Genomic DNA, 46,967 nt, shown 5'->3' with positions numbered 1-46,967 from the left:
GCGGGCCGGCGGGCCGTCCCGGTCCGCGGCGCCGGCTCGCCGCCGCGCTGCACCGCCACGCGAGGGTACGGCTGGCGCTGCTGCTGTCGGCGCCGCTGGCCTGGCTCGGCCTGGCCTACCTGGGCGCGCTCGCCGCCCTGTTCGTCACGGCCTTCTGGACCACCGATTCCTTCACCGGTGACCTGGTCAGGACGTTCACCTGGGCGAACTTCCACGATGTGGTGACCGTCGAGGTCTACCGGACGGTGGCGCTGCGCTCGGTCGGCGTCGCGGCGGCCGTGACGCTGATCGACGTGGTGATCGCCTTTCCCATGGCGTTCGCGATGGCCAAGCTGGCCTCGCCGCGCGCGCAGCGCTGGCTGGTCATCGCGGTGCTGACCCCGCTGTGGGCGTCGTACCTGGTCAAGGCGTACGCCTGGCGGGTGATGCTGTCGTCGGACGGCCTGCTCGGCTGGGGGTACGGCCTCACCGCGACGATCCTCACCCTGTCGTACCTGTGGCTGCCGTACATGATCCTGCCGATCTACGCCGGGCTGGAGCGCCTGCCGGACTCGCTGCTGGACGCGGCAGGCGACCTCGGCGCGCGCGGCTGGCGCACCTTCCGCACGGTGGTGTGGCCGCTGACGTTCCCCGCGATCGTGGCGGGCTCGGTCTTCACCTTCTCCCTGTCGCTCGGGGACTACATCGCGGTGAAGATCGTGGGCGGGAAGAGCCAGCTGATCGGCAACGTGGTCTACGACAACATCGGCGCCGCCAACAACCTGCCGTTCGCCGCCGCGGTGGCGACGGTCCCCGTGCTGATCATGCTGGTGTACCTCGCCGCCGTACGCCGCACCGGAGCGCTGGAGAACCTGTGAACCTCTCTCGGACCGCGCGGTGGACGCTGCGCCTGGCGCTGGCGCTCGGCCTCGGCGTGATCTACGTGCCGCTGGCCGTGGTGCTGCTGAACTCCTTCAACGCCGACCGCACCTTCGCCTGGCCGCCCACCGGGCTCACCACCCGCTGGTGGGGCGCGGCGTGGAACTCCTCCGGCGTGCGCGACGCCCTGTGGGCCTCGGTGCAGGCGGGCGTGGGCGCCACGGCGATCGCGCTGGTGCTCGGCACGATGGCGGCCTTCGCCGTGCAGCGGTACCGGTTCTTCGGCCGGGACGCCGTCTCGCTGCTCATCGTGCTGCCCATCGCGCTGCCGGGCATCGTGACGGGCATCGCGCTCAACAACGCCTTCCGCGTGGTGCTGGAGCCGTTCGGCGTCGGCCTCGGCATGTTCACCGTGATCGTCGGCCACGCGACGTTCTGCGTGGTGACCGTGCACAACAACGTGCTGGCGCGGCTGCGCCGGATGGGCTCGAACCTCGAGGAGGCCTCGGCCGACCTCGGCGCGGACACCTTCACGACCTTCCGCCTGGTGACGTTCCCGATGATGCGCTCGGCGCTGCTGGCGGGCGGGCTGCTGGCGTTCGCGCTGTCGTTCGACGAGATCATCGTGACGACGTTCACGGCGGGCGCGGGGGTCCGGACGCTGCCGATCTGGATCTTCGAGAACCTCTTCCGCCCGAACCAGGCGCCGGTGGTCAACGTCGTCGCGGCGGCGCTGATCGTGGTGTCGGTGGTGCCGATCTACCTGGCCCAGCGTCTCTCGGGCACCGCGGGCACCCACTGACCCGCCCGTATCACGCAACATCGCGCAACATCAGGGAAATGGAGAAAATCTGACGCTACGGTCGGGGATGTCGGCGACGTCACGCAAGTCAAAGGTGGCCCCCATGCCTTCGTCGCGCATCACCGAGGCCAAGGGAATCCTGGCCGCCCGCCTCCGCGAGATCCGCAGCGAGGCGAGGCTGACCGGCCGGACCCTGGCGTCCCAGGCGGGCTGGCACTACTCGAAGGTCTCCAAGATCGAGCACGCGGCGCAGATGCCGAACGAGAACGACATCCGGGTGTGGTGCCGGGTCTGCGACGCCGAGGAGTACGTCGTCGACCTGATCGCCGCGGTCCGCAACATCGATTCCATGTACACCGAGTGGCGGCGCCTGGAGAGCACGGGACTGCGGCACGTCCAGGAGTCCTTCCAGCAGCTCTACCGCGACACCCGGCACCTGCGGGTGTTCCAGCACTCGGCGGTGCCCGGGCTGATCCAGACCGCCGGGTACGCCCGGGCGCACCTGCGGGCGGTCATCGGCTTCCGCGGCATCCCCGACGACCTGGACGCGGCCGTGGCCGCCCGCCTCGCCCAGCAGGAGGTCCTCACGGCCGGGGGCAAGCGGTTCATGTTCGTCGTCGGCGAGCAGGCGCTGCGCACCGCGATCTGCGCGCCGGAGGAGATGGTCGTCCAGCTCGGCCGGCTGGCCGAGCTGACCTCCAACATGCCGCAACTCAGCTTCGGCGTGATCCCGTCGACGGCGCGGCCGCCCATCATGCCGCCCGAAAATTTCTGGATATATGACGACAACCAGGTCAGGATCGACACGATCCCCGGCCAGTTCCGCATCAAGACCCCGACCGACGTGGCGCTGTACGAGAAGGCCTTCAGCCGGCTCGCCGAGACCGCCGTCTATGGTCAGGCGGCACGCGAGATCATCGTCGCGACGTCGCGGGTGTTCGGAGGAACATGAAGCAACATCGTTGATCTCGCCGGCGGCGCGCGCCTAACGTCGCGGGCGACGCACTCCGTGCCAGGCGGGCCACCCGCCTCCCACGGCCACGATGACCCTGGCGAAGCAGCCGCCGCACCGCTTGTTGAGGAGCCATCTCGTGCCCGCCCTCCACGTCGAAGCCGCGCCCCTCGCCGGCCGCCGCCCCACGGCCGCCGTCCGGCAGATCGCCGGGGACCTCCAGACGTTCCTCGCCCGCAGGAACATCCCGACCTACATCTACTTCCTGGAGGACGGCCAGGCCGCCGTCTCCCTGTGGCAGGGCCTTCTCGCGGTCGTCGACGGCCGCGTCATCTGGTGGACCAGCCCCTACCCCAGCCACCGGGGCGGCGTGCTGCGGACCTTCGCCTTCTCCCCCGTCACCGCCGCCGCCCGCCTGGCCGAGCACTACACGGCACTGCGCGCCCGCACCCTGCCCGTCCTGTTCGCCCACCCCGAGTGACCTCACGGAGCCGACGATGACCACCACGGACAAGGTCGCCAACGCCACGACGGCCACCGCCCACCTGCAGGCCCTCGGCGAGGTGCTCCAGTCGCGGGGCCTGCACGTCCGCGTCGGCGCCACCGCGGGCGGCCTGCCCCAGCTCATCGTGATCAGCACCGCGGTGCCCACGCTGTCGGAGGTGATCCTCGCCGCTCAGCGCGACGGACGCTGGTGGTTCTGGTGGTCGTGGGCCGAGCGCATCGCCCCGATCGACGACATGGCCACCGCGGTGACACAGATCTGCCGGGCGCTCACCCCGGCCGGCGACCGCGACCGCTGAACCGGGGTTCCGCTCTTCAGCCTCCCGTGGAGGACCAGCGGGCCGACGGCGGCCGGTAGCCGACGCGCAGGCGGTCCTCGGCCTCGGCCGCCGCGCCGATCTCCCGCAGGCCGAGCAGCGCCGCCCCCACGGCGGGAGGCACGTCCGCCACCAGCGTCTCCGCCTTCGGGGCGATCTCGGCGCACCCGGCGCGGATCCGGTCGAGCAGGTATTCGTCGCCGGCCGCCAGGATCCCGCCGCCCAGCACCACGTCGACCGGGACGTCGAGCAGGTCCAACCGGCGCAGCGCCGCCGACGCCAGCAGGACCACCTCCTCGGCGAGCCGGTCGACCACCTTCAGCGCGACGGCGTCCCCCGCCCGCGCGGTCGCCAGCAGCGCCGGGTTGAGCTCCTGCAGCCTGGTGCGGGGCACCTCCTCGAAGTGCAGCCGCTCGACCAGCTCCGCCACCGACGACACGCCGAAGTGCGCGGTGACGACGTCCCGCAACGCGGTGCCGGGCCCGCGGCCGTCCTCGGCGCGCACCGCCCGCCACAGCGTCTCGTCGCCGAGGAACAGACCTCCGCCCCAGTCGCCCGACAGCCGGCCGATGGCGGGGAACCGCAGGGTCGTCCCGTCCGGCGCGACGCCGACGCAGTTGATGCCCGCTCCGCAGACCACCGCGACGCCGTACCCGCGGCGGGTGCCCGCGTGCAGCAGCGCGAAGGTGTCGTTGTCGACGGTCAGGGTCGGTGACCAGCCCAGCTCGGCCAGCGCCCGCGTCAGCGCCTCCTGCTCCCGGCCGAAGTCGACCCCGGCCAGGTAGGCGGCGGTGTGGCGGGCGTAGGGGGGCCGGGCCGCGGGATCGGCCTGCCGTACCGTCTCGCGGACCATCTCGTCCAGGGCGGCGGCGCTCGCGGCGACCCCCACCCGCTGCGCCGACACCCCGGCGCCGCGGACCTGCCCCAGCAGCGTGCCGTCGGAGGCGACCAGCAGCACGTCGGTCTTGGAGTTGCCGCCGTCGAGCGCCAGTACCGCGTCGTTCACGCGGCGGCCCAGGGGAGGAACTCGCGGTTGACCTCGACCAGCCGGTCGGCCAGGGTGTCGGCCTGCTCGATCTGGCCGATCAGCGGGTGGGCCATCAGGGCGTCGAACACCCGGTCGCGTCCGCCGTGCAGGGCCGCCTCGAGGGCGAGGTTCTCGTAGGCGGTCACGTGGGCGACCAGGCCCGCGATCGACGGCGGCAGCGGGGCGACCGGCAGCGGCTCCGCGCCGGCGGCGGTGATCCGCGCGGGGACCTCGACGACGGCGTCGGCGGGCAGGAAGGGCAGGGTGCCGCCGTTGCGGGTGTTCACGACCTGCACGTCCCCCCGGCCGCTCAGCAGCGACGCCACCAGCTGCACCGCCGCCTCGGAGTAGTAGGCGCCGCCCCGCCGCTCCAGCAGCTCCGGCTTGGTGACCAGGCTCGGATCGCGGTACAGCTCCAGCAGCTCGCGCTCGATGCCGGCCACCGTCTGGGCCCGCGACGGGCGGGACAGCTCCTCGGTCACGACCTCGTCGTGCTTGTAGTAGTACTTCAGGTAGTACGACGGCACCGCGCCGAGCCGGCGCATCACCGAGGCCGGGAGCCCGACGTGCTCGGCGAGCCGGTCGGCGTGGTCGGCCAGCAGCCGCGGCAGCACGTCCACCCCGTCGACCCGCACGCCGCGCACCCAGGTCAGGTGGTTGAGGCCGACGTGGTCCAGGGCGACCGTGTCCGGGGCGACACCGAGCAGCCCGGCCACCCAGCGCTGGAAGGTGATGGCGACGTTGCAGAGCCCCACCGCGCGGTGCCCCGCCTCCAGCAGGGCCCGGGTGACGATCCCGACGGGGTTGGTGAAGTCGACGATCCAGGCCTGGTCGCCGGCGACCCGCCGCACGCGTTCGGCGACGTCGAGGACCACCGGCACCGTGCGCAGCGCCTTGGCCAGGCCTCCGGCGCCCGTCGTCTCCTGGCCGACGCACCCGCACTCCAGCGGAACCGTCTCGTCCGTCGCCCGGGCGGCCTGACCGCCGACGCGCAACTGCAGCAGCACGGCCGCGGCGCCCTCGGCCCCGGCTTCGAGGTCGGAGGTCAGGCGCAGCTTCGCCGGGTGGCCCGCGTGGTCGAGCAGGCGGCGCGCGAAGGCGCCCACGACCTCCAGCCGCTCGGTGTCGGGGTCGACCAGCGCGATCTCCTCGATGTCGAGGGCGGCGTGACGATCGGCGATGCCGCTGACCAGTTCAGGGGTGTAGGTGGAGCCGCCCCCGATGACGGTGAGTTTCAACCCTTGACTCCTGTGAATGTGATGCCTCGGACGAAGGACTTCTGCGCGAAGAGGAACAGAAGGATGACGGGCAGCATGACCACCACGGTCGCCGCCATCGTGAGGTTCCACTGCACCTGGTGCGCGCCGCGGAACGACGCCAGCGCCAGGGACAACGTCCACTGGTCGGGGTCCTCCCCGGCGTACAGCAGCGGCCCGAAATAGTCGTTCCAGGTGTACATGAAGCAGAACAGGGACACCGCGGCGATGCCGGGGCGGGCCATCGGGACCAGCACGCGCAGCAGCGCGCGCAGGTCACCGCAGCCGTCCACACGCGCGGCGTCGAGGTAGGACTGCGGGATCGTGAGGAAGAACTGCCGCAGCAGGAAGATGCTGAACGCGTCGACCAGGAAGTACGGCAGGATCAGCGGCCACAGGGTGCCGGTGAGGTGCAGCCGCGCCCACAGGACGTACAGCGGGACCGACAGCACCTGCGGCGGCAGCATCATGGCGGCGATCACGACCAGGAACGCCGCCTGGCGGCCCCGCCAGCGCATGCGGGCCAGGGCGTACGCCGCCGGCACGCTCGACAGCAGCATCCCGGCCGTGGCCAGCAGCGAGTACAGCAGGCTGTTGCCGAGGTACCTCAGCAGCGGGGCCCGGTGGAACACCTCGGCGAGGTTCTCCGGGTGCCACGAGCGCGGCCACAGGTCCGATGTCAGCGCCTGCCGGTCGGACATGAACGCGGTGAGCACGACGAAGACCAGGGGCAGGACGAACATGACGCCGATCGCCAGCCCGATGCTGTGCGTGGCGATCCAGCGCATGACCTCGCCGCGGCCGGACCGGCGCGAACGGCCGGCGGTGAGCCCGGCCATCACGCCGTCCCCTCGGCGTGGGACGCGCGGCGCAGGCGCTGCACGAAGTAGAGCGTGAACACCGTCGACACCACGAACAGGACGATCGACATGGCGGATGCGTAACCCATGTTGTAGTAGTGGAATCCCTGCTGGTAGAGCCAGACGGGGAAGGTGAGCGTGGAGTTGTCGGGGTAGCCGATGACCCGCTGGCTGCCGGCGATGTCGGCCGACCCGGAGGCCACCGAGGCCGCCACCACCGCCTGGGTGAAGTACTGCAGCCCCAGGATGATGGAGTTGATCACCCCGAAGACGAGCACCGGCGCGATCGACGGCAGGGTGATGTGCCAGAACCGCCGCAGTGATCCGGCGCCGTCGAGCCCCGCGGCCTCGTACAGTTCCTCGGGCACGTCGAGCATCCCCGCCATCAGGATGATGATCAGCTCGCCGGAGACCCACAGGGTGAGCAGGGTCAGGGCGGGCTTGGCCCAGGCGGGGTCGCTGAACCACAGCGGCCCCTGGATGCCGAGCCTGGCCAGCGTCGTGTTCACCGGCCCGGTGCCGGGGTTGAACAGGAAGGTGAACACCAGGGTGGCCGCGACCGGAGGGGCCAGCGCGGGCAGGTAGACCAGGGTCCTGAGCAGTCCCGCGCCGCGCCTGATCCGGGCCATGACGGCGGCGACACCGGTCGCGAAGACCAGCCGGAGGACGGTGATGACGACGACCAGCCACACCGTGTTGTAGGCGGCCTTGCGGGCCAGGGGGTCCTGCGCGACCAGGAAGGCGTAGTTGCGCAGCCCCACCCAGGTCGGCGTGTTGAGCATGTCGTAGCGGGTGAAGGAGTAATACAGGAGCGCGCCGAGGGGGTAGGCGAAGAACACCGCGAAGCCGACCAGCGCGGGGGCCATGAAGGCCAGCGGCCGTATCAGGCTTCCCGGCCGTGGCCGGGCGCCTCGGGCGAGGGCGGTCCCGGCCACGCGCACGGCGTGTGTCTTGGCGGTCATGGAGGGTCAGCCGCCGAGTTGCGCGTCGGCGTCGATCTGCGCGGCGGTCTTCGCCAGGCCGCCCTTCAGGTCCGGTACGCCGCCGCTCTGGTAGGAGATGGCGAAGTCCTCGGCGGTCTTGAGGTAGGCGCCGCCGTTGGAGCTGGCCGGGTTCGTGGCCAGGTTCGGGTTGGCGAAGATGTCGAGGAAGGTCCTGAAGTGCTCGTCCTTGCGCAGCGTCTCGTCCTGCAGGGCGGGAACGGTGGAGGGGACGTTCTTCAGGCCGCGGGCGATCTCCTGCAGGGGGGCGGTGTCCGTGGAGAGGTACTTGACCAGCTCCCACGCCGCGCCGGCGTTCTTGGCGCCCTTGGGGATGCCGATGATCGTGCCGGTGGTGTAGCCGCCGCCGTACAGCTGCGGCCTGTCGTCGGCGACGGGGAACGGCGCGGTGGCGTAGGACAGCTCCGGCGCCTCGGCGGCGATGAACGCGGTGCGGTACTCACCGTCCATCGCCATGGCGATCTTGCCCTTCTCGAAGCCGTGGTCCGGTGAGTACTCCTGGCCGAGACCGGCGGTGAACTTGGCCAGCTTGTCGCGGCCGTAGAAGTCGGTGAACTTCTTCGCCCAGTCGAGCATGGCCTGCCACTGGGGGTCGGTGCCGAGGGCGGACTTCCCGTCCTGCGACCTCCACTGCACGCCCCAGTTGGCCGCCCACATCTGCACGTGGTTGGAGTAGAACCCGATCGTGGGGACGAACCCGGCGACCTTGATCGACCCGTCGGGGTTGAGGACCGTCAGCTTCTTGGCGTCCTCGAACAGCTCCGACATGGTCTTCGGCGGGGCGCTGATGCCCGCCTTGGCGAACATCTCCTTGTTGTAGTACAGGCCGTACACGTCGGCGAGGAGCGGCATGGCGCACCGCACCCCCTTGAACTCGGTGTAGGTCCGGGTGGCGGCGGGGATCTGGCTCAGGTCCAGCTTGTCGCGGGTGATGTACGGCTTGAGGTCCTGCCAGGCGCCGCTGGAGCAGAACTGGCCCATGTTGTCGGTGGAGAAGGAGATGGCGACGTCCGGCGGGTTCCCGCCCCTGATCGACTGAGCGATCTTGTCGTCGTCCTGGCTCCCCTGGTTGCGGATGGTGATGTTGGGATGCTTCGCGTGGAAGCCGTCCAGCGCCTTCTGCAGGATTCCCAGCTCGCGGCCGCTGAACTTGCTCCACACGCTGAGGGACACCTTCTCGTCGGCGGCGGGGGCGCCCGCCGTCTCCGCCGAGTCCGCGCCACACGCGCCCGCGACCAGCGTGACCGCCAGACATGCCGTCGCGGCACCGATTCGTCGCATCGAAACCCTCCAAGGGGGGAACTGCCGACCCGCCACCGTGGCCGGGTCAAGTAAGGGAGGCCGCCATCAGGAGGGGATGGCGAACGCCTCTTCACGCGCTCCGGCCAAGGCCAGCCGCAGCGCGCCTGAGCGGACCGGGTTGCCGGTCACCAGGCTTGGCCGGATCTCCGGCCGGGGCAGGACGAGTTCACCCAGTTCCTCGGCGACCAGGTCGCACAGGGCGTCACCTCCGGCCCTGCCGACGTCGCCGGCGAGGACCACCAGTTCGGGATCGACCACGGACACCACCCCGGCCACCGCCAGCGCGACGCGGCGGGCCAGGTCGCGCAGGAAGCCCGTCCGGGCCGGGCCGGCGGCGTCGTCCGCCAGGAGCTCGTCCAGGTCGTCCCCGGCCAGGCCGTGGGCCCGGGCCAGTTCCCGTACCGCCTGCTTGCCGAGCATGTCGCCGGCGCGCTGCGGGTGGGGGGCGGCCTGGTCGGCCGCGGGGTGCGGGGAGGGCATCCAGTGGATCTCGCCGGCGCCACCGGACGCGCCGCGCAGCAGACGCCCCTCCGACACCACGGCGGCGCCGATGCCGCGCCCGATCCAGATCAGCACGAAGTCGTCGACCCCGACCGCCCGGCCGGCCGCCATCTCGTCGAGCGCGACCAGGTTGACGTCGTTCTCGACCGCCACCGACGTGCCGAGCGTGCCGGCCAGCCCTTCCAGGACGTCGAAGCCCTGCCAGGCGGGCAGGTGCGGGGCGAAGCCCAGGTGCCCGGTGCGCCTGTCGACCGAGCCGGGCAGGCCGACGACGACCCGCTGCAACCGCTCGGTGGCCAGGCCCACCTCGCCTGCGGGGACGGCCACCGCCTGGCGCAGGTGCTCCATGCCGAGGTCCACGTTCTCCTCGGCGCGGTGGCGGTACTCGGCGACGACCTGTCCGCAGATGTCGGACACGGCGACGTCCAGCGTCTTCGGGGTGAGGTCGACCGCGGCCACGTAGGCCAGCGAGCCGTTGACCGACCACAGTTGCGCGCGCGGTCCCTTGCCGCCCTCGCGGAACCCCGCGCGCAGCACCTGGCCGCTCTCCTCCAGGCGCAGCAGCAGGTCGGCGGTCGCGGGCTTCGACAGCCCGATGTGCGACTCCAGCTCTAGCCGGGTCAGCGGCCCCCGTTCGAGCAGAGCCAGCAGAGCGGCGCGGTCGTTGAGCCGGCGCAGCAACTGGGGGCTTCCCGCCCGTTGTTCCACAGCCGTCCTCCTTACTGTCTGGGAACTTCCCAGACAGTTTCCGGGAATGTACTCGCCTGCGAAGACACGCGTCAAGAGTCCGACTCGCGCGAATAAAACCCACTAAACAAGTAGGACTTGACGGGAAATATCCGGGTGTGCTGGAGTGGAGGCATCTCCGGAGCTCACAGCCGCACTGTCAGAAAGGCCTCTGCCATGCCCGTCGAGTTTCTCGGAATCGGTGGCACCAACGACGGGACGGAGAGCATCTCCCGGTCCGGCCCGTCGTTCGACAAGCACCACACCCCGCGGCTCGCGCGAGCCCACCAGGAGTACGGCCGGGACGTCCCCGCGCGCCGGGTCGCCGGCGCGTCCGGCCGGTGAGGACGGGGAGCGTACACGGTCATGGCAGTACCCCCCGGGACCGCGGCCCCGCACACCGGCGCCCTTCCGGCATCCGCACCGGTCAGTGACACCCACACCTCCGTGGAGACCAGCGCAGGGGAGCCGCTCGCGGTCGTCACCGCCCGGCATCCGTGGCGCTGGGCGGCGGCGGCCGTGGTGCTCGTCCTGCTGGCCATGGCGGCCAGCGCCCTGGTCACCAACCCCGCCTGGGACTGGCCCACGGTGGGCGAATACCTCTTCTACCCCTCGATCCTGCGCGCGGTCGCCTTCACGCTGCAGCTCACCGCGCTCGGCATCGTCCTCGGTTTCGTGCTCGGCACCGTGCTGGCGCTGATGCGGCTGTCGAGGAACCCGCTGCTCAGCTCCGTCGCCTGGGGCTACACCTGGCTGTTCCGCTCGGTGCCGCTGATCCTGCAGCTGCTGTTCTGGTACAACCTGGCCCTGCTGTACAAGCGGATCTCCTTCGGCGTGCCGTTCGGCCCGTCGTTCTTCTCCGTCGGCACGATGGACCTGATCGGCCCGGTCACCGCCGCGGCGCTCGGCCTCGCGCTCCACCAGGGCGCCTACGCCGCGGAGATCGTACGCTCGGGGTTCCTGTCGGTCGATCCGGGCCAGCTGGAGGCCGCCGCCGCGCTCGGCATCCCGCGCAGGCGCCAGATCTTCCGGATCCTGCTGCCGCAGGCCATGCGGACGATCGTGCCCACGGCCGGCAACGAGATCATCGGCCTGGTGAAGGGCACCTCCGTGGTCTACATCATGGCGCTGCCCGAGCTGTTCTACCAGGCGCAGGTGATCTACAACCGCAGCGGGCGGGTGATCGCGCTGCTGCTGGTGGCGGCCATCTGGTACCTGGCGCTGACCACGGTGCTGTCGGTCTTCCAGTACTACCTGGAGCGCCACTACGCCAAGGGCGCCACCCGGCACCTGACGCCGGCACCGCTGCGGCGCCTGCGCCACGCCCTCGCCGCCGCGCGGAGGACGCCGTGAGCCGGCCGATGGTGGAGCTGCGCGGCGTCCACAAGAGCTTCGGCCCGCTGAAGGTGCTGCGCGATGTGAACCTGCGGGTGGACGGCGGCGAGGTGGCGGTGATCGTCGGCCCGTCCGGATCGGGCAAGTCGACGCTGCTGCGCAGCGTCAACCACCTGGAGAAGGTCGACCGGGGGTCGGTGCTCATCGACGGCGAGCTGGTCGGCTACCGGCGCTCGGGCGACCGGCTGCACGAGCTCCCCGAGCGGGAGATCCTCCGGCAGCGCAGCCGCATCGGGTTCGTCTTCCAGAACTTCAACCTCTTCCCGCATCTGACCGTGCGCCAGAACGTCACCGAGGCGCCGGTCTCCGCCCAGCGCCGCCCGAGGGCCGAGGCCGAGGAGCTCGCGGCGCGGCTGCTGGAGCGCGTGGGGCTCGCCGACAAGGCCGGGGAGTACCCGCGCCGCCTGTCCGGCGGCCAGCAGCAGCGGGTCGCCATCGCGCGTGCCCTCGCGCTCGAGCCGAAGGTCGTGCTGTTCGACGAGCCGACCTCCGCCCTCGACCCCGAGCTGGTCGGCGAGGTGCTGGACGTCATGAAGGACCTCGCGCGCAGCGGCACCACCATGATCGTCGTCACCCACGAGATCGGCTTCGCCCGCGAGGCCGCCGACACCGTGGTCTTCATGGACGACGGCCGCGTCGTGGAGCAGGGACCGCCGTCCCAGGTGCTGGACGACCCCCGGCACGAACGCACCCGCGCCTTCCTGAGCAAAGTGCTCTGAACCCGCAAAGGAACCCGAAATGCCCTCTCCATCCCGCCGTGCCGCCTTGCTCGGACTCCTCCCCCTGCTGTTCCTGGCCGCCTGCGGCACCGGGACGGGCCCGCGGGCGGGCTCCGGCTCGGGAGCGGTCGGCGCGCAGGCCGTCGGCGACTCCACATTGAAGATCAACACCAGCCCGGAGCAGAACCGCGTCCGGGCCGGCAAGGTCGACGCCATCGCGGCGAAGGTGCCCGCCGGCATCCGCGGGGGCGGTGAGCTGGTGGTCGGCATCACCGGCGACGGCATCCCACCGCTGTCGTTCCTCGCCGACGACGACTCCACCGTCATCGGCGTCGAATCCGACATCGCGCAACTGGTCGCCGACGTGCTCGGGCTGAAGCTGCGCCTGGACCGCACCTCCTGGGAGAACCTCTTCCTCGCGGTGAAGTCCGGCAAGGACCACGTCGGATTCTCCAACATCACCGTCACCGAGGAACGCAAGGACATCTACGACTTCGCGACCTACCGCGTCGACCAGCTGGCCTGGGAGACCGCCAAGGACAGCAAGATCACCAAGATCGCCCGGCCCGCCGACATCGCCGGGCTGAAGGTGTCGGTCGGCTCGGGCACCAACCAGGAGAAGATCCTGCTCGACTGGGACGCGCGCAACCGCAAGGCCGGCCTCAAGCCCGTCGAGGTGCAGTACTACCAGCGTCCCGCCGACTACTACCTGGCCCTGAAGTCCGGCCGCATCGACGTCCACTTCGGCCCGAACCCCACCTCGGCCTACCACGCGGCGGTCAGCGGCGACACCAAGATCGTCGGTACGGTGTCGGGCGGCGGCGAGAGCATCCAGGGGCTCATCGCCGCCATGACCCAGAAGGGCGACGGCCTGGTCCAGCCGGTCAGCGACGCCCTCAACACCGTGATCGAGAACGGGAAGTACGCCGAGGTGCTCAAGCGTTGGGGGCTGTCGAACGAGGCCATCCCCGCCTCCCAGGTCAACCCGCCGGGCCTGCCCCGCCAGAAGAAGTGAGCAACGAAGCGATGACCGTCGAATCGATCGAAGTACGCCACGTGGAGGTCCGCGACCCCGCCGCCGAGCCGCTGCTGGCCGACCTCCACGTGGAGTACCACGCCCGGTACGGGCCCAACCAGGAGCTCAACCGCTACCCCGACGAGGAGTTCACCGCGCCCGGCGGCACCTTCCTGGTCCTGGTGGAGGACGGGCACACGGTGGCGGGCGGCGCGTTCCGCCGGTACGACGACACCACCGCCGAGCTCAAGCGCATCTGGACCCACCGCGACCACCGCAGGCGCGGGCTCGGCCTGCTGGTGGTCAGGGAACTGGAGAAGGAGGCCGCCCGCCGGGGATACCGGCGCGTCTACCTCACCACCGGCCCCCGCCAGCCGGAGGCCGCCGGGCTGTACCTCGCCGCGGGCTACCGCCCCCTGTTCGACGTCACCGCCGACCCCGAGAGCATCGGCCCACTGCCGTTCGAGAAGCTCCTGTGAGAGCGGCCGGCACACGGCCCGCCCGTCCCACCTCGTGGCTCACTCATGGCCTGACGGCGCCGGCGGCGGAACCGGGTCACGACACCCGGGCCGCCGAGGTCCAGGAGGCGTACAGGTCGGCGTAGACGCCGTCCTGGCGGACCAGTTCGGCGTGCGGGCCGCGCTGCACGATGCGGCCGTGCTCGAAGACCAGCACCTCGTCGGCGGCCTCGGCCGTCGACAGGCGGTGCGCGATCGACACGGCGGTACGACCGCGCGTCACCCCGTCGAGCGCCCGCCCGATCCGCACTTCGGTCGCCGGGTCGACGGCGCTGGTGGCCTCGTCCAGCAGCAGCAGGTCGGGGTCGGCGAGATAGGCCCGGGCCAGGGCGACCAGCTGCCGCTCCCCCGCCGACAGCGATTCGCCGCGCTGCCCCACCGGCGTGTCGAGGCCCGCGGGCAGGCCGTCGAGCCAGTCGGTCAGGCCGAGCTCGGTCATGGCGAGGGTGATCTCCTCGTCGGTGGCGGAGGGGCGGCCGTAGCGGATGTTGTCGGCGAGCGAGCCGTCGAACAGGAAGCCGTCCTGCGGCACCATGACGATGCGCTCGCGCAGCGAGGAGAACCGCACCTTGCGCAGGTCGACGCCGTCGACCAGCACGCGTCCCTCCGTCGGGTCCATCAGGCGGGTCAGCAGCTTGGCGAAGGTGGTCTTGCCCGAGCCGGTCTCGCCGACGATCGCCACGCGTGTGCGCGGGGCGATGTCGACCGAGACGTCGCGCAGCACCGGCGAGCCGCCGGGGTAGGCGAAGCCGACGTTCTCGAACGTCACGGTGATGGAGCCGCGCGGCAGGCTCACCCCGGCCTCGCCGGGGTCGGCGACGTCGGCCGCGGTGTCGAGGACGCCGAGCACCCGCCGCCAGCCGGCGATGGCGTTCTGCGCGTCGTTGAGCACCTCGGTCGCGGTCTGCAGCGGGCTGATGAACAGGGTGATCAGGAACAGGAACGCCACCAGCCGTCCCGCGCTGATCGAGCCGCCGATCCCGAGGTGGACGCCCAGCAGCACCACTCCGGCGATCGCGACCGCCCCGACCAGCTCGGTGGTCGGGAACGTGAACGCGATGATCTTCTGGGCGCGCGTCTGCGCCTTCTGGTGGGCGTCGACGGCCGCGTCGATGCGCCGCGCCGTGCGGTCCTCCGAGCCGTACGCCCGGATCACCGCGCTGCCGACCACCGACTCGCTGACCGCCGCGAGCATGTCGCCCGTACGCTCACGGACCTCGGTGTAGGCGCGGGCCACCCAGCGCTGGAATCTCGGCAGCGCGAACGCCAGCGGCAGGAAGCACGCCCAGACGAGCAGGGCGAGCGGCCAGGAGTAGACCGCCATCAGCACGCTCGCGATGAGGAGCTGCCCGGCCGCGACGATGATCATCAGCCCGCCCCACTGCATGAACGTGCTGATCTGGTCGACGTCGCTGGTCACCCGGGAGACCAGGGCGCCCCGCCGCTCGGTGTTCTGGGTGAGCACCGACAGGTCGTGGACGTGCCGGAACGCCCTGCCCCTGAGGGCGGCCAGCCCCGACTCGGTGGAGCGGTAGAGCCGGACGTTCATGAGGTATCCGCACAGCGCGGTCAGCAGCACCGCGACCGCGCACAGCAGGACCGCCCCCCTGATGAACGGCAGGTCCGGAGTGCTCCCCTTCAGCCCCTGGTCGATGACCTGCTGGATCGCGATGGGGACGATCACCTTGCCGACCGTGGCGAGCACCGCGAGCAGCAGCGTCACCGGCAGGCCGACCCGGAACTCCGGTGACAGGGCGAACCCCTTGCGGAAGGTCGCCAGCGCCGAGCGTTCTTCCGTCTGTAGCGTCGTCAAGCCACGATCTCCTCGTCGGCGTCGAGCGCCGCGCGCTCGGCTTCTTCACGTTCGTAGGCGGTGACCAGGTTGCGGTACCCGGCGCAGCGGGCGAGCAGCTCGTCGTGGGTCCCGCGGTCGGCGACGCGGCCGTGCTCCAGGTAGACGACCTCGTCCGCCAGCGCGATCGTCGCCATCCGGTAGGCCACCACGATCACCGTGGACTCGGGCGACCCCTCCCGCAGGCCACGCAGGATCCTGCTCTCGACCTGCGCGTCCACGCTGGAGGTCGCGTCGTCGAGGATGAGCAGCCGAGGCGAGCGCACCAGCGCCCTGGCCAGCGCGAGCCGCTGCCGCTGGCCGCCGGACAGCGTCGCGCCGCGCTCGCCGATGCGGGTGTCGAGCCCCTTCGGCAGGGCGCTGACGAAACCCTCCGCCTGCGCCAGCCGCAGCGCCGCCCAGATCTTCTCGTCCGGCACCGGCTCGCCGCCGTCGGCGCCCAGCGTCAGGTTGCCGCGCACCGTGTCGTCGAACAGGAAGGTCTGCTGCGGGACCAGGGCCGCCGCCGTGCTCACCTCACCCCTGGCGACCTCGCGCAGGTCGACCCCGTCGATCAGCACCTGCCCCCGGTCGGGGTCGACCAGCCGGACGAGCAGCTGCGTCAGCGTGGACTTCCCGGAGCCGGTGGGGCCGACCAGCGCCACCGTACGGCCGGGCGCGGCCGACAGGGCGACCCCGGACAGCACCGGCGTCTCCGGCGCGTAGCCGTAGTCCAGCTCGCGCACCTCGACGCCGGCGGGGCCGGCGGCCGGGAGGCGCGCCGCGCCGTACTCCATGGAGCCGGACGCCTCCAGCACCTCACGCACGCGCGTCCAGCCGACGACGCTGCGCGGCAGCTCGGCGAGCACCCAGCCGAGCGCGCGGATCGGGAAGGCGAGCAGCGTGAACAGGTACGACACCTCGATCAGCTCGCCGGCCGTGACCGCCCCGGCGGCCAGCCGGCCGGCGCCGAACAGCAGCACCGCCAGCACACCGAGCGTGGGCAGGGCCTCCAGCAGCGGGTCGAACAGGCCGCGCAGCCGTCCCACCTCGACGTTGGCGTCGCGCAGCTCGCCCGCCTTGGCCGCGAAGCGAGCCGCCTCGGAGTCCTCCCTGCCGAGGGTCTTGACGACCAGGGCCCCGTCGAAGCTCTCGTGCGCGATCTCACTGACCTCGGCGCGCAGCTGCTGGGCCCGCATGACGCGCGGGGAGAGCTTGCGCTGGTAGACGAAGTTCAGCACGGCGATGGCCGGGAAGATCAGGAAGCCGACGAGGGCGAGCACCGGGTCGGTGAGCAGGATCGCCACGGCGGCGGTCACGAGCATCACCACCACGCCGACGGCCATGGGCAGCGGGGCGAGCGGGGCCCAGGCGGCCTCGGCGTCGGAGCTGGCGTTCGACAGCAGCTGCCCGGTCGGGTGGCGGTGGTGCCAGGCGAGCGGCAGGCGGAGGTACTGGCGGGTGACCTCGCGCCGCGAGCGGGCCTGCATGCGGTACTGCATGACGCCCGCGAGCACCCGGCGGCCGATCACCCCGGCCGCCTTCACCACCGAGACGCCGACGATCAGCAGTGCCGCGGCCACCAGGACTCCGGTGGTCGCCTTTCCCTCGCGGAAGGCCGGGAGCATGGCGTGCTCGGTGGCCCAGCCGAGCGCCCAGGACGACCCCACGGTCATGACTCCGTAGACGGAGCTCGCCAGCACCGCGCCCGTGAAGATCCGCGGCTCGGTCTTCACCGCATGGCCGATGACCTGGAGTCCCTGGCGCATGACGGACGGACTGGTATCGCGCTCGCTCGGCACGCGGGGGATCCTCTCCACGGGGACGGTATGCAGGATGTTCGGCAGCGGTTATGGGCTGTCCGAATAGGCGGGCATGGGGTGTGCCGCCTCAATCCCTATCATCCGCCGCAACTCGTTTATTCCCGCCCCTACCGCAGCCGGTCACCCTCATCCCGTCCTAATGGGGTCATCCCCCGATCAACCTCGCCAAGCGCCCGGCCACCCTCGGACGGCGGCCCTGGCGGCCGTCCTTGTAGGGTTGATCAGGTGACGCACGCACGCGCCGAGCGCGCAGCACTCTGTGACCTCCTCGACCGTCTCGGCCCCGACGCGCCGACGCTGTGCGAGGGATGGACGACCGCCGACCTCGCCGCCCACCTGGTCCTGCGCGAGCGCCGGCTCGACGCCGCCGGCGGCATCGCCATCAAGGCCCTGGCGGGCTACACCGAGTCCGTGCAGAACAAGATCAAGAACGCCGGGAGCTTCCGCGACCTGGTCGACACGGTGCGCCAGGGGCCGCCGCGATGGTCGCCGTACGGGCTGCTGCCGGGCGTGGACGCGCTGGTCAACACCCTGGAGCTCTACGTCCACCACGAGGACGTGCGCCGGGCGCAGGACGGCTGGGAGCCGCGCGCCGTCCCCCGCGACCTGGCCGAGGTGATGTGGTCCAGGCTGTCCAGCGGCGCGCGGCTGATGTTCCGCAGGTCCCCCGTCGGCGTGGTGCTCCGCCGCCCCGACGGCCGCAAGATCGGTGCCAGGAAGGCCGAACCACACGTCGTCGTGACCGGCGAGCCGGGCGAGCTGCTGCTGTTCGCCTTCGGCAGGCAGGACCACGCGCGGGTGACGTACGACGGCGACCCGGCCGCCGTCGAACGCCTGCGCACCGCCAGGCTCGGCCTCTGACCCGCGACGGAATCATCCGCCCGTTCCTTCACGTTCCCGGCGTGGCACGACCTTCCCGACATGGCCGGATCATGGCCGATCTCTGAGCACCACAGGGTGACGACCTGACCGAAACCGGAGATCCGGCGGCTTACCCCCCGGGTAGGACCACGTCACCGGAATCGTGGAAGGAAATGTCCGATGAAGATGAAGAAGGTGCTGACGTACGGGGCCATCGCCTTCGCCGTCTTCTACCTGTACTCGCGCCCGACCGAGTCGGCGACCGCGGTCAGGAGCGCCGTCGACGGCATCAGCTCAGGCGCCGGCCAGCTCGCGACGTTCGTCTCCCAGCTCGTCAAGTAACGGGCGTCCCCGTCGTCGTCCATGCTCGCGGGCGACGGCGACGAGGACCACTGCCTTTCGCCGGACGCGACGACCGGGTCGGGCGGCACCGGAACCGGTGCTACTTCTTCTTGTCGACCGGGACCAGGCACAGGACCCAGCCGAGACCGCCCGACTTGTCGCCCTCCCAGTACGCCGATGTGACGTTCTTGTTCTTGCACATGGCGAGTTCCTCGTCGGCCTGGAACTGCGACTCGGTCTTGCCCTCGACCTTCTTGGCGATCTTCCACTCGACCGAGGCGTCCTTGCAGTCGACGACCTTGAGGGTGTCCTTGCTCTGCCCCGACATGCAGTCACCGACGCTCGCGATGCGTGGCGCACCGGTCACCTCGTCGCCCACCGCGTTCACGCCCGTGCGCACTCCCCAGCTGACGGCGAACTTCACCGCGAGGATCAGGACGACGGCGCCCACCGCGCCGAGCACACCGATCAGCTTGCCCTTCTTCGGCTTGCCCCGGCCCCCGGAGGCCGCCTCGTCGCCCTGCCACTGGCCGCCCGCGCCCGGCTGGGCGAAAAGGTCCTTCGCGCCGTGCTGCTGCTGGTAGGGGTCCTGGGCCTGCTGGTAGGGATCGTTCGCCTGCGGGCCGGCCTGCTGCTGGAACGGGTCGTGGGCGCCCGGCTGCTGGTAGGCGCTCTGTCCCGGGGCCTGCTGGCCCGGGTAGGCCGCCTGGTTGCCGTAGGGGCTCTGCGGCTGGCCGCCGTACGGCGCCTGCTGCTGGTAGGGGTTCTGGGCGGTGTCGCCGTACCCCTGGCCCGGGTATCCCTGGCCGGGCTGGGGCTGCCCGGCGGCCTGGCCCGGGTAGGCCTGCCCGCCCTGGCCGGGGTAGGTCTGCGCGCCCGTGCCCTGGCCGGGGTAGGTCTGCGCGCCCGTGCCCTGGCCGGGGTACGTCTGGGCACCGGCCGGGCCGGGGTAGGTCTGCCCGCCCGCCGCCTGACCGTAACCGTCGCCGGGGTGGCCCTGGCCGCCGTACGCCCCCTGCTGGGGGTAGCCGTCCTGCTGGGCGCCGTACGGCGAGGCGGGCTGCTGGGGGTAGGCGCTCTGGTAGGCGTCCTGCCCGGCGGGCCCCGCGTTGGGCGCGTATCCCTGGTTCGGCTGATATGGGGAACCCGGTTGCGGGGTGGATGGAGTTGTCACGGAAGATCCTTGGGGTCAGCGGGACCGTAGAAGCACCCGCAAGACCGTAGCGGATCATCGCCGCGATTGCGATGATGTTTCATCATTCGGGAGCGTTTGGACCGATCCCGCCATGGGTAAAGTGATCGATTCGTCACCTGACCGCGGCCGGGCCGCGCGATCGCGCCGCGCCGCCCGCCCGTCGTTCATCTCACCGGGTGGCCCGCCCGGCGCAGGGTGTCCTTGACCTCGCCGATGGCGAGGTGACCGAAGTGGAAGACGCTCGCCGCGAGGACCGCGTCGGCGCCCGCCTCCACCGCCGGCGGGAAGTGGGCGAGCTCCCCCGCCCCGCCGCTGGCGATGACCGGCACGGTGACGACCTTGCGGACCGCCCGGATCATCTCCAGGTCGTAGCCGTCCTTGGTGCCGTCGCCGTCCATGGAGTTCAGCAGGATCTCGCCCACGCCGAGCTCCTCGCCGCGCCGGGCCCACTCGACGGCGTCGATGCCCGTGCCCCGGCGCCCGCCGTGGGTGGTCACCTCGAAGCCCGACGGGGTGGGCGGCCCGTCGACGACCCGCCGGGCGTCCACCGACAGCACGACGCACTGCGCGCCGAACCGGCGGGACGCCTCGGTGAGCAGCTCCGGCCGCGCGATGGCGGCGGTGTTCAGGGCGACCTTGTCGGCGCCCGCGCGCAGCAGGCGGTCGACGTCCTCCACGGCCCGCACTCCCCCGCCGACCGTCAGCGGGATGAACACCTGCTCGGCGGTGCGGCGGACCACGTCGTACATGGTCTCCCGGTCGCCGGAGGAGGCGGTGATGTCGAGGAAGGTCAGCTCGTCGGCCCCCTCGGCGTCGTAGCGCCGGGCCAGCTCGACGGGGTCGCCGGCGTCTCTGAGGTTCTCGAAGTTGACGCCCTTGACCACCCGCCCGGCGTCGACGTCCAGGCAGGGGATCACGCGCACGGCGACGGTCACGGCCGCACCTCCTTCACGCAGGCGCTCGCACGGGCGCACATGCCCGCCGGGCGCACGATGACAGTCATGACTTCACGGCCGCCAGGGCCTCCTCCAGCGTGAACGCCTGCGCGTACAGCGCCTTGCCCACGATGGCGCCCTCGACGCCGTCGGGGACCAGGGTGGCGAGCGCGCGCAGGTCGTCGAGCGAGGAGACGCCGCCGCTGGCGATCACGGGCTTGTCGGTGCGGGAGCACACCTGGCGGAGCAGGTCGAGGTTCGGACCGCGCAGCGTGCCGTCCTTGGTGACGTCGGTGACGACGTAGCGGGGGCAGCCGTCGGCCTCGAGGCGGTCGAGCACTTCCCACAGGTCGCCGCCCTCCTTGGTCCAGCCCCGCGCGGCGAGCGTGGTGCCCCGCACGTCGAGGCCGACCGCGACGCGGTCGCCGTACTCGGCGATGATCTTGGAGCACCAGGCCGGGTCCTCCAGGGCGGCGGTGCCGATGTTGACCCGCCTGCAGCCGGTGGCCAGGGCCGCCACGAGCGACTCGTCGTCGCGGATGCCGCCGGACAGCTCCACCTGCACGTCGAGCGCGCCGACGACGGAGGCCAGCAGCTCGCGGTTGGAGCCCCGGCCGAACGCCGCGTCCAGGTCGACCAGATGGATCCACTCGGCGCCGGCCTCCTGCCAGGCGAGCGCGGCGGCGAGCGGGTCGCCGTACGAGGTCTCCGTACCCGCCTCCCCCTGAACGAGGCGCACGGCCTGGCCGTCCGCGACGTCCACTGCGGGCAACAGCACCAGCGACATTGTTACGACCTCCGGTCGAATACGACGGTGACGAGCACCGGGACAAGCAAAAGGGACAACACGAGCACGCCCACGCGGGCGGCCCACCCGCTGAGCAGGAGCCAGCTCATCGCCTGGACCAGCACGAACAGCACCACGACCACGGCGTTCTGCATGCGCCGCCGCCGGGCGATCAACCCGCCCTGCCGGGCGACCCTGACCGGCTTCGGCACCAGGGCGGCCAGCCGGGCGCGCAGCTCACGCCGCCTGGCCCGCCGGGCCTCCCGCTCGGCGCGCAGCGCGGCCTGCCGCGCCTGCTCGGCCTCCCGTTCGGCGCGGCGGCGGGCCCGCTCCTTGCTCACGGGACCCCGCTAGCGGGGAGCCCGCGGCGCGGGCGGGGTGACGGTGGGGACGCGGGCGGTCACAGCGTGCCCAGCCAGTTCGAAAGCAGCACGGCTCCGGCCTCGCCGGACTTCTCCGGGTGGAACTGGGTGGCCATGAGCGGCCCGTTCTCCACCGCCGCGACGAACGGCACGCCGTGCTCGGCCCAGGTGACCAGCGGCTGGACGAAGCCGTCCCCGGCCACCAGCTCGAACTTGCGCACTCCGTAGGAGTGGACGAAGTAGAACCGGGTCGCCGGGTCGATCCCGGAGAACAGCACCGACCCCTCAGGCGCCTGCACGGTGTTCCAGCCCATGTGCGGCAGGACGGGTGCCTCCAGCCGTTCGACGACGCCGGGCCACTCGCCGCACCCCTCGGTGCGCTCGCCGTGCTCGACGCCCTCGGCGAAGAGGATCTGCATGCCGACGCAGATGCCGAGGACCGGGCGGCCGCCGGCCAGGCGGCGGCCGATGATCTGGTCGCCGCGCACGCTCTTCAGCCCGCTTATGCAGGCCGAGAACGCCCCGACGCCGGGCACCACGAGGCCGTCGGCGTTCAGGGCCGCGTCGAAGTCGGCGGTCACGGTCACCTCGGCGCCGGCGCGGGCGAGCGCCCGCTCGGCCGAGCGGAGGTTGCCGGACCCGTAGTCGAGGACGACGACGTTCACCACCACAACACCCCCGCCGTGATCGCCATGACGGCGCCGACGCCGAGGACGACGGCACCGACCTTGATGCCCTGCTTGTAGAACGACACGACCCCGCCGATCAGGAACAGCCCCACGAAGATCATGGCGACGGCCGTCCAGTTGGAGCTCATAGGACTCCCTTGGTGCTCGGCACGCCCGTCGCGCGCGGGTCGCGCTCGGTGGCCGCGCGCAGCGCGCGGGCCAGGGCCTTGAACTGCGCCTCCACGATGTGGTGGGCGTTGCGCCCGTACGGCACCCGCACGTGCAGGCAGATCGCGGCCTGCGCCACGAACGACTCCAGGATGTGCCGGGTCAGCGTGGTGTCGTAGTCGGGGCCGATCATCGGGGCCATGCCCTCGGGCTCGGTGTGCACGAGGTACGGCCGGCCGGACAGGTCGACGGTGACCTCCGCGAGCGACTCGTCCAGCGGGCAGGACGCGCTGCCGAACCGCCGGATGCCCGACTTGTCGCCCAGCGCCTCGCGGAAGGCCGCGCCCAGCGCGAGGGCGGTGTCCTCGATGGTGTGGTGGGAGTCGATGTGCAGGTCGCCGTCGGTCTTGACGGTCAGGTCGAACAGGCCGTGCTTGCCGAGCTGGGCGAGCATGTGGTCGAAGAAGCCGACGCCCGTCGCGACGTCGACCCGGCCGGTGCCGTCCAGGTCGACCTCGACGAGCACCGAGGTCTCCTTGGTCGTGCGCTCGACGCGGCCGGTGCGCGGCCTCTCGACGGCAGTGCTCACAGGACTTCCTCCAGATCGTCGCGTCCGGCGGGGGCGGACGCGGGTCTTGCGACGGACAGCACGGCGGACATCGCCTCGCGGAAGGCCGCCATCTCCTCGGCGGTGCCGACGGAGACGCGCAGCCACTCGGGCGGGCCCACCTCACGGATCAGCACCCCGCGCTCCAGCAGCCCCTCCCACACCGCGCGGCGGTCGGCGAACCGGCCGAACAGCACGAAGTTGGCGTCGGAGTCGGCGACCTCCAGACCCTGGCCGCGCAGCCAGGCCACGCACGCGTCGCGCTCGGCCCGCAGCCGGTCGACGGTGCCGAGCAGCTCGCCGGTGTGCGCCAGGGCGACCCGCGCGGCGGCCTGGGTCAGCGTGGACAGGTGGTACGGCAGGCGCACCAGCAGCAGCGCGTCGATCACGGCCGGATCGGTGGCGAGGTAGCCGAGCCGTGTGCCGGCCATGGCGAACGCTTTCGACATGGTGCGGGTGACGATCAGCCGCGGGTTGCCGGGCAGCAGGGTGAGCGAGCTCGGCGTGCCGGTGCGGGCGAACTCGAAGTAGGCCTCGTCGACGACCACCATGCCGGGCGCGGCCGCCACCACGCGCTGGATGGCCTCCATCGGCAGGGCCGTGCCCGTCGGGTTGTTCGGGCTGGTCAGGAACACGATGTCGGGCCGGTGCTCCTCGATCGCCGCCACCGCCTTCTCCGGATCGAGGCCGAAGTCGTCCTCGCGGGCGCCGGGGATCCAGCGGGTGGCGGAGCCGGTGGTGATGATCGGGTGCATGGAGTAGGACGGCTCGAACCCCATCGCCGACCGCCCGGGGCCGCCGAACGCCTGCAGGATCTGCTGCAGCACCTCGTTGGAGCCGTTGGCCGCCCACACCTGGCGGGAGGTCAGGCCGTGGCCGAGGTAGGCGGCGAGGTCCTCGCGCAGGGCGACGGCGTCGCGGTCGGGGTAGCGGTTGAGCTCGGAGGCGTCGCGCCGCACCGCCTCGGCCAGGTCGGCGACCAGGCCGGGCGAGGGCGGGTAGGGGTTCTCGTTGGTGTTCAGCCGAACCGGCACGTCGATCTGGGGCGCGCCGTACGGGGTGCGCCCGCGCAGGTCGTCGCGGATCGGCAGGTCGTCGAGCCGTACGCCGCTCATCGGGGGCTCCCCTCGAACCGCACGCGGACCGCGGCGCCGTGGGCGGGCAGGTCCTCGGCGCCCGAGAGCGCGTAGACGTGCCCGGCCGCCTCGGCCAGGGCCTCGCGGCTGTAGTCGACGACGTGGATGCCGCGCAGGAACGTCTGCACCGAAAGGCCCGAGGAGTGGCAGGCGCAGCCGCCCGTGGGCAGCACGTGGTTGGACCCGGCGAGGTAGTCACCGAGGGACACCGGGGCGTACGGCCCGATGAAGATCGCACCGGCGTTGCGCACCCGGGCCGCCACGGCGTGGGCGTCGGCGGTCTGGATCTCCAGGTGCTCGGCGGCGTAGGCGTCGACGACCTTCAGCCCGTCGTCGAGGCCGGAGACCAGCACGATGCCCGACTGGCTGCCCGCCAGGGCCTCGGAGATGCGCTCGGAGTGCTTGGTGGCCGCGACCTGGACCGGCAGCTCCTTCTCGACGGCCTCGGCCAGCGCCTCGCTGTCGGTGACCAGCACGGCGGCGGCGATCACGTCGTGCTCGGCCTGGCTGATGAGGTCGGCCGCGACGTGGACGGGGTCGGCGGTGTCGTCGGCGAGGATGGCGATCTCGGTGGGCCCCGCCTCGGAGTCGATGCCGATGTGGCCCTTGAGCAGGCGCTTCGCGGCGGCGACCCAGATGTTGCCAGGGCCGGTGACCATGCTGACCGACGGGCATTCCTCGGTGCCGTAGGCGAACATCGCCACGGCCTGGGCGCCGCCGACGGCGTACACCTCGTCGACGCCGAGCAGCGCGCACGCGGCGAGGATCGTCGGGTGCGGAAGCCCGCCGAACTCGGCCTGCGGCGGGGAGGTGACCGCCAGGGACGGCACCCCGGCCTCCTGCGCCGGCACGACGTTCATCACCACGCTGGACGGATAGACCGCGCGCCCGCCCGGGACGTACAGGCCGACCCGTTCGACGGGCACCCACCGCTCGGTGACCGTGCCGCCGGGCACGACCTGGGTGACGGTGTCGGTGCGGCGCTGGTCGCGGTGGACCAGCCGGGCCCGGCGGATCGACTCCTCGAGGGCGGCGCGCACGGCGGGGTCGAGGGCGTCGAGCGCGGCGCCGATCGCCTCCGCCGGGACGCGGGTGGAGTCGAGCTCCACGCCGTCGAACCGGGCGGTCAGCTCCCGTACCGCCGCCACGCCCCTATGGCGCACCTCGTCGCAGATCGGCCGCACCTTCGAAAGGGCGGCCTCGACGTCGAGTTCGGCGCGGGGCAGCACGTCGCGCAGGTTGCCCGGAAGGGACCCGCGCAGGTCGATACGGGATATCACCGGTCCAGTCTACGGAGGTCGCCACCCGGACCCGGCCCCCGTCCGCCATTCGGACGGCGCCTTTACATTGTAGATTTTAACTTGTCGTTAAGCTGGCGCCGTGAGCAAGACGAAGAACAAGACAGGCCAGGGCACTCCCGCCACCGTGGCCCTGGCCAAGGCCGGGGCCACGTTCACACTCCACCCCTACGACCACGACCCCGCGGCCCAGGCCTACGGCGAGGAGGCCGCCGACGCGCTCGGCGTGCCGCACGACCGCATCTTCAAGACGCTGGTCGCCGAGGTCGAGACCGGGCTCGCCGTCGCGGTCGTGCCCGTCTCCGGCAAGCTCGACCTCAAGGCGTTCGCCGCCGCCCTCGGCGGCAAGCGGGCGGCGATGGCCGACGCGTCCAAGGTCGAGCGGGTCACCGGCTACGTCGTCGGCGGCATCAGCCCTCTCGGCCAGCGCAAGGCCCTGCCGACGGTGATCGACGAGTCCGCCCTCGGCTTCGAGACGATCTTCTTCTCGGCCGGCCGCCGCGGCCTCCAGATCGAGACCGCCCCGGCCGAGCTCATCCGCCTCACCAAGGCCACCACCGCCCCCATCGGCAAGGCGTCCTGATCCGCGCCTACCGGCCTCTGAACGCGGGGCGGACGGCGCCCTCGCCGGTGGCCTGTTCGAAGGCGTAGGCGGTCTTCAGGACGGTCCGGTCGGCCCAGGGGCGGGCCACGATCTGGACGCCCACCGGGAGGCCGCCCGGGGTGAAGCCGCACGGCACCGAGGCCGCCGGGGCGTGCAGGACGCTGATCCAGTACGCCGAGCGCATCCAGGCCAGGTAGTCGGGCATCGCCACGCCCGCCACCTCCGTGACGTACGGCTGCTCCACGGGGAAGGGCGGCACCTGGCTCACCGGGGCCAGCAGCACGTCGTGGTCGTCGAAGAAGGCGTTCATGCGCTGGAACAGGCCGCTGCGCAGCCGCTCGGCGCGGGCCAGGTCGGCGCCGGTCACCTTGCGGCCCTGCTCGACGTTCCAGGCCACGTTCGCGCCGAGCCGTTCCTGTGGGAGGTCGCCGAAGGTGGCGGCGTAGTACCAGGCGCGGTAGATGCGGAAGGCGTCCTCGGCGTCGGACAGGTCGAGGTCGACCCGCTCGACCTTCGCCCCGAGCCCCGCGAGCACGCCGGGGGCGCGCGCGGTCACCTCGGCCGTCTCCGGGTCCACCGGCAGCCCGCCCAGGTCGGGGCTCCACGCCACCCGCAGCCCGGCGACGTCCGGCTCCAGCGGCCCGGCGAAGATCGAACCGTCCTCGCGGATCGCGAACGGCGAGGTGGGGGCGAAACCGGCGATGACGCTCATCAGCAGCGCCGCGTCGCTCACCGTCCTGGCCATCGGCCCGGCGACCGACAGGGTGTACCACGCCGCGGTGGCGGAGTCGTCCGGCACGCGGCCCGGGGTCGGCCGCAGCCCCACGACGTTGCAGAACGACGCGGGGTTGCGCAGCGAGCCGCCCATGTCGGACCCGTCGGCCAGCGGCACCATGCCGGAGGCGAGCGCGGCGGCGGCCCCGCCGCTGCTGCCGCCGGCGCTCCTGGTGAGGTCGTAGGGGTTGCGGGTCGCGCCGAACACCTCGTTGACGGTGTGGGAGCCGGTGCCGAACTCGGGGGTGTTGGTCTTGCCGACGGTGACCGCCCCGGCCGCCCTGGCGCGCCGCACCAGCGGTTCGTCCTGTCCGGGCACGTTGCCGGCGAACAGCGGCGACCCGTACGTCGTGCGGATGCCGGCGGTGTCGGTCAGGTCCTTGTAGGCGATGGGAAGGCCGTGCAGGGGGCCCTGCCAGTGACCGCGGGCGAGACCGTCGTCGAGCGCTCGGGCCTGTTCCAGCGCCTGGTCGGCCACCAGCGTGACGATCGCGTTGACCTCGCCGTTCACCTCGTCGATCCGCCGCAGGTGGGCCTCGGCCAGCTCCACCGCGCTGATCTCCTTGGCGCGCAGCAGGGCGAGCATCTCGGTGGCGGACAGGTAGAACAACTCGGTCACTGTGGCTCCTTGGGGGCGTGAGGTCCGCTCGCCGGCCGGGCGTGTTCCGGCAGATGACGCCAGTGTGTTCAGCGGGAACGCCGGGTGGCGACGGCAATGTTCGCCAAGCGTGGCCGCGGAACCCCTCTCACCTGAAGCCTTTCCCCGCGCGGGAGGCGCTCAGCGCCCCCGAGGGCGTCAGGAGCCCGTGTGCGGGGGCTCGCCGGCGTAGGGCTGGCGCAGCGGCGAGTCGCGGTAGCCGTCGATGGACTCCAGGAGACCGAAGATCGCGACCGCCACCAGGGCCCAGCACAGCAGCACGCCGTGCGCGGTGATGGCCAGCACGTCGACCGTCGAGCCGACGGCCGCCGCCCCCGGCGCCGCCGCCTGCACCATCGGCCCGCCGAGCGAGCTGCCCACGCTGAGGGCGAGGAAGCCCGCCAGCAGGCCGCCGACCGCGAGGCCGGACAGCAGGGCGAGCGGACGGCCCTTGCGGGAGAGCAGGTAGGCGCCCACGCCGCAGGCCAGGCCCGCGACCCCGGTGATCACGGCGAACCAGCCGTCGGCGGCGATCAGCGACTGGGTGGTCGGGTCGGCCAGCTCCGGTCCGCCCTGGGTGACGATGTACGGCGTGCGGGGAGCCAGCGCCGACCAGGCGAGACCCGCCGCGACGCCGAGGAGGCCGAGGACCACGACGGTCAGGCCGAAGTCTCGCAGATGCCGCACCCGATCACCTCGCCCTGAGTCTCGCTCGTGTGGATCCGCATATGCTACCCACCCCTCCGGCCGCCACGCCTTCGGCCGCGCGCGGGCCACGGTTAGGCTGTCCCCCGTGAGCGATGAGGTATGGCTGATCGAACCTTCCGGACCTCTGCGGGGGGACGTCGAAGTACGGGGTTCCAAGAACGCCGTGTCCAAGCACATGGTGGCCGCCATGCTGGGCAGCGGCCCGAGCACTCTGCACAACGCGCCGGAGGTCGGCGAGGTCGGCATCACCGCCGCGATGCTGGACGCCCTCGGCATCGAGGTCCGGGTCGAGGGACGTGAGATCCACCTGGAGCGCGGCCCCGAGATCCGGCCGCGGGTGCCGGAGGCCTTCACCGGGCTCAACCGCATCCCGATCCTGATGCTCGGCCCGCTGCTGCACCTGGCGGGCGAGGCGTTCGTCCCGCTGGTGGGCGGCGACCCGATCGGGCGGCGGCCGGTGAACTTCCACGTCGAGGCGCTGCGCGCGATGGGCGCCGAGGTCGAGGTCGGCGACACCGGCATCTTCGCCAAGGCCCGCCGCCTGCGCGGCACCCGCATCGAGCTGCCCTACCCCAGCGTCGGCGCCACCGAGACGATCCTGCTGTCGGCCGTGCTCGCCGAGGGCAAGACGGTGATCAAGGGCGCGGCCACCGAGCCGGAGGTCGTCGAGCTGGCGCTGTTCCTGCAGCGCATGGGCGCCCGCATCGAGCTCAGCCCCGACCGCCGCATCGTGATCGAGGGCGTCGAGCGCCTGCGCGGCGCGTCCACCTGGCTCGCCGGCGACCGCATCGAGGCGTTCTCCTACCTGGTGGCCGGGCTGATCACCGGGGGCGAGGTCCGGGTGCACGGCTGCCCGCAGGACCGCCTGGTCACCGCCATCACCACCCTGGCCCGCATGGGCGCGCAGTTCGACATCACCGACGACTGGCTGACGGCCTCCGCGCCGGACGGCCTGCGCGCCGCCGCCGTCCAGACCGACACCCACCCCGGCTTCATGACCGACTGGCAGACGCCGCTGATGGTCCTGTTCACGCAGGCCGAGGGCATGTCGGTCCTGCACGAGACCGTCTTCGAGAACCGCCTGGTGTACGTGCCGGCGCTGCAGAAGATGGGCTGCGAGATCGAGATCTTCGACGTGTGCCTGGGCGGGCCCGCCTGCCGCTACCACGACACCAACGCCAAGCACTCCGCGGTCGTGCGGGGGGTGTCCAAGCTGCGCGGCGCGGACGTCACGCTGCCCGACATCCGGGCCGGCTTCTCCGCGGTGCTCGCCGCGTCGGTCGCCGACGGGAACTCCACCCTGCGCGGTGTCAACCACATCGAACGCGGCTATCATCGCGTTTTTGACCAATTCACGTCACTTGGGTTGAAGATCAGCCGGGAAGCTTAAAGATTCCTCGCTAGGGCGTTTGCGGAGGTTCTGGCGGTCGCACTTCTAATCCCGTGAGCACGGGAACCGACGGCCGCCGGGCACCGCTCGGCGGGTCCGCGCCGCGCTGGGCGCGGGAGCGTCCGGTGCTCGCCGGCGTCGTCGCCCTCGGCGGGGCGGGCGTGGCCGGGGGCCTTCTCGTCGCGGCCCTGGCCCTCCCGGCCGTGGGCGGAGCCGGCATCCTCACCAGGGACGCCACGCACGACTTCTTCGAGGTGCCCACCATGCTGCGCGAGCTGCCGCTGCCCGAGCGCACACGGCTGCTCGACAAGAACGGCAAGCAGTTCGCCCAGTTCTACCTGCAGAACCGGCAGTCGGTGAGCATCGACAAGATCTCGCCGCTCATGCTCAAGGCGATCGTCGCCATCGAGGACGCCCGCTTCTACGAGCACGCCGGCCTCGACATCAAGGGCACGATCCGGGCGCTGATCACCAACGCCAGGGCCAGGAGCATCCAGCAGGGCGGGTCGTCGCTGACGCAGCAGCTCGTCAAGAACATCCTGTTGCAGAACGCCCGCTCCGAGGGCGAGCGCAGCCAGGCTCGGGCGCCGAGCATCCGCAGGAAGATCCAGGAACTGCGGTACGCCATGGGCCTGGAGAGGAAGTACACCAAGGACCAGATCCTGGTGCGCTACCTCAACATCACCTACTTCGGCGGCGGCGCCTTCGGCGTCCAGGCGGCCGCCAAGCGGTTCTTCGGCACCTCGGCGGCCGACCTCACCCTGGCCCAGGCCGCCACCCTCGCCGGCGCGGTGCGCACGCCGTACTTCACCGACCCGGCGCTCGGCGCCGAGCACCAGAAGCGGCTGCTGGAGCGGCGCGACCTCGTCCTCGAACGCATGGGGAAGCTCGGCATGGTCCCGCAGGCGCGGGCCGACGCCGCCCGGGCCGAACCGCTGGCCCTCAACCTGCGCCCCGAGCCGGGCGGCTGCTCCGAGAGCCGGTACCCGTTCTTCTGCCTCTACGTGCAGAAGGAGATCGCCGCCAATCCGGCCTTCGGGCGGACGCGGGCGGAACGGGAACGGCGGCTGTACCGCGACGGTCTGACGATCAGGACGAGCCTGGACCCGGTGGCGCAGCGCGCCGCCGAGCGCGCCATCGCGGCGTACGTGCACCCCAAGGACAACGAGGTGGCCGCCGAGGCCATGGTCGAACCCGGCACGGGCCGCATCCGCGCCCTGGCGGCGAGCAAGAAGTACGGCATCAACCCCGGCGACAGCAACAACGGCCCGAGCACCACCTACAACCTGCCCGCGGACGTGGCGCACGGCGGCGGGCTGGGGTTCCAGGCCGGCTCGACGTTCAAGGTGTTCACCCTGGCGACGGCGCTGGCGAAGGGCTGGCGGTTCGACCAGGGCTTCGACACGCCGGGCGGCTTCGAGCCGTCGTCGGGGTACGAGGACTGCGCCGGCCACAAGGTCAACTCCCCCGGCACGGTGATCTACAACGCCAGCGGCGAGGGCAAGGGCGGCCCGTACAGCCTGGCCACGGGCACCTGGCAGTCGGTCAACATCTTCTACATGATGCTGGAGCGCGAGGTGGGACTGTGCGACGTGGTGCGCACCGCCCGCTCCCTCGGCGTCGCCAGGGCCGACGGCAAGCCGCTGAAGGAGGTGCCGACCTTCACCCTCGGAGTCAACGAGATGGACCCGGTGACGGTCGCGAGCGCCTTCGCGACGTTCGGCGCGCGCGGCCGCTTCTGCCACCCGATGGCCATCAGCGAGATCGTCGAGCACGACGGCAGGCACACGACCGTCGCGCCGAGCTGCCGGCAGGCGATCGAGCAGGAGGTCGCCGACGCGGTCAACTGGGTGCTGTCCGGGGTGTTCACCAGGGGCACCATGCGCGGTCAGGGCATCGGCCGGGACGCGGGCGGCAAGACGGGCACCAACAACGGCTACACCTCGGCGTGGTTCGCCGGGTACACCCCGGACCTGGCCGCCGCCGTCAGCCTGGGCGACATCAGGGGGGCCTACAAGCATCCGCTGACGGGGGTGGAGATCGGCGGGCAGTCCTACGGGAACATCCAGGGCGCGACCCTGCCGGGGCCGATCTGGGTGAAGTCCATGGAGGAGGCGCTGCGCGACGTGCCGGCGAAGTCGTTCAGCTCCCCGGACATGCAGCGGTTCGGCGGCGGCTCGACTCCCGGGCTGAAGCCCGAGGACCAGGCCGTCCCCGCCCGCCCGGGGAGCCCCGAGGACGGGGCGCCGGGCCACGAGCCGGGCGCCCCGGACGAGTGGTGGGGGCAGGGCCGCGATCCGGGCGAGCGGGGCCGGGGCGACCGCCTCAACCGCCACTGGCACCGCCCGGCCGCCGACCACTGGTGGTACCCCTTCGACGAGTGGCCGTACGAGGACCGCCCCTCCGGCTGGTGACCCGGCCCGCTAGGACTCCTGACGGTCCTTCGCGCCCAGCACGCTGGACAGGAAGGCCCTGGTCCGTTCGTGCCGCGGCGCCGCCAGGAGCTCACGCGGGCGGCCCCGCTCGACGGCCACGCCGTCGGCGAAGAAGGTCAGCCAGTCGCCGACCTCCCTGGCGAAGGCGATCTCGTGGGTCACCACGACCATCGTCATCCCGTCGGCGGCCAGGCCCTTCATGACCTCCAGGACCTCGTCGACCAGCTCCGGGTCCAGCGCGGAGGTCGGCTCGTCGAAGAGCATCAGCGCCGGGTTCATGGCGAGCGCCCTGGCGATGGCCACCCGCTGCTGCTGGCCGCCGGAGAGCTGGTGGGGCCGCTTGTGGGCGTGGCCGGCGAGGCCCACTCGGTCCAGGTGTTCCATGGCCAGCTTCCGCGCGCGCTCGGCCGGGGTGCCGAGGACGTGGACCGGGCCGCAGGCGACGTTCTCCAGCGCGCTGTGGTGGGCGAACAGGTTGAAGCGCTGGAACACCATGCCGATGTTCCTGCGGAAGGCGGCGAACTCCTTGGGCGTCCAGGGGTGGTACCGGCCGTCGCGCAGGGTGTGGCCGACCTCCTCGCCGAGGACGCGCAGGCTGCCGCCGAGCACCGGTTCCAGGCCGTTCATGCAGCGCAGGAAGGTGGACTTGCCCGAGCCGGACGGCCCGATGACGCAGCTCACCTCGCCCGGGGCGACGGTGAAGTCGACGCCGTTGAGCACCTGCACGTCGCCGTAGCTCATCCGCACCCCGGCGGCCTGGACGACGGGGTTCACGCGGTCACCTTCGGCAGGATCCTGGCGGCCAGGCCGCCGCCGCGCACCAGCCGTACGGCGTCGGAGCCGAAGCGGCGCTCCAGCCTGCCCTGCAGGAAGGTCGCCACGGCGGTCATGAGCATGTACCACAGGCTCGCCACGATCAGCAGCTCCATGATCAGGTTGTTGGCCTTGTAGATCTGGCTGGCGTTGGTCATCAGGTCGTGCCCGGCGACCACGTAGACCAGCGAAGTGGTCTTCAGCATGGAGATGAACTCGTTGCCGGTCGGGGGGATGATGATGCGCAGCGCCTGCGGCAGCACGATGACCCGCATCCGCTTGCCGGGGGTCATGCCCAGCGCGTACGCCGCCTCGGTCTGGCCCTTGTCGACGGCCTGGATGCCGGCGCGCACGGTCTCGGCGAAGTAGGCCGCCAGGTTCAGCCCGAGCCCCAGCATGGCCGAGGTGAAGCCGGTCATCACCTGGTTGGTGTCCCACTTGAGGCCGATCATCGTGAACGGGATCTTGAGCACGAGCTCGGGGAACAGGAAGGCCAGGTTGTACCAGAAGATGAGCTGCACCAGGACCGGGGTGCCGCGGAAGAACCAGATGTAGAGCGTGGCCAGCCCGCTCAGCACCGGGTTGTGCGACAACCTCATGATCGCGATGATGACCCCCAGGACCAGCCCGAGGGCCGTCGCGAGCACGGAGATCTCGACGGTGACCAGGACGCCGTCCAGGATGCGGCCGTTGAACAGGTACTCCGCGACCTTGCCCCAGTCCAGCCGCGGGTTGACCACGACCAGGTAGACGAGCCAGCCGACGACCGCCAGCGCGACGGCGGCGCCCACCAAGCGGCCCCAGTGCCAGGTCCGCGCGACGGGCACCGGGGTGCCCGAGGCGTCGGCGATCGGTTCGGTTCGCACGGTCACTTACCGCCGTTGACCACAGCGGAGGTGACGGCGAGCTTCTCCAGGTTCCACGCCTTGAGGATCTTGGCGTACTCACCGCTCTGGATGAGGGAGTCCAGTGCGCCCTTGACGGAGTCGATGAGCACCTTGTTGTCGGGCTTCATCCCGATCCCCCACGGGGCCTCGGTGCCGTCGAGCGCGACCGCCTCGACCGCCAGCTTGGGGTCGGCGGCCTTGCTGGCGGCCACGACGTAGTCGGTGACGGAGGCCTGCGCGCGGCCGCCGGTGACCTGGATCAGCGCCTCCTGGTCGCCGGGGAACTTCAGGACGTTCACCCCGTGCCCGCCGTCCTTGCGGCAGGCGGCGTCGTAGCTCTCGGCCAGGTCCATCGAGGAGCCGTTGTCGACGACGGAGACCGTCTTGCCGCACAGGTCCTTCGGCCCGGCGATGCCCGCGGGGTTGCCCTTCTTGACGATCAGACCGGCGCCGGCCCGCACGTAGTCGACGAAGCTGACCTGGCCCTGCCGCTCGGCGTTGTCGGTCATGGACGAGATGACGAAGTCGTAGCGGCCGGTGAGCACGCCGGGGATCTGTGAGTTGAACTCCTCGTCGGTGATGGTGACCTTGACGCCGAGCTTCCTGGCGATGGCCCTGGCCAGGGCGGGGTCGAACCCGATGGCGGTCGTGCCGTCGCTGGCGAAGATCTCCATGGGCGGGTAGCCCATGGAGGAGACGACCTTCAGGACGCCGGACTTCAGGCTCGCCGACGCCTTGGCCGCCAGTTCCTTGTCGGGCTGGATCGCGTTGATGACGTCGGCCGCCTTCTCCTCGGCGGGGGCCTGGTCGAGGACGACGGACGGCGCGGCGGCGGCCGACGGCGCGGAGGTGGTGCCGGACGAGCCGCCGTCCAGGGACTGGGCGCCGCAGGCGGCGGTCGCGGCCAGCAGCACGCCGGCTGCGAGCGTGGGGAGAGTGCGGGTGTTCACGGGGGTGCTCCTTATCAACGCTGCCAGCGGACTTCGCCGCCGACCACGGTGGTCATGACCTTGGTCCGCAGCACCGCGTCCGGCGACTCCGCGAAGGGGTCGGTGTCCACCGCGATGAAGTCGGCGAGTCTGCCGGGCGCGAGGACACCCTTGCGGTCGTCCTCGCCTGCGGCGTAGGCCGCCCCGAGCGTGTGGGCGGCGAGGGCCTCGCCCATGCTCAGCCGCTGCTCGGGCTGCCAGCCGCCGGCGGGCGAACCGTCGGGACGGGTGCGGGTGACCGCCGCGTACAGCGCGGCGAAGGGGTTCGGGTGCTCGACCGGGGCGTCGGACCCGAAGGCCAGCGGGACGCCGACGTTCAGCATCCCGCGCCAGGCGTAGGAGGCCAGATCGTGCCCGGCGAGCAGGGAGTCGACCAGGTCGATGTCGCTGGTGCAGTGCACGGGCTGCATCGAGGCGACGATGCCGAGCCTGGCCATCCTGGCCAGGTCGGCGGGCCGCAGGTGCTGGGCGTGCTCGATGCGGTGCCGCAGCCCCGGCGTGTGGCCGATGGCCTCGTAGGCGTCGATGACCAGGTGGTTGGCCTGGTCGCCGATGGCGTGCGTGGCCACCGCGATCCCGGCCCTGGCGGCCTTGCCGAACAGCGCGACCAAGTCGTCATACGGCGTGACCGCGATGCCCGCGTTGTCCGGCTCGCCGGCGAAGTGCTCGCTCATGTGGCAGGTGTGCGAGCCCAGCGCGCCGTCGCTGAAGATCTTGACGGGGCCGGTACGGAACCAGTCGTCGCCCTGGCCGGTCCGGCGGCCTTCGGCGATGGCCGCCTCCAGGTGGATCATGGGGATCGCCTTGTGCACACGCAGCTTCAGCTCGCCCGCCTCGCGCAGCTCCAGGTAGGCGGCGCGGCAGTCCTCGCCGTCGATGTCGTGCACGCTGGTCAGGCCGAGCGCCAGGAGTTCCTCCTGGGCGGCGCGGAGCTGGTCGCGCAGGTCGGCGGAGACCATGAGGTCGCGCAGGGGGTAGGAGGCGGACTCGCGCAGGATGCCGGTGGGTTCCCCGCTCGCGTCCCTGACGATCTCACCGCCGACCGGGTCGGGCGTGCCGGCGTCGATGCCGGCCAGCCGCAGCGCGGCGGAGTTCGCCCACACCGTGTGGCCGTCCACGCTGGGCAGCGCGACCGGCAGGTCCGGGCAGACCGAGTCCAGGGTGTACCTGTCCGGCTGCGCAGGCGGATCCCAAGCGTTGCTGTTCCATCGGCCGCCGAACAGCCAGGCGCCCGGCCGCAGCCGCTTCGCGTGCGCGGCCACCATCGCCAGGGCCTCGTCCAGGGTGCGCACGTCGCGCAGGTCGACCGCGTCCAGGCTCTGGGCGTACTGCGCGGTGTGGATGTGGGCGTCGTAGAGACCGGGGAGCACCGCGGCGCCGTCGAGGTCGATCAGCTCCGCTCCCCCGCCCGCGACCTCGCGCACCTCGGCCTCGGTGCCGACGGCGAGCAGGCGCTCGCCGTCCACGGCCATGGCCTGGGCGGTGGGGTTGCCGCTGTCCCCGGTGTGGATGGCGGCGTTGCGGTAAACGCGCATGCTCATGTGACTCTCAGGACGTCGAAGTGATGATGGCCACTCACTGTAGGAGTGGCGCAAAGAAGTAGGAAGCGCTATAAACACGACATTTAGCCGCCCTGAGGGCAAGGAACTCTGATGCTCAAACCCGAACACCTGCGCACTCTCCGGGAGGTCGTGCAGCTGGGGTCCTTCGCCGCCGCCGCCAACCGGCTCGGATACACCTCTTCAGCCGTCTCCCAGCAGATGGTCGCGCTGGAGCGGGCGACGGGCGTGAAGCTGTTCGAGCGCTCGGCCCGCAGCGCGCTGCCGACCGCCGCCGCCGAGGTGCTGGCCAGGCAGGCCGAGACCGTGCTCATGGACATCGAGCGCATGGTGGCCACCGTCCAGGCCGTGCACAGCAGCAGCGGACGGCGGATCCACCTGGGCATCTTCCCCAGCTTCGCCCAGGTGCTGGCCGACGTCCTGCGGCGGACGTCCCCCGAGGAACGGGCCGGCGTCAAGATCTCCGTGGCCGAGCCCTCCCAGCTCATCCCGCGCCTGAGCGCCGGTGGCGAGATGGACGCGGCGATCGTCTACCAGGTGGGGAACTCCGGCCTGTCCTGGCCGTCGGCGCTGAGCCGGCGCTGGATCGCCGAGGACCGCTACAAGGTCGTCCTCCCGCGCGAGTGGTCCCACCTGGCGCCCTACCGGGTCGAGCAGCTCGTCGACCTGCCGTGGATCATGCACCACCCCGCCAGCAGCGACGCCTCCTTCCTGGACGGCGTGTTCGCCCGCTGGGGCCTGCGTCCCCGCGTGGCCTGCCACGCCGACGACTTCAAGATCATAATGTCGATGGTCGAGGCGGGGGTGGGCGCCGCCCTCGTCCCCGACCTCGCGTTGCGCGGGCACGGCCCGGACGTCGTGGTCGCCGACGTGCCGTGGCTGAACACCAGCCGCAGCATCTTCACGCTCATCCGCCCCGACCGCGAGACCACCCGCCTGCGGTCCGTGCTGGACGCGCTGGCGCTCTGACCGGCGGTCTCGTGACACTCCTCACCCCCGCGGCGACAGGCTCCACGGGTCCACCGGGACGACGCCGGCGCAACGGCCGAAGCGGTCGAGCAGCCGCCCGTAGAGCTTCGACTGCCGAAGGACGATCTGCCGGTCGGCGACGCTCACGTACGGGAACCGCTCCTCCAGGCGGACCACGAGCGGGTGCAGGTCGCCGACGGCGTGCAGGCCGACGGTGAGGAGCATGTTGCGCTTCCCCGCGAGCGCCGCGCACGTGCGCGTCTCCGGCCACTCCAGCAGGGCCCTGCCCGTCTCCTCCAGCAGCCCGTCCGGCATGCGCAGCCACAGCACCGCCGAGGAGTGCCAGCCCGCGTGCGGCCGCGCCACGTCACACCGGAAATCGATGTCACCGGCCGCGACCAGGCGCGACAGCCTGCGCTGCACCGTGCGCTCGGACACGCCGACGACCGCGGCGAGCTCGGAGTAGGCGGTGCGGCCGTCCGCCAGCAGGGCCTTGAACAGCAGCCGGTCGATCTCGTCCATCTGCCTGGTGCTCTCCGGCGGCCGCTGCCGCCTGGCCAGCGCGCCCGCGGACCGGGGCGGCAGCACGCGCAGCCGCCAGCGGCGCGAGGCGTCGAAGACACGGGTCGCGACATGGGGGCGCACCTTCACCACGCCGGGCACCCGCGGCAGGTCCATGAGCAGGTAGTCCGCCAGCGCCGGCATCGAGGCGGCGACGGCGATCACGAACAGGTCGTGACCGGAGGCGACGTGCTGCACGGTGATGAGGTGCCCCGCCCGCGCGAGGGTGCCGCCGACCTCGGCCGCCGCGCCCGCCTCGCAGTCGATCTCCAGGAACGCCATGCTCATCGCGTGCATCTGGCGCTGCCCCAGCGCCACGGTGGTCCACGCCTCCCCGCGGCTGTTCAGCCGCCGCCAGCGCCGCGCCGCCGTCGCCGGGTCCGCGCCGGTCACCGCCGCGACGTCGATCCAGCTCGCGCGCGGGTCGATCTGGAGGGCGTCGATGAGTTCCAGGTCGGTCTCCGACAGCAACCGCGGGGACTCGATGCCGGATTCCAGCACATTCGCTCCCTTGGTGTCGCTTTGCTGCATTTGGACACCGGGCTCACCTTATACCGGGATCCTTTCTTCGGGCGGTCGCCCGGTCGTCCTCGCGCCCGGCCCCGCCTCAGGTTCGCCGCGAGGGAGAGGACACCCGCCGATGACTGCGATGGCCGGCCACGATGGCGCCCGGCCGGGCGGGCCGCCCCGGCTGGTCGGTGTTCTGGGCGGCATGGGCCCGGCGGCCACCGTCGACTTCTACGGCAAGCTCATGGAGGAGACGGCCGCCACCTGCGACCAGGGCCACGTCCCCGTCGTCATCTGGGGCGACCCTCGCGTCCCCGACCGTTCCCTGAACCTGCTCGGCCGCGGGGAGGATCCGACCCCGTACCTGCGGCGCGGCATCGAGGGGCTGAAGCGGGCGGGGTGCGAGGTGCTCGCCGTCCCCTGCAACACCGCCCACGCCTTCGTCCCCCGCCTGGCCGAGGAGGCGGGGCTGACGCTGGTGAGCATCATCGACGTCACGGCCGACGCCCTCACCGCCGGCGGTGTCCGGACGGCCGGCGTGCTGGCCACGTCCGGCACCCTGCGCGCGGGCCTCTACGCGGAGGCCCTCCGCCGCCGCGGCGTGGAGGTGGCCGAGCCGGACGAGCCAGGCCAGCGGGAGGTCATGGCGGCCATCGGCGCCGTCAAGAGCGGCGGCGCCGGCCCGGCCCACAGGCGGGCACTGGCGGAGGTCGCCCGTTCCCTGGCGGCGCGGGGCGCGGAACGGATCGTCACCGCGTGCACCGAGATCGTCCTGGCCCTGGACGACTCCCTCGTCCCCGTCCCGGTCATCGACCCCGCCCGTCTGCTGGCCCGCCGGGTCGCCGCCGTCGCCCTCGGCACCGGCCTGCGTCAGGCCGGATGACGACGACCGCCATCCGCGGGCGGGTGGATCAGAAGCTGCTGAGCCGCCAGATCCTGGGCGCGATCGCGGAGTTCAGCTGGAAAAGGACGATCAGCAGGATGCTGACGTAGGTGTTGACCGCCGACAGCGCCGTGGCCACCGCGTACATCAGCTGGTAGACGACGATCCGGCGCCGGTGCGCCCGGCGCGTGTCGTGGTCCACCTCCGCCTTCAGCAGCCCGGCCCGGTGCCCGTAGGTGATGCTCGCCAGCAGCATCGCGCCGAGTAGCAGCAGGTTCAGCCAGTAGATGACCAGCGCGAGCCGGTAGTCGATGTACTCGCCGAGCAGCGCCGTGGAGAACGGCATCAGCGAGACCGCGGCCAGGAACGCCAGGTGGATCCACGTCAGGTGCCGGTTGGCCCGCTCGAACTGGTTGAGCTGCGTCTGCTGCCCCACCCAGAAGATGCCGAGAGTCAGGAAGCTCATGAAGTAGGTGAGCAGTTTCGGCGCCAGCAGCACCAGCGCCTGCCACAACCCCCGCTCCGCGTCGAGGGCGCCGCTCTCCCAGACCGGGCTCTGGTGGTGCACGGCCTCGAGCACCGGCGCGTGCAACTCCAGGACCAGCAGCGTCATGGCGATGGCGAACACGCCGTCGCTCAGTCCGGCCAGCCTGCCGATGTTGCCGCCCGAGAAGCGGGAGTAGGAGGCGGGCATCAGGTGGGCTGACCGGTGGGACGCACGACGACCGTGTTGACGTCCACGCCTTCGGGCTGGGCCAGCGCCCAGGCGATGGCGTCGGCGATGTTGTCCGCGCTGAGCAGCGGCCCCGCGGGGCGTCCCTCCGGCCAGAACGCGGTGTCGACGCGGCCGGGCGCGATCAGCGTCACGCCGACGCCGTCGCCGGTCACGAGCATGCGGGTGTTCTCGGCGAGCGCGGTCACCGCCCACTTCGTCACCGAGTACATGTTGCCCGGCGAGTGGATGAATCCGGCGACGCTGCCGACCAGCACGATCCGGCCGCGGGTCTCGCGCAGCGCGGGCAGCGCGGCCTTCACGAGCAGGGCGGGGCCGAGCACGTTGGTGAGGACCATGTCGCGCAACCGGTCCGGGGAGGTCTCGGTGAGCGGGCCGTGGGTGGAGAAACCGGCGTTGGCGACGACATGGTCGAGCCTGCCGTACTCCTTGACGGTCGCCTCCACGGCGTCCCGCACGGCGTCGTAGTCGGTGGCGTCGCCGGGCAGACGTAACACGCCGGGCACCCGGGCGAGCTTGGCCTCGTCGCGCCCGGTGACCGCGACCGCCTGCCCGTCGGCCACCAGCCGCTCGGCGAGCGCCAGGCCGATGCCGCTCGCCCCTCCGGTGATCAACGTTGTCTTCATGGCCTCAAACAGTAGAGGCGCAACCCGACAGCGACCAATAAATCCGCTTATGGCGGACCGGAAAACAGTCGATCATTAGGTGTCGCGGGGGCTGACGGCCGTCCCAGGCCGCGCCGATCGTGCATGACGAACACCGGCCCGCGCGTACGGCCACTGCCGGCCCGTCCCGAGGGGGCGTGGATGCCGGTATGCCGGCTTCAGTCCTACGGGGCGACGAGTGCGCGTTCCCAGTGCTGGGTGTCGGCGTACTCGCGCATGCTGACGATCTTCCCGTCGCGGACGACGAAGACGCCGATGTTCTGCTCGTGATAGGGCCTGCCGGTCTTGCCGGTCGCCCAGGAATCCCACTCGACCAGCACCTGCTCGCCCTCGCCGAAGACGTTGGTGACCTTCAGGCCGATCTCGCGGTCGGGGTCCAAGTGAGCGAAGGCGGTTGCCAGGAATCCGTTCACGACCTGGTCCCGGCCCTGCCAGGTGCCGGAGATGGGCAGGTCGCCCCCGTACCAACAGGTGCCGTCTTCGGCCCAGCAGTTCCAGATGGTCTCCTGGTCCCCGGCGGCGAGCGCCTCGAAGTAGCGCAGCACCACGCCCCTGGGCTCGTCCGGCTCGGTGCGTTCAGTGGTGGTCATGACGGCATCGGTTCCTCTCGTGACAACGGTGGTCAGGACGGCTACTTGTCGGCAGTGAGCTTGCCGGCGGCGCCCCAGCTGTCAGCCGGGGTCTCGTTGATCCACACCTGGACGGTGTCCGCGGGGATCTTGTAGGCGTCCACGAACGCGTCCGTGATGCGGGCGACCAGTTCGCGCTTGAGCTCGATGCTGCGCGGACCCTGCTGGACGGTGACGACGGGCATGGTCATCTCCTGAGATCGACGTGCCGGGCGCGGCCGCGGATTTCGCGGCCGCGCCTGTTCGACCACCAGTCCACCCCATCCGGAGCCCGGGACCTAGGGCCACTTCGCGCACGCAGTGTTCACGATTCGCGATCGCTCGCGCCGACCGCACGGCAGGCCTCCAGGAAAGACCCCAGGCGCGCTGGGGGTGAGTCACGGTGCACGGCGACTGCGGTCGGCAGTACCAGGGGTGTGCCGTGCCCACTGACATCGCGCACCGGTAGAAAGGCGACCCGCTCGGTGGCCAGCTGCGCGGCGTGCGCCGCGTACACCACACTCCAGCCGGGACTGCCCGCCCCCAAAGCAGCCAGGGTGTCCTGGAGCGAGCTGTGCGGTGGACCGGGTACGGGCTCGAAGCCGGCGTCCCGGCACGCGCCCACGACGAGATCCACCAGTGGCGGATTGTTGCGCCGTGCTGTCAGATACAGCGGCAGGCCGGCCAGCTCGGCCAGCTCCAGATCGGCACGCCGCGCAAGTGCGTGCCGGGCAGCGATGACCACCAGTAGCCGGTCCCGCCACACCGGAACCAGCCGCACTCCGTCGGGGCCTTCCTCCACCCCACGCACGAAAGCGGCGTCCAGCTCCCCACGGGCGACCTGCTCCAGCCGCACCGCTGTGGAGACCGAGGCCAGTTCCACCCGCAGATCAGGGGCCAGCCCGGTCAGCACCTCAAGCACCCGATCCAACCGGTCCCCCATCCCCGTGCTGGTGCCCACCCGCAGGCGATCACCACGAGCAGCGGCGCAGCCGGTCACCGCCGCACGCGCCCGCTGCTCGGCCGCCAGCATCTCTCGCGCCTCCGGCAGAAGCCGCTGCCCGGCCTCCGTCAGCCGTACCCGCCGCGGCGACCGGTCGAAAAGGTCGGCGCCGAGCTCTCGTTCCAGCCGCCGCACCTGTTGGCTGACGGCCGACGGCACGATCAGCAGCCGTTCAGCGGCACGCCCGAAGTGCAACTCCTCGGCCACCGCCACGAAATAGCGAAGTTGACGCAGCTCCATACCCGCTAGCTAAGCAGTCGCCTGCTCGTCGGCCCCGGGCTGCCCGGTGTCACCCGCCGGACATCACGCGAGACGGGGCAGCGCCTGCTCGTGCGGGCGCGGCGGGCACCGACCGGGCCCCGTGCGCCGCGCGGCCCTCGGAGCGGAGGGCGGGGTGAAGGGCGCCGCGGCCGCGGCGTTCGAGGAGACCTGAACGCCGCGGCCCCCGGAAGACCTCGTCAGCGGTGCAGGAGCAGGGGCAGCCGGCTCCAGCCGTGCGCGATGAACGACGGGACGTGGGTGAGCTCGGCCTCCCCCACGGCCAGGCGCAGATCCGGGAAGCGGTCGAACAGCGCGGGCAGGGCGGTGAGCGCCTCCTGCCGGGCGAGCGGGGCGCCGATGCAGCGGTGCACCCCGATGCCGAACGCCAGGTGCTCGTCGCGTTCCTGCGTGGGGTCGAACCGGTCGGCGCCGGGACCGTGCCGGTCGGGGTCGTGCCCGGCGGCCAGGTAGCTGGTGATGATCGCGTCGCCCGCCTCGATCCGCACGCCGCCGATCTCGATCGGCTCGATGGCGAACCGCAGCGGCAGGTTGGCGATCGACGGGGCCCAGCGGAGCGTCTCCTCGACCACCGCCTCCCAGGAGATCTCTCCCGAGAGGACCCGCCGGAGCTCGTCGGGGTGGGTGAGCAGGGCGTGTACGGCGTTGCCGATCAGGTTGACGGTGGTCTCGTGCCCGGCCGCGATGAGCAGCAGCAGGGTGTCGCGCAGTTCGTCGTCACTGAGCGAGTCGCCGCTGTCGCGGACGTCGATCAGCTCCGTGGTGAGGTCGTCGCCGGGGTGCTCGCGTTTGTGGGCGACCAGGGCCGGCAGCACGGTGCCGATCTGGGCCGCCGTGGCCGCCGCCTCCTCGGGGGTGGCGGTGGTGTCCATGATGGCCTCCATCATCCGGGCCATCTCCACCCGCATCTCCGCGGGGACGCCGAACAGCTCGCAGATCACCCGCATCGGCAGCGGATGCGCGTAGGCGCCGCGCAGGTCCACGACCTGGCCCGGGGGCAGCGCGGCCATGGCGTCCAGCAGCTCGGCGACGATCCCCTCGACGATCGGCTGCATCGCCTTGGTGCGGCGGGCGGTGAAGCTGGGCGCGATGAGCTTGCGCAGCCGCCGGTGCTCCTCGCCGTAGGCGCTGAGCATGTTGGACACGCCGATCCAGGTCATGATCCAGGTCCAGCCGGGCTCCGAGAGCGCCTTCGGCAGCAGCCGCCAGTGCCGCTTGTCCTTGCTGACCATGGGGTCGAGGATGAGCTGCTTGAGCAGGTCGTGCCGGGTGACGGCCCAGGCCGGGATGCCTCCCGCCAGCTCTACGAGGACCAGGGGGCCGAGGTCACGTAACCGGCGGACCTCGCCGGGGAGATCGGAGCCGAAAGGGTCGAGGACGACGGGGGCTGCACTGCCCAAGGGGATTCTCCTGGCTGGTCGGGACGGATGGGAGTGAAGCGCACCGGCAGGTGCGCCAGCGACCGGTGGAACGGCCCGGGCCGCCACACCAGCTCCTCGCGCGGCACGGTCAGTTCCAGGTCGCACAGGTGGGAGGTCAGGCGCTCGATCGCGGTCATCGCGATGAGCATGGCCGGGTCACTGGCCGGGCAGCGGTGCGGCCCGGCGCCGAAGCCCAGGTAGGCGCCCCCGTCGGAGCGCAGTTCCTCGGGCACGTGGGCGGGCTCGGTGTTGGCCGCGGCGTAGGAGACGAGGACCAGCTCGGCCGGCTGGATCCAGGTCCCGTGGAAGTGCACGGGGTGGCGCACGACGTACGGCCCGTAGTTGGCCATGGCGGGCTCGACGCGCACCGCTTCCATCAGGGCGTCGTAGGTGCTGAGCGCGCCGTTGGTGAGCGAGCTGTAGTAGCGGTCGTCGCTGACCATCCGGGAGATGGTGTTGGAGATCAGGCTGGACGTGGGCTCGTAGGCGGCGGCGATCACCAGGACGAAGGTCTGCACCAGCTCCTCGTGGTCGAGTCCGGCCGGGTGGTCGATGAACCAGGAGGTGAGGTCGTCGCCGCGCCGGGCGTACTTGGCCTGGATCAGCTCGCCGATGTAGCGGCCGTACGCCTCGGTGCCCCGCGCGCCGGCCTCGCCGTCGGCCTCCATCATGGCGGACAGGGCCTCGATCAGGTCGGCGCTGTCGGAGTCCGGCCGCCCGAACAGGAGGTTGAAGATCCGCAACGGGATCGGCCGGGCGAAGTCGCCGGCCAGGTCGGCCTCGCCCTTCGCGGCGAACCGGGCGATGAGCGAGTCGGAGATCTCGATCACCATCTGGCGCAGCTTGTGCGGCTGGATCAGGCCGAAGCAGTCGGAGATCACCCTGCGGTAGCGGGCGTGCTCGGCCCCGTCGGAGAACAGCGCGTTGGGCCGGTAGCCGAGCATCCCGATCATCGCGGCGGCCTCCGGGGTGTCGGGGAGCCGCACCTTCCAGTCGCTGGTGTTCTTGCTCCAGACGCCGCCCGCGTTGGTCAGCACGTCCACGGCCGCCTGGTAGCCGATCACCAGGTGGGCCTCGATGCCGGGGGCGATCTCCACGGGCGCGACCGCGCCGTGCTGCCGGCGCAGCGCCGCGTAGACCGCCTGCGGATCCCTGGCGAAGTCGGGCCCGTACAGGCGCCCGGCGTTGGGCAGGTAGCGCAGGGTCATGACAGCACCAGCTCTCTGATGTGCTCCACCAGCGCGATCAGCGAGGCGCGGGCGGAGACGGGGTCGCGGGCGTCGCACACCACCAGCGGCGTGCGCGGGTCCAGGTCCAGCGCCTTGCGCAGGACCTCGGGCGGGTACTCCGGGGAGTCGGGGAAGTGGTTGACCGCGACCGCGTACCGGATCCCGGCGCTCTCCACCAGGTCGAGGACGGCGAAGCTCTCGTCGATGCGGCGGGTGTCGGCCAGGACCAGCACCCCCAGCGCGCCGCGGACCAGTTCGTCCCACAGCACCTGGAACCGCGTCTGCCCCGGCGCCCCGAACAGGTACAGCACCACGCCCGGCAGCGTGAGGCGGCCGAAGTCGATCGCGGTGGTGGTGGTCGTCTTCTCGTTCACGCCGGTGAGGTCGTCGACCAGTGTGCCCGCCTGGGTGAGCACTTCCTCGGTGTTGAGGGGCTTGATCTCCGAGAGCGCGCCCACGATGGTCGTCTTGCCGACGCCGAACGGCCCTGCGATCACCAGCTTGACCGGTATGTGGTCGGTACTGATACGGCTGTCAGAGCGCGCGAAGGCCACTGAGCACCAACTCCAAGATCTCGATGTCGGGCATGTCGGCGACGAACGGCTCGCGGGCCAGCAGAGTTCCGTTGCCGACCAGCCCGGCGACCAGCAGCCGCACCACGCAGTACGGCAGGCCCAGGTGCGCGGCGCACTCGTACACCGACAACGGCCCGTCCCGCAGCAGGGCCAGCAGGTGCGAGCCGGGCGGGTCAAGCCCGCGGGTCTCGGCGTCGTCGGCGATGTAGACCAGGGTGGTGCGCTCGACGCTGACGTGCTCGGGCACGGTCAACCGCGCGGCGGCCATGTAGTCCGGGACGACGCGCCGCCGCTCCCGTCCGGACGTCATGCCCTGGTGCCCGGTGTCCTGGCCGCGCTGGCCTCGTCGAGGGCTTTGATGAGCTTCTGCACCTGGAGCTGGACCTCGTAGGCCAGCGCGCCCATGTTGACCGCGTGGGTGGCCGCCACCACGATGGCGGCGCGGTCGCCGGCCGGGGCGATGTAGTAGTAGCCGCTGCCCGCGGAGATCACGATGTCCACGACCTCGCCGTCCCCGCCGTCGCTGAGGCCCTCGCACAGGGCGCGGGCGGCACCCAGGACGGAGCTCGTCATGGCGGCCGCCCGCTCGCCGGTCTCGGCGTTCACGTCGGCCGAGCCGCCGAGGATGAGCCCGTCACGGCTCAGCACGACGCCACGGGCGACGCCGGGGAGTGCGAGCAGCGGCGAAAGGACCCACGACACGTCGAGGGCGAGGGGGCGGCCCTTGGTCTGGACACGGCCGGCTGCAGCGCTGTGGGAGTCCATGGAGCGGTCAGTTCCCTTCGGTGATGTCGTGCGGCTGGGACGGGATCGCCTCGCGGCGCCCGGCCTCGGCACCGGCCTGGAAGTCGCCCCACCGCTTCTGGGCCTCCTCCGGAGTGGTGAGCGCCCTGCCACCGGGGCCGGAGCCGCCCGCGCCGCCGGTCCGGCGGGGGTCGGCCGCGCGTGGCGTCTGACGGCGGCGCTGCGGCA

General features: G+C 71.8%; 52 protein-coding genes. 17 read left to right on the top strand and 35 right to left on the bottom strand.

Annotated features, from left to right (window positions below):
* From KIK05_RS44025 to KIK05_RS44005, 5 genes are all read left to right on the top strand, one after another.
* Positions 1–857 (top strand): ABC transporter permease (locus KIK05_RS44025; protein ID WP_214416880.1); only part of this gene is annotated, 857 nt, incomplete at its 5' end.
* On the top strand, positions 854–1,660 hold the full coding sequence (locus KIK05_RS44020) for an ABC transporter permease (protein WP_214416879.1): 807 nt from the start codon (positions 854–856) through the stop codon (positions 1,658–1,660). The genes KIK05_RS44025 and KIK05_RS44020, both read left to right, overlap by 4 nt.
* Positions 1,661–1,763: 103 nt before the next feature.
* Positions 1,764–2,612 carry a helix-turn-helix domain-containing protein gene (locus KIK05_RS44015; protein WP_214416878.1) on the top strand — a complete coding sequence of 283 codons (849 nt, stop codon included), beginning with the start codon at positions 1,764–1,766 and terminating at the stop codon, positions 2,610–2,612.
* 139 nt (positions 2,613–2,751) lie between these two features.
* On the top strand, positions 2,752–3,093 hold the full coding sequence (locus KIK05_RS44010; RefSeq protein WP_214416877.1) for a hypothetical protein: 342 nt from the start codon (positions 2,752–2,754) through the stop codon (positions 3,091–3,093).
* A 16-nt stretch (positions 3,094–3,109) separates the two neighbouring features.
* The gene (locus KIK05_RS44005) at positions 3,110–3,415 is read left to right on the top strand and encodes a hypothetical protein (RefSeq protein ID WP_214416876.1); all 306 of its coding nucleotides are present in this window, start codon (positions 3,110–3,112) and stop codon (positions 3,413–3,415) included.
* 16 nt (positions 3,416–3,431) lie between these two features.
* Here the strand turns inward: KIK05_RS44005 and KIK05_RS44000 are convergent, their stop codons facing one another.
* The 6 genes from KIK05_RS44000 to KIK05_RS43975 all read right to left on the bottom strand — a co-directional run bounded on the left by KIK05_RS44000 (position 3,432) and on the right by KIK05_RS43975 (position 10,088).
* Positions 3,432–4,439, bottom strand: a complete 1,008-nt coding sequence (locus KIK05_RS44000; protein ID WP_214416875.1) for an N-acetylglucosamine kinase — start codon at positions 4,437–4,439, stop codon at positions 3,432–3,434.
* Positions 4,436–5,698: a 6-phospho-beta-glucosidase gene (locus KIK05_RS43995; RefSeq protein ID WP_214416874.1), complete on the bottom strand. Its 1,263-nt coding sequence runs from the start codon at positions 5,696–5,698 to the stop codon at positions 4,436–4,438. Before KIK05_RS43995 ends, KIK05_RS44000 begins: the two co-directional genes overlap by 4 nt.
* The gene (locus tag KIK05_RS43990) at positions 5,695–6,555 is read right to left on the bottom strand and encodes a carbohydrate ABC transporter permease (RefSeq protein ID WP_214416873.1); all 861 of its coding nucleotides are present in this window, start codon (positions 6,553–6,555) and stop codon (positions 5,695–5,697) included. The genes KIK05_RS43995 and KIK05_RS43990 overlap by 4 nt, the downstream gene beginning before the upstream one ends.
* Positions 6,555–7,538, bottom strand: coding sequence for a carbohydrate ABC transporter permease (locus tag KIK05_RS43985; protein WP_214416872.1), 984 nt, complete (start codon positions 7,536–7,538; stop codon positions 6,555–6,557). The genes KIK05_RS43990 and KIK05_RS43985 overlap by 1 nt, the downstream gene beginning before the upstream one ends.
* Before the next feature lie 6 nt (positions 7,539–7,544).
* Positions 7,545–8,858, bottom strand: coding sequence for an extracellular solute-binding protein (locus tag KIK05_RS43980; RefSeq protein ID WP_214416871.1), 1,314 nt, complete (start codon positions 8,856–8,858; stop codon positions 7,545–7,547).
* A 66-nt stretch (positions 8,859–8,924) separates the two neighbouring features.
* Entirely contained in the window at positions 8,925–10,088 is a 1,164-nt protein-coding gene (locus tag KIK05_RS43975; protein ID WP_214416870.1) for an ROK family transcriptional regulator, read from the bottom strand.
* Between the two features lie 195 nt (positions 10,089–10,283).
* On the opposite strand from KIK05_RS43975, the gene KIK05_RS43970 reads away from it, so the two are divergent.
* Genes KIK05_RS43970 through KIK05_RS43950 form a run of 5 tightly spaced genes read left to right on the top strand, consistent with a single transcriptional unit; the run spans position 10,284 to position 13,714 of the window.
* Positions 10,284–10,451 carry a hypothetical protein gene (locus tag KIK05_RS43970; protein WP_214416869.1) on the top strand — a complete coding sequence of 56 codons (168 nt, stop codon included), beginning with the start codon at positions 10,284–10,286 and terminating at the stop codon, positions 10,449–10,451.
* Between the two features lie 21 nt (positions 10,452–10,472).
* The gene (locus KIK05_RS43965) at positions 10,473–11,459 is read left to right on the top strand and encodes an amino acid ABC transporter permease (protein ID WP_214416868.1); all 987 of its coding nucleotides are present in this window, start codon (positions 10,473–10,475) and stop codon (positions 11,457–11,459) included.
* An 8-nt stretch (positions 11,460–11,467) separates the two neighbouring features.
* Positions 11,468–12,220, top strand: coding sequence for an amino acid ABC transporter ATP-binding protein (locus KIK05_RS43960; RefSeq protein WP_214416885.1), 753 nt, complete (start codon positions 11,468–11,470; stop codon positions 12,218–12,220).
* 19 nt (positions 12,221–12,239) lie between these two features.
* The gene (locus KIK05_RS43955) at positions 12,240–13,235 is read left to right on the top strand and encodes an ABC transporter substrate-binding protein (protein WP_214416867.1); all 996 of its coding nucleotides are present in this window, start codon (positions 12,240–12,242) and stop codon (positions 13,233–13,235) included.
* An 11-nt stretch (positions 13,236–13,246) separates the two neighbouring features.
* Complete coding sequence (locus KIK05_RS43950) at positions 13,247–13,714, top strand: GNAT family N-acetyltransferase (protein WP_214416866.1); 468 nt, start codon at positions 13,247–13,249, stop codon at positions 13,712–13,714.
* Between the two features lie 76 nt (positions 13,715–13,790).
* Here the strand turns inward: KIK05_RS43950 and KIK05_RS43945 are convergent, their stop codons facing one another.
* Positions 13,791–15,566 carry an ABC transporter ATP-binding protein gene (locus KIK05_RS43945; protein WP_214416865.1) on the bottom strand — a complete coding sequence of 592 codons (1,776 nt, stop codon included), beginning with the start codon at positions 15,564–15,566 and terminating at the stop codon, positions 13,791–13,793.
* Positions 15,563–17,353, bottom strand: a complete 1,791-nt coding sequence (locus tag KIK05_RS43940; protein WP_214416884.1) for an ABC transporter ATP-binding protein — start codon at positions 17,351–17,353, stop codon at positions 15,563–15,565. Before KIK05_RS43940 ends, KIK05_RS43945 begins: the two co-directional genes overlap by 4 nt.
* Positions 17,354–17,632: 279 nt before the next feature.
* Here KIK05_RS43940 and KIK05_RS43935 point away from each other — a divergent pair, with 279 nt between their 5' ends.
* Both KIK05_RS43935 and KIK05_RS43930 read left to right on the top strand, forming a co-directional pair.
* The gene (locus KIK05_RS43935; protein WP_214416864.1) at positions 17,633–18,268 is read left to right on the top strand and encodes a TIGR03085 family metal-binding protein; all 636 of its coding nucleotides are present in this window, start codon (positions 17,633–17,635) and stop codon (positions 18,266–18,268) included.
* A gap of 180 nt (positions 18,269–18,448) precedes the next feature.
* Entirely contained in the window at positions 18,449–18,610 is a 162-nt protein-coding gene (locus KIK05_RS43930) for a hypothetical protein (RefSeq protein WP_214416863.1), read from the top strand.
* Between the two features lie 100 nt (positions 18,611–18,710).
* Here KIK05_RS43930 and KIK05_RS43925 read toward each other — a convergent pair whose 3' ends face one another.
* The 9 genes from KIK05_RS43925 to hisD all read right to left on the bottom strand — a co-directional run bounded on the left by KIK05_RS43925 (position 18,711) and on the right by hisD (position 25,748).
* Entirely contained in the window at positions 18,711–19,784 is a 1,074-nt protein-coding gene (locus tag KIK05_RS43925) for an LppU/SCO3897 family protein (protein WP_214416862.1), read from the bottom strand.
* Between the two features lie 185 nt (positions 19,785–19,969).
* On the bottom strand, positions 19,970–20,740 hold the full coding sequence (gene hisF / locus KIK05_RS43920) for an imidazole glycerol phosphate synthase subunit HisF (protein ID WP_214416861.1): 771 nt from the start codon (positions 20,738–20,740) through the stop codon (positions 19,970–19,972).
* A gap of 64 nt (positions 20,741–20,804) precedes the next feature.
* Complete coding sequence (gene priA, locus KIK05_RS43915) at positions 20,805–21,527, bottom strand: bifunctional 1-(5-phosphoribosyl)-5-((5-phosphoribosylamino)methylideneamino)imidazole-4-carboxamide isomerase/phosphoribosylanthranilate isomerase PriA (RefSeq protein ID WP_214416860.1); 723 nt, start codon at positions 21,525–21,527, stop codon at positions 20,805–20,807.
* Positions 21,528–21,529: 2 nt separating this feature from the next.
* Positions 21,530–21,868, bottom strand: coding sequence for a hypothetical protein (locus tag KIK05_RS43910; protein ID WP_214416859.1), 339 nt, complete (start codon positions 21,866–21,868; stop codon positions 21,530–21,532).
* A gap of 59 nt (positions 21,869–21,927) precedes the next feature.
* Positions 21,928–22,560: an imidazole glycerol phosphate synthase subunit HisH gene (gene hisH / locus KIK05_RS43905; protein ID WP_214416858.1), complete on the bottom strand. Its 633-nt coding sequence runs from the start codon at positions 22,558–22,560 to the stop codon at positions 21,928–21,930.
* A complete protein-coding gene (locus tag KIK05_RS43900; RefSeq protein WP_214416857.1) occupies positions 22,551–22,706 on the bottom strand; it encodes a CG2302 family histidine operon protein in 156 nt (51 codons plus the stop codon). Before KIK05_RS43900 ends, hisH begins: the two co-directional genes overlap by 10 nt.
* Positions 22,703–23,314, bottom strand: coding sequence for an imidazoleglycerol-phosphate dehydratase HisB (gene hisB / locus KIK05_RS43895; protein ID WP_214416856.1), 612 nt, complete (start codon positions 23,312–23,314; stop codon positions 22,703–22,705). Before hisB ends, KIK05_RS43900 begins: the two co-directional genes overlap by 4 nt.
* Positions 23,311–24,447, bottom strand: coding sequence for a histidinol-phosphate transaminase (locus tag KIK05_RS43890; protein WP_214416855.1), 1,137 nt, complete (start codon positions 24,445–24,447; stop codon positions 23,311–23,313). The genes hisB and KIK05_RS43890 overlap by 4 nt, the downstream gene beginning before the upstream one ends.
* A complete protein-coding gene (gene hisD, locus KIK05_RS43885; protein ID WP_214416854.1) occupies positions 24,444–25,748 on the bottom strand; it encodes a histidinol dehydrogenase in 1,305 nt (434 codons plus the stop codon). Before hisD ends, KIK05_RS43890 begins: the two co-directional genes overlap by 4 nt.
* Positions 25,749–25,848: 100 nt before the next feature.
* On the opposite strand from hisD, the gene ybaK reads away from it, so the two are divergent.
* Positions 25,849–26,349, top strand: a complete 501-nt coding sequence (ybaK, locus tag KIK05_RS43880) for a Cys-tRNA(Pro) deacylase (RefSeq protein ID WP_214416853.1) — start codon at positions 25,849–25,851, stop codon at positions 26,347–26,349.
* Between the two features lie 7 nt (positions 26,350–26,356).
* Here ybaK and KIK05_RS43875 read toward each other — a convergent pair whose 3' ends face one another.
* Together KIK05_RS43875 and KIK05_RS43870 are read right to left on the bottom strand one after the other, a co-directional pair.
* Positions 26,357–27,763: an amidase gene (locus tag KIK05_RS43875; protein WP_214416852.1), complete on the bottom strand. Its 1,407-nt coding sequence runs from the start codon at positions 27,761–27,763 to the stop codon at positions 26,357–26,359.
* Positions 27,764–27,940: 177 nt separating this feature from the next.
* On the bottom strand, positions 27,941–28,468 hold the full coding sequence (locus tag KIK05_RS43870) for a CPP1-like family protein (RefSeq protein WP_214416851.1): 528 nt from the start codon (positions 28,466–28,468) through the stop codon (positions 27,941–27,943).
* 106 nt (positions 28,469–28,574) lie between these two features.
* On the opposite strand from KIK05_RS43870, the gene murA reads away from it, so the two are divergent.
* The gene (gene murA / locus KIK05_RS43865) at positions 28,575–29,879 is read left to right on the top strand and encodes a UDP-N-acetylglucosamine 1-carboxyvinyltransferase (RefSeq protein ID WP_214416850.1); all 1,305 of its coding nucleotides are present in this window, start codon (positions 28,575–28,577) and stop codon (positions 29,877–29,879) included.
* Positions 29,880–29,932: 53 nt separating this feature from the next.
* Positions 29,933–32,293 carry a transglycosylase domain-containing protein gene (locus KIK05_RS43860; RefSeq protein ID WP_308250398.1) on the top strand — a complete coding sequence of 787 codons (2,361 nt, stop codon included), beginning with the start codon at positions 29,933–29,935 and terminating at the stop codon, positions 32,291–32,293.
* Positions 32,294–32,302: 9 nt separating this feature from the next.
* Here the strand turns inward: KIK05_RS43860 and KIK05_RS43855 are convergent, their stop codons facing one another.
* From KIK05_RS43855 to KIK05_RS43840, 4 genes are read right to left on the bottom strand one after another with little or no spacing between them, the layout of a single operon-like run.
* On the bottom strand, positions 32,303–33,055 hold the full coding sequence (locus KIK05_RS43855) for an amino acid ABC transporter ATP-binding protein (protein WP_214416882.1): 753 nt from the start codon (positions 33,053–33,055) through the stop codon (positions 32,303–32,305).
* 29 nt (positions 33,056–33,084) lie between these two features.
* Positions 33,085–33,993 carry an amino acid ABC transporter permease gene (locus tag KIK05_RS43850; RefSeq protein ID WP_308250397.1) on the bottom strand — a complete coding sequence of 303 codons (909 nt, stop codon included), beginning with the start codon at positions 33,991–33,993 and terminating at the stop codon, positions 33,085–33,087.
* 2 nt (positions 33,994–33,995) lie between these two features.
* Positions 33,996–34,964, bottom strand: coding sequence for an ABC transporter substrate-binding protein (locus KIK05_RS43845; RefSeq protein WP_214416848.1), 969 nt, complete (start codon positions 34,962–34,964; stop codon positions 33,996–33,998).
* A gap of 14 nt (positions 34,965–34,978) precedes the next feature.
* Positions 34,979–36,544: an amidohydrolase gene (locus KIK05_RS43840; protein ID WP_214416847.1), complete on the bottom strand. Its 1,566-nt coding sequence runs from the start codon at positions 36,542–36,544 to the stop codon at positions 34,979–34,981.
* Between the two features lie 111 nt (positions 36,545–36,655).
* Between KIK05_RS43840 and KIK05_RS43835 the strand changes: the two genes are divergently transcribed.
* The gene (locus KIK05_RS43835; RefSeq protein ID WP_214416846.1) at positions 36,656–37,531 is read left to right on the top strand and encodes a LysR family transcriptional regulator; all 876 of its coding nucleotides are present in this window, start codon (positions 36,656–36,658) and stop codon (positions 37,529–37,531) included.
* Positions 37,532–37,552: 21 nt separating this feature from the next.
* Here the strand turns inward: KIK05_RS43835 and KIK05_RS43830 are convergent, their stop codons facing one another.
* The gene (locus KIK05_RS43830) at positions 37,553–38,623 is read right to left on the bottom strand and encodes an Lrp/AsnC family transcriptional regulator (protein ID WP_214416845.1); all 1,071 of its coding nucleotides are present in this window, start codon (positions 38,621–38,623) and stop codon (positions 37,553–37,555) included.
* 109 nt (positions 38,624–38,732) lie between these two features.
* On the opposite strand from KIK05_RS43830, the gene cuyB reads away from it, so the two are divergent.
* Positions 38,733–39,482, top strand: a complete 750-nt coding sequence (gene cuyB, locus KIK05_RS43825; RefSeq protein WP_214416844.1) for a cysteate racemase — start codon at positions 38,733–38,735, stop codon at positions 39,480–39,482.
* A 28-nt stretch (positions 39,483–39,510) separates the two neighbouring features.
* On the opposite strand, the gene KIK05_RS43820 is transcribed toward cuyB, so the two are convergent.
* The 11 genes from KIK05_RS43820 to KIK05_RS43770 form a co-directional block, all read right to left on the bottom strand.
* A complete protein-coding gene (locus KIK05_RS43820) occupies positions 39,511–40,176 on the bottom strand; it encodes a TMEM175 family protein (protein ID WP_214416843.1) in 666 nt (221 codons plus the stop codon).
* The gene (locus tag KIK05_RS43815; RefSeq protein ID WP_214416842.1) at positions 40,176–40,841 is read right to left on the bottom strand and encodes an SDR family oxidoreductase; all 666 of its coding nucleotides are present in this window, start codon (positions 40,839–40,841) and stop codon (positions 40,176–40,178) included. The genes KIK05_RS43820 and KIK05_RS43815 overlap by 1 nt, the downstream gene beginning before the upstream one ends.
* Before the next feature lie 203 nt (positions 40,842–41,044).
* Complete coding sequence (locus KIK05_RS43810; protein WP_214416841.1) at positions 41,045–41,470, bottom strand: nuclear transport factor 2 family protein; 426 nt, start codon at positions 41,468–41,470, stop codon at positions 41,045–41,047.
* Between the two features lie 41 nt (positions 41,471–41,511).
* The gene (gene dmpI / locus KIK05_RS43805; protein WP_214416840.1) at positions 41,512–41,694 is read right to left on the bottom strand and encodes a 4-oxalocrotonate tautomerase DmpI; all 183 of its coding nucleotides are present in this window, start codon (positions 41,692–41,694) and stop codon (positions 41,512–41,514) included.
* Between the two features lie 119 nt (positions 41,695–41,813).
* Positions 41,814–42,731: a LysR family transcriptional regulator gene (locus KIK05_RS43800; RefSeq protein WP_214416839.1), complete on the bottom strand. Its 918-nt coding sequence runs from the start codon at positions 42,729–42,731 to the stop codon at positions 41,814–41,816.
* A 218-nt stretch (positions 42,732–42,949) separates the two neighbouring features.
* Positions 42,950–44,170 (bottom strand): cytochrome P450 family protein, encoded by a 1,221-nt coding sequence (locus KIK05_RS43795; RefSeq protein WP_250564454.1) that lies wholly within the window; start codon positions 44,168–44,170, stop codon positions 42,950–42,952.
* The gene (locus tag KIK05_RS43790; RefSeq protein ID WP_214416838.1) at positions 44,074–45,399 is read right to left on the bottom strand and encodes a cytochrome P450 family protein; all 1,326 of its coding nucleotides are present in this window, start codon (positions 45,397–45,399) and stop codon (positions 44,074–44,076) included. Before KIK05_RS43790 ends, KIK05_RS43795 begins: the two co-directional genes overlap by 97 nt.
* Positions 45,396–45,917, bottom strand: coding sequence for a GTP-binding protein (locus KIK05_RS43785; protein WP_308250395.1), 522 nt, complete (start codon positions 45,915–45,917; stop codon positions 45,396–45,398). The genes KIK05_RS43790 and KIK05_RS43785 overlap by 4 nt, the downstream gene beginning before the upstream one ends.
* Positions 45,918–45,954: 37 nt before the next feature.
* Complete coding sequence (locus KIK05_RS43780; RefSeq protein WP_214416836.1) at positions 45,955–46,305, bottom strand: DUF742 domain-containing protein; 351 nt, start codon at positions 46,303–46,305, stop codon at positions 45,955–45,957.
* The gene (locus KIK05_RS43775) at positions 46,302–46,760 is read right to left on the bottom strand and encodes a roadblock/LC7 domain-containing protein (protein WP_214416835.1); all 459 of its coding nucleotides are present in this window, start codon (positions 46,758–46,760) and stop codon (positions 46,302–46,304) included. Before KIK05_RS43775 ends, KIK05_RS43780 begins: the two co-directional genes overlap by 4 nt.
* A 7-nt stretch (positions 46,761–46,767) precedes the next feature.
* A partial coding sequence (locus tag KIK05_RS43770) for a hypothetical protein (RefSeq protein ID WP_214416834.1) occupies positions 46,768–46,967 on the bottom strand: 200 nt, incomplete at its 5' end.

Origin of the sequence: Sphaerisporangium fuscum (assembly GCF_018531465.1) — a bacterium.
GTDB lineage: Bacteria > Actinomycetota > Actinomycetes > Streptosporangiales > Streptosporangiaceae > Sphaerisporangium > Sphaerisporangium fuscum.
This window is presented reverse-complemented; position numbering and strand designations above follow the sequence as displayed.

Coding starts and splice junctions, on each gene's coding strand:
- KIK05_RS43900 (WP_214416857.1), bottom strand. CDS start 22,706: ATGAGCTCCAACTGGACGGCCGTCGCCATGATCTTCGTGGGGCTGTTC.
- KIK05_RS43815 (WP_214416842.1), bottom strand. CDS start 40,841: ATGAAGACAACGTTGATCACCGGAGGGGCGAGCGGCATCGGCCTGGCG.
- KIK05_RS43950 (WP_214416866.1), top strand. CDS start 13,247: ATGACCGTCGAATCGATCGAAGTACGCCACGTGGAGGTCCGCGACCCC.
- KIK05_RS43890 (WP_214416855.1), bottom strand. CDS start 24,447: ATGAGCGGCGTACGGCTCGACGACCTGCCGATCCGCGACGACCTGCGC.
- KIK05_RS43955 (WP_214416867.1), top strand. CDS start 12,240: ATGCCCTCTCCATCCCGCCGTGCCGCCTTGCTCGGACTCCTCCCCCTG.
- KIK05_RS43855 (WP_214416882.1), bottom strand. CDS start 33,055: ATGAGCTACGGCGACGTGCAGGTGCTCAACGGCGTCGACTTCACCGTC.
- KIK05_RS43980 (WP_214416871.1), bottom strand. CDS start 8,858: ATGCGACGAATCGGTGCCGCGACGGCATGTCTGGCGGTCACGCTGGTC.
- cuyB (WP_214416844.1), top strand. CDS start 38,733: ATGACTGCGATGGCCGGCCACGATGGCGCCCGGCCGGGCGGGCCGCCC.
- KIK05_RS43970 (WP_214416869.1), top strand. CDS start 10,284: ATGCCCGTCGAGTTTCTCGGAATCGGTGGCACCAACGACGGGACGGAG.
- KIK05_RS43775 (WP_214416835.1), bottom strand. CDS start 46,760: ATGGACTCCCACAGCGCTGCAGCCGGCCGTGTCCAGACCAAGGGCCGC.
- KIK05_RS43820 (WP_214416843.1), bottom strand. CDS start 40,176: ATGCCCGCCTCCTACTCCCGCTTCTCGGGCGGCAACATCGGCAGGCTG.
- KIK05_RS44005 (WP_214416876.1), top strand. CDS start 3,110: ATGACCACCACGGACAAGGTCGCCAACGCCACGACGGCCACCGCCCAC.
- dmpI (WP_214416840.1), bottom strand. CDS start 41,694: ATGCCCGTCGTCACCGTCCAGCAGGGTCCGCGCAGCATCGAGCTCAAG.
- KIK05_RS43810 (WP_214416841.1), bottom strand. CDS start 41,470: ATGACCACCACTGAACGCACCGAGCCGGACGAGCCCAGGGGCGTGGTG.
- KIK05_RS43790 (WP_214416838.1), bottom strand. CDS start 45,399: ATGACCCTGCGCTACCTGCCCAACGCCGGGCGCCTGTACGGGCCCGAC.
- KIK05_RS43985 (WP_214416872.1), bottom strand. CDS start 7,538: ATGACCGCCAAGACACACGCCGTGCGCGTGGCCGGGACCGCCCTCGCC.
- KIK05_RS43965 (WP_214416868.1), top strand. CDS start 10,473: ATGGCAGTACCCCCCGGGACCGCGGCCCCGCACACCGGCGCCCTTCCG.
- KIK05_RS43940 (WP_214416884.1), bottom strand. CDS start 17,353: ATGCGCCAGGGACTCCAGGTCATCGGCCATGCGGTGAAGACCGAGCCG.
- KIK05_RS43840 (WP_214416847.1), bottom strand. CDS start 36,544: ATGAGCATGCGCGTTTACCGCAACGCCGCCATCCACACCGGGGACAGC.
- KIK05_RS43930 (WP_214416863.1), top strand. CDS start 18,449: ATGAAGATGAAGAAGGTGCTGACGTACGGGGCCATCGCCTTCGCCGTC.
- KIK05_RS43780 (WP_214416836.1), bottom strand. CDS start 46,305: ATGACGTCCGGACGGGAGCGGCGGCGCGTCGTCCCGGACTACATGGCC.
- KIK05_RS43960 (WP_214416885.1), top strand. CDS start 11,468: ATGGTGGAGCTGCGCGGCGTCCACAAGAGCTTCGGCCCGCTGAAGGTG.
- KIK05_RS43990 (WP_214416873.1), bottom strand. CDS start 6,555: ATGGCCGGGCTCACCGCCGGCCGTTCGCGCCGGTCCGGCCGCGGCGAG.
- KIK05_RS43800 (WP_214416839.1), bottom strand. CDS start 42,731: ATGGAGCTGCGTCAACTTCGCTATTTCGTGGCGGTGGCCGAGGAGTTG.
- KIK05_RS43835 (WP_214416846.1), top strand. CDS start 36,656: ATGCTCAAACCCGAACACCTGCGCACTCTCCGGGAGGTCGTGCAGCTG.
- KIK05_RS44015 (WP_214416878.1), top strand. CDS start 1,764: ATGCCTTCGTCGCGCATCACCGAGGCCAAGGGAATCCTGGCCGCCCGC.
- priA (WP_214416860.1), bottom strand. CDS start 21,527: ATGTCGCTGGTGCTGTTGCCCGCAGTGGACGTCGCGGACGGCCAGGCC.
- KIK05_RS43830 (WP_214416845.1), bottom strand. CDS start 38,623: ATGCAGCAAAGCGACACCAAGGGAGCGAATGTGCTGGAATCCGGCATC.